Here is a 55,597-nt window from a genome sequence, read left to right on the forward strand (position 1 = left end):
CCCGAACCACACCACGATCGGCGCCCCGGCGATCAGCAGCACGTACTGGTTGACGCTGCCCGCCACCAGCACGGCGAGCGCGATCAGATACCCGATGACGGTCACCACGATCACCACCACCAGCAGCGGGATCTCCCAGGTGTGCCTGGCGGGCAGGCCGAAGGGCGAGAGCCCGCGCGGCGCGGGCGCTGACGGCGGCGGATGGTACGGCTGCATGCGAAGAACTCTAGGCAGGAACGGCCCGACCCGCCCCCGTGCGGCCGCGGAAACGCGCCTGACACAATCGCTGCCATGCGCGTATACCTGGGTGCCGACCATGCCGGCTTCGAGCTGAAGAACACCGTGAAGGCCCACCTCGAGCAGGCGGGGCACGACGTCGTCGACTGCGGCGCCCTGGAGTACGACGCGCTCGACGACTACCCCGCGTTCTGCATCGAGGCGGCGCGGCGCACCGTGGCCGATCCGGGCAGCCTCGGCCTGGTCTTCGGCGGCAGCGGCAACGGCGAGCAGATCGCCGCGAACAAGGTGCCCGGCGCCCGCTGCGCCCTCGGTTGGAGCGTCGAGACCGCGCAGCTCGCCCGCCAGCACAACAACGCCCAGCTCATCGGCATCGGCGGCCGCATGCACTCGGCGGAGGAGGCGCTGGCCATCGTGGACGCCTTCGTCAGCACCCCGTGGTCGGACGAGGAGCGGCACCAGCGCCGGATCGACATCCTGGCCGAGTACGAGAAGACCGGCGTTCCGCCGGCGCTGCCCGCCTCCTGACCCCGTGCCGGAGGGCCACACCCTGCACCGGCTCGCGAAGCTGCACCGGACGCGCTATGCCGGTGCGCCGGTGCGGGTCCGGAGCCCGCAGGGCCGCTTCGCCGCCGGTGCGGCGCTGGTCGACGGCCAGGTGCTGACCCGCGCCGAGGCGTACGGCAAGCACCTGCTGCACCACTACGAGTCCGGCCTCGCCGTGCACGTGCACCTGGGGCTGTACGGCGTCTTCACCGAGGTGCCGCTGCCGATGGGCGAGCCGACCGGCCAGGTGCGGATGCGCATGGTCGGCGCCGCCGGGTTCGGCACCGACCTGCGCGGCCCGACCGCCTGCGAGGTACTGAACCGGGCCGAGGTCGCCGCGCTCGCCGACCGGCTCGGCCCCGACCCACTGCGCCGCGGCGCCGACCCGGCCCGCGCGCTGGACCGAATCCACCGCTCGCGCAGGCCGATCGGCGCGCTGCTGATGGATCAGAGGGTGGTCGCCGGGATCGGCAACATCTACCGCGCGGAGCTGCTCTTCCGGCACGGCGTCTCGCCCTTCCGCCCCGGCGCCGAGCTGGGCGCGCAGGAGTGGGCGGCCATGTGGACGGATCTGGTCGCGCTCATGCGGGTCGGGGTGCGAGTCGGCAAGATCGTCGTCATCCGCCCCGGGGACGACCACGGCGCCCCCGCCTACGGCCCGAACCGGCCGCGCACCTACGTCTACCGCAGGCAGGGCGAGCCCTGCCGGATCTGCGCGACCCCCATCGCGCACGCCGTGCTCGAGGCGCGAAATCTGTTCTGGTGCCCCGGATGCCAGCCCGGCTAGCCGGCGACGGCGGTGCCGAGGTCGTTGCCGCCGGCATCCGCAGGGGCGTAGCGCCGCCCGCCCGCGGTCTTCGCCGAGTACATGGCGCCGTCCGCGCGGCTCAGCAGCTCGGTGAAGTCGCACGGGGTGCCCGGCAGGTTGTAGGCGGTGCCGACGCTCGCCGAGACCGGAACCGGGCCTGCGCTGGACCACACCGGTTCGCGCAGCGCGCCGACGATCACGGTCGCGAGCTCGGTGAGCGCGGACGGCGTGACGCTGCCGGCCAGCACGAATTCGTCGCCGCCGTACCGGCAGATGATCATCTCCGGGGTGCTCACCTCGCGCAGCCTGCGGGAGAGCGCGACCAGGACCTCGTCACCCACCGCGTGGCCGTAGCCGTCGTTGATCTGCTTGAAGCGGTCCAGGTCGACGACGAGCACACCGATGCCCTTGCTGCGGTCGGCCGCGATGGCGCGGACCCGGTCCAATAGCAAAGTGCGATTGGCGAGATCGGTCAATGCGTCGTGCGTCGCCTCGTGCCGCAGCCGGTGCTGCAGCGCGGCGATCTCGCGCATCCGATGCGACGTCTTGGCTTCTTGCTTCTCCTTCTCCTGGGCGAGCGCGCGTTCCTGCAGCGTCGCCGCATAGCTGTCGATGGCCTGGCTGGCAACCAGCGGCCAGCGCGTCGCGACCAGGGAACCCGGTGTGCCCGACGGGAAGCCGAGCAGCCAGCGGGTGGCCTGGGCGAGCATGCGCGTGCGTTCGAAGGGCTCCTCGGCCAGGATGGCGCCGAGCCTGCGCGCCTCCCGCACCGGGAACGGCTCCGACCCGGCCAGGTACAGCAGCCGCTGGATGATCTCGGTCAGCTTCGGTTCGACCTGGCGCACGGTCGTGCTCGACCCCGGCTCGGCGCAGATCGCCTGCGCCCATGCCCTGGCCATGACGGCGACCGGTGGCTCGAAGGTCGACATCGAGATCACCGGCGATGGGTGACGTGGAAGCCCGTGCCACAGGTACCTGCGTCACCCCGATAGAGCCCACTGCTATGCGGTCGGGTCCACCGAGTTCGGTGCACGCTCACCGCCCCCTTTCCAGATACCCCCGTCCGGCAAAAAGGATCCTAGCAAGCCACTCGGCACCGAAAAACGCCACTTGACAATGGTTGTCGGGGTTCACGGCACCGCGTAATGGCGATGGGGAGAGTATGACACCGCCGTGACCTCCGCGTGACATAAGAGCCTATTGTTCGCTGCTCGATCGCGGCCGGCGGTTCGCGCTTCCTCACCCGGCGGAGCGCGCCCCGCCGCCCCCGGGTGTGCGGAGTGCGCCACCGCCATCGACCGCACGGGGTGCGCGCGCCGGGCTCCGCCCCCGGCGACGTGCGCGGAACTCCCCATGCTTCCCCTGCCGATCACGCTCCGACGATGCTGGCCGACCCGCTCCGGCGCCGCCGGATCGGGTCGTGCCTCCATGTTTGCTCGCATTGCCCGAAACCGCCTCGATTTCCGGGAACATACTGCTGTTTATTTTTCGGAGCCCGCCCGATGCCCGCCCGCCCGTCAACCCCCCTGACGCGGCTGCCGCCGCACCCGTGATTGGCGCAAGCGGTCCGCCGTTCGGTACAGTCGGCTCGCACACGACATCGTGGCGATCCCATTGATGTCGTATGCCTGCGGGTGTAGTTCAATGGTAGAACCTCAGCCTTCCAAGCTGATGGTGCGGGTTCGATTCCCGTCACCCGCTCCACGGACGGACCCCTCGGCGCCCGCCCGAGGTCACGGGGTGTGGCGCAGCTTGGTAGCGCATCCGCTTTGGGAGCGGAGGGTCGCAGGTTCAAATCCTGTCACCCCGACCATCATTGGCGCAGTTCTGTCCTGGTCAGGCATGGCCATCCCTGGCTGAGGGAGGTCGGTAGCGATCGGTGGCACGCGCTCTTCCTCCGAACCTTCTCAATCCCAGAGTTCGGCGCACGGCAGTGGCGGTAGGTCGGCTCGCAAATCGTCGTCCACGGTAATGACCAAATCCTGGCAACTTCGCCTCAGCTGGGCAGCGACATCGGAGATTTGTTCGGCATCGGCCGCGTAGTTCAGCTCGAGGGGGCCGAACTCGACGCGGATGTGGCGGTGTCGTGGGGCGGTGTCGCCCATGACGAGTTCCTTGCGCAGGCATCGGAAGGTGCATCCGGCACCGAGGGCGGTAGCCACCGACCCCGACGATGTCTGCGGGATCGATGCGCCGAGGCGTCGGCGTCAGCCCGGTGCCGGATGCAGCTTCGACATTGCCGCACAACACGTTTCGGGCGATAGAGAGCTGTGGTGGGGTACGGTCTGCGTTGCGTGGGTGTTCATCCTGTCCAGTGCCGGTTTGTGAGGTGGGGCGATGATGCGAGGGCGTGAATGGACCGGATTCGAGGCGGTCGCCTTGCAGGAGGCGATGCGTCACTCGATTCGGGAGTTCGCCGCGCTGCTCGGCATCGAAACGACCACGATCAACAATTGGCGTTCCGGACTGAGTGCGGTCACGCCCCGATCGAAGATTCAGTCCATTCTCGATACGACCTATGGGCAGCGCGCCACGGCCGAAGACCGCGCTCGCTTCGCGGAGATCGTCGGTGAGGGTGAAGTAGCGTGGCGTGCGAGGCATCGCCGTATGCCGTCTGCGAATGCGAGTGCGAGTGCCGAAAAAGCAGTGGATGGTGGCCGCGGCATCTCGGAATAACTGCTCAGCGTGCTCGGCCGCCTGCAGAAGTTGAGCCGGTCGATCGACCCCGATGTCATCGAAGGTATTCGAAACAGCACCTACCGCACGATCGCGGGGTACGAGACGCTCGCTCCGGCCGCATTGCTGCCTGCTCTGCGGAAGCAGCGAACTTGGCTCGAGGGGCTCCTCGATGAATGCGGTGACCAACGACAGCGAATCGAGTTGTTCGAGATTGCCTGCCACACGTCGGGGCTTCTGGCCTACACCGCGGTCGGCTGCGATAACTTCCCGCTGGCCAGGGCATATTCTGAGGAGGCATTTCAGCTGGGGGACTACGCGGAGTCCGGGAACCTTCGAGCATGGGTGCGAGGAATTCAGAGTTTCTGTGAGTACTACGCCGGTAGCTATGAGCGGGCTTCGGCCTTCGCCGAGGATGGGCTGATTCACGCAGCGGGCGGACCGCAGAGTGCGCGGTTGGCGGCGAATGGTGTCGCGCGGGCGAAAGGGCGGCTCGGCGATGCCCAAGGAGTACACCGCGCTATCGGCGCGGCCTTCGGTCACCGGTGGGCTGAAGAATCGGCCGATTCACCATCCAGTATCTGTCTCGGCAGCTACAGCCCGTCGCAGGTCGCCGGCAATGCCGCGACCGCCTACCTGTCGTTATTACATCCGGAACGGGTGGAGCGATACGCGACCCAGGCGTTGACGGAGATGAGTCCGGACGATTCGCCGTGGGGGCGTTCGCTCATTCTGATCGATGTCGCACGGGCTCAGGTGCTCGGTGAATCGGCTGATCTGGAGGCGGCTGCGCACTACCTACGCGAAGCGCTCGAACCTGCTCGGGGCGTGCCGATGCTACAGGTTCGGCATCGCGGTGCGGAGTTCCTCCGGGATGCCACGGGCAGGTGGGGTGAGGTTCCCGAGCTTCGAGCACTCGAAGAGGTCTTGGCGACCGGTAGCGGTGCGTCGGATGGGTAGCGCACCCGAGCGATACGGCCGCGCTGAATCGCTGGGCCATTATTGGTTTCTGACCTTCGAGCACCAGCGGAATCTCCACAGATTGGCCGAAAAGTGTCGGCGGATTGCGAACGAGGCGCACTTCGCTCCGACCCCCACGGCCTGGCTGCACCTCACCCTGGATCGCATTGCGCGCTGCGGCGAAAGCACACGGGAACAACTCGAAGCCATCGCCGCGAGCGCGGAACATCTCTGCCGGAATTTCGCTCCGTTGGAGTTGACAATCGACCGAACCATCGACCTTCACGGCGCACTCGGCTTCGCCGTCGCACCCGGGGACCGGGTAACTGCCCTGCGCGACGCGATCCGGACAGCGACGCTGTCGGTACTCCCGGACGCGCCTGTGCGCGACTCGTCGTCCCCGCCGCACATCACGATCGCCTACCCGAAATCCGAAGGGCAGAGCCTCCGCGCCGGGGAGTGTGAGCGCATCACATTTCCGGTGACGGAGGTCGCCTTGGTGGCGCTGGAGCACCGGGACTTCTCGTACCGGTGGGATGTCGTCACCCGGGTCGGGCTGGGCCGCGGATAGGGACGGGATCAGACGCGGTTCAACTCGTACAACCGCGATCCGCCCGCGTCGTAGACCACCAGGTGGTCGGCGGCGACGAACTCGACTCCGTAGTGCGAACTGTCCGCGGACTGCCGGACCACCAGCGCGTAGCGCCCGGCGGGATCGGGGGCGATGGCGAGGGTGCAATCGGCGGCGGTGCCGAAGCCGGTGCAGGTGCCGCCGTTGGTGGTGAAGATCTTGGGGGCGGTGCCGTCGGAGGGGGTCCAGGTGCCGATGAGGGCGTCGGGGCCCGCTTTGCCGGTGCCGGCGGGGCCGGTGGCGGTGGAACTCGGCGGAGCGGATTCGGTGGTGGGGAGATCGCTGCCGCTGATCAGGCCGATGACTCCGGCGACGAGGACGATCGCGGTGGCGACGAGCGCGGCGGCGACGGCGGGGCGGGTGCGGGCCTGAACCAGGAGCCTGGTGCGGAGTCCAGGGGCGGGGAGGGGGGCGGGACTGCCCGCGGCGGCGCGCAGGGCGGCGGCGAAGGCGGGGTCGGCGCGGATGGTGTCGGCGATGGTGCGGACGGCGTCGGCCCTGGTGCGGCCGGTGACGGCGCCGCGCTCGGTCCCCGCCTCGACCAGGAGCCGCTCGACCGTCTCGCTGCCGCCGAGCCGGGCGACGACGACGGCGTGCACCCGGTCCATCGCGCGATCGAGAGCCTCGCCGGTGAACCCGGACGGGGCCAGCCGCCGGTCCCTGCCCGCCGCCCAGGCGATCAGCAGGCCGACGACGATCTCTGGTCCCATTGACGTCCTCCCGATGCGGTCCCGAACCCACATCGTGTGCGGCGCGCCGCGCGCCCGGTATCCATCGAACTCTCGATACCGCCCGCCCGCGGGCGAGCATCGGGCCGGTGCCGATCCAAGCGGGCTCCCGCCCCGAATTCGATGGGGGAGGGTTGCGCGGTTATGCGTCGACTGTGCATCGATTAACGAGGAATCGCCGGGAATCTCGGGAAAAACCCATCCATCCGTCGCAGTAGCGCGAACTCAGTGCATCAATCAAAGTACGGCTCGGTGCGTGGGCCGTCCCGGAAGATGTGGATGACGATGATCCGAACGAAGCAACGAACAGTACTGGTCGCGTCGATGCTGACGGCCGCGGTGCTGGGGATGTCGGCCTGCTCGGACGACTCCTCGGATTCGGCGTCCTCGACGTCGACGTCGGCGCGCTCCTCCTCGGCCATGACGACCACGACGGGTGCGATGAACGCCGGCGCGAACCCGGTCGGCCCGGGCTGCGCGGAGTACGCCGCGCAGGTGCCGAGCGGCGCGGGCTCGGTGTCGGGGATGGCGCAGGACCCGGTCGCCACCGCCGCCTCGAACAACCCGCTGCTCAAGACGCTGACGCAGGCGGTCTCCGGGCAGCTGAACCCGCAGGTGAACCTGGTGGACACGCTGAACGGCGGGCAGTTCACCGTGTTCGCGCCGGTCGACTCGGCCTTCGCCAAGATCGACCCGGCCACCATCGAGTCGCTGAAGACCGACTCGGCGACGCTGACCAAGATCCTCACCTACCACGTGGTGCCGACCCAGGTCGCGCCGGACGCCATCGCGGGCACGCACACCACGGTCGAGGGGCAGACGCTGACCGTCACCGGCACCCCCGACAACCTGAAGGTGAACGACGCCGGGGTGATCTGTGGCGGCGTCAAGACCGCGAACGCCACGGTCTACCTGATCGACACCGTGCTCATGCCGCCTGCCTGATCAGGCGAACACCGGGAAGCACGGGTCGGATCGGCCCGTGCTTCCCTGCCGTGCAGGCGCTGGACGACTGGAGCTTCGATGAGCGACCCGGAGCCGGCCCGGCCGGACCTCCTCGACCTGGCGTACCCGTACGCGCTGGACGCGGTCGCCGAGATCGAGCGCAGGCACATCGATGACCGGCTGCGCGCCGCCGATGCGGCGACCGCCGCCGAGTTCACCGCGCTGGTGCACGGGGTGCACGAGGCCATGGCGGCGGTCAGCGCGCTCGATGCGCGGCGGCCACCCGCCCATGTGGAGCACGCGGTGCTGCGCGCCATCGATGCGGCGATGAGCGGTGCCGTGCGCACCGCGACCGATGCCGCAGGCACGTCGGCGAGCGAACTCCGCGTAGCCGCGGCGAGCGAACTGCGCGTGGCCGCGGTGGGCGACGTCGCGAAGCGGCGATGCCGTGCCGACTCTCGGCGGCGGCTCGGGGCCGCGACCCCGCACCGCCCGACCGGGGCGCAACGGCTCGGCACCTCGACATTCCTCCCGATCGCGGCGGCCGCCGCGCTGGCCGTGCTGGCCGGGCTCGGCGCCGCGATCCTGCTGCGGCAGCAGGAATCCACCCCGCCGGCGGCGCTGCGCGCGGACACCGTGCTCGGCCAGCCCGACGTCAGGGGCCGGGCCGCCGAACTGCCCGCCGGCGGCACCCTCACGGTCACCTCGTCGGCGCGGCTCGGCGCCGCCACCGTCTCCTTCGCGGCGCTGCCGGAGCCGCCCGCCGGGCACTGCTACCAGATGTGGCTGCTCGCCGCGGACGGCACGCCGCGCTCGGTGGGGGTGATGGAGCACGCGCCCACGCCGGGGTCGAACGTGGTGCTGCGCACCGGGGCCGATGACGCGCTCGCGGTGACCGTCGAACCGGCACACGGCTCCGCGCTGCCGACCGGTATCCCGCTGGTGCGCATTCCGCTGGCCTGAATCGCCCCCGTGTCGGCGCCGATGCCGGACCGTAACCCCGCCAGTGGGTTAGCGTGTCGCGTGGTTCGGCCGACAGCGATGACAGGGGAGAAAATGGCGGTAACCCGTCGACGGTTCCTGGGTGCGGTGGCGCTCGGGGGAGTGGCGACGACGGTCGGCATGCCGGTCGCGGCGGCGGCGGAGCCGGAGGTGCTCGGCGCTGGCGACCCGCGCTACCTGCCGCTCACCATGCGCGGCTACAACCGCCGGTTCACGGCGCGGCCGTCGAAGATCTTCCTGCCCGGCGACGCGGAGCAGGTGCGGCTCGCGGTGGAGCGCTCGCTCGGCGAGGGGCTCACCCTCGGCGTCCGCTCCGGCGGGCACTGCTTCGACGATTTCGTCGACAACGACCGCACCCGCTCGCTCATCGATCTGAGCAAGCTCGCCGGCATCGGCTGGGACGCGGGGCACGGTGCCTTCTCGGTCGGCCCCGGCGCCGAACTCAGCGCGGTCTACCAGGCGCTGCACCCGTGGAACGTCACGCTGCCCGCCGGCATCTGCCTCGCTGTCGGGATCGGCGGGCACGCCTGCGGCGGCGGGTACGGCCCGCTCTCGCGCAGCCGCGGGCTGGTCGCCGACCACCTGTACGGCGTCGAGGTGGTCACCGCGAACGCGGACGGCACCGCGAGCCTCGTCCTTGCCACCAGGGACGGCCCGCACAGCGACCTCTGGTGGGCGCACACCGGCGGTGGCGGCGGCAATTTCGGCATCGTGACCCGCTACCTCTTCCGCTCGCCGGACGCCGACGGCAGCGACCCGGCCCGCGCGCTGCCCCGCTCGCCCGGCGGCATGCTGCACGGCAGGCTGCTGCTCCCGGTCACCACCGAGGAGTCGTTCGTCCGGTTCCTCGGCAACTACCTGGCCTTCCACGAGCAGCACAGCGCCCCCGGCGACCCCTTCGCCGGGCTCTACGCGCCGCTCAACTTCCGCACCGACGTGGTCGCCAGCGCCGAGGTGCTGATCTTCTTCGACGCCGACGCGCCGGACGCGCGGGCCAGGGTGGACGAGTTCGTCGCGGCGATCACCGCGGGGGTGACGCCGGGGGCGGTGGTGCAGCCGATCGAGCGCAGCTCGTACGCGGACACCGTCTCGAGGGTGTACTACCCGAAGGGCGCGGCGTACCCGCGGGTCAAGGTGAAGGCGGCGTACCTGCGCAAGGCGTACGACACCGAGCAGCTGCGGGCGCTGCACCGGCACGTCACCGACCCCGGGGTGGTCGGCGAATCGCAGCTGGAGTTCCTGCCGTTCGGCGGGGCGATCAATGCCGTCGCGCCGGAGGCGACGGCCTTCCCGGCTCGGGACACCATGATGAAGATGCTCATCCACGCGGCGTGGCGGTCGCCCGGTGACGACGAGCGGTTCCTCGGCTGGGCGCGGGAGACGTACCGCGACGTGTACGCGGGGTCCGGCGGGGTGCCGGTGCCGGGCGAGGCGCACGGGGGCAGCTACATCAACTACCCCGATCCGGACCTCGCCGACCCGCGCTGGAACAGCTCGGGGGTGCCGTGGCACGCGCTGTACTACGGCGGCAACTACGCGAGGCTGCTCGAGGTCAAGCAGCGGTACGACCCGGCCGGGGCGTTCCAGCACGCGCTCTCGATCGGGCGGCCGGACTGGTCGTGATTCCGCGCTCCCGCAACCGCGGCTGACGTGCTTTCAGTCAGGTGAGCGCGAGTACCCGGCAGGGACCGCCGGTGCCGCCGATGTGTTTCGGCGCGCCGACCACCACCGTCGCGCCCGCGCCGGGTGCCGCTGCCAGGTTGGCCAGCATCTCGACGCCGTAGCGGCCGCTGCCCAGGATCGCGGTGTGCGCCGGGCTGTCCCCGGCCGCCCCGCGGTCCAGGCTGAGCGTGTCGATGCCGAAGCCGACGACGCCGCACTCGGTGATCAGGTGGGCGGCGGCCTCCGGCGTCCAGCCGGGGGTGCGCTGGGTGCCGGTGGCGTCCAGGTTGAGGAAGGCGCCCGGCTCGCCCAGCCGCGATTCCCAGCCGGTGAGCGCGGCGACGAAGGCGCGCTCGGGGATGTCGCCGTGCGCGGCGCGCCAGGCGTCGATGTCGGCGACGGTCACCGCGGCGTCGGGGTCACCGGCCACGCGGGGGCGGATGTCGAGCACCACCAGCGGGGCCACCAGGTCCGCCGGGGCGATCAGGTCGACGCTGCCGCCGCCGGGGACGCGGTGCAGCGGGGCGTCCACGTGCGTGCCGGTGTGCTCCCAGTAGGTGATGGTGTTCTGAGCGAAGCCGCCGCGCTCGTAGGTCGCCACCGGTGTGCTGACGAACGGCGGGTTGCCAGGCCAGACGAGGAGATTCGGGCCGAGCGGGTGCGTCAGGTCGAGCACCCCGCCGGACCCGGCGGCGGCCGGTCCGGCGGCGGCCGCGGTAGCCGCGCCGAAGGCGGCCAGCCCCGCTCCGAGCAGCGCGCGCCTGCGCGGCACCCCGGCGCGCGGCGCCTCCCCACCGGGGCGAACGCCATCCGGCGCGGCCGTGCTGTCACCCTCGGCTTCCGCGGCCGCGCGGGTGCCCTCGGGCGAACTCACCCCCGGACCCGCGTCGGCGCTGTCGGGCGAACCGGACGCAGCCGCGCGGGCGCTCCCCGCCGTGGAGCGGCGATTTCCCCGCGCCATGTCGTGCGCGAACCGGACGATCCGGGGCGCGCACATCACAAGCCCCCGGTTCGCAGTACCGAACTCATGTCGGACACCCTAGGCGGACCGGTCGGTCTATATGGTCCTAAAGACTGACCTCCGGCCAGCTCCACTCCGCCACGCACGGAATATCCGCACCGTGCTCGCGCGTCCACGCCCGCGCCCGGAACCGCGCGTCCACCATCTCCTGCCGCAGCCCGGCCGCGCGCTCGCGCAGCTCCGGCACCCGGTCGATGACATCGGTGACCAGGTGGTACCGGTCCAGGTCGTTGAGCATCACCATGTCGAACGGCGTGGTGGTGGTGCCCTCCTCCTTGTATCCGCGCACGTGCAGCCCGCTGTGGTTGGCGCGCCGGTAGGTGAGCCGGTGGATCAGCCAGGGATACCCGTGGAAGGCGAAGATGACCGGGCGGTCGCGGGTGAAGAGCGTGTCGAACTCGCGGTCCGGGAGCCCGTGCGGGTGCTCCTCGCGGGGCAGCAGCCGCATCAGGTCGACCACGTTCACCACCCGGACCCGCAGGTCGGGCAGGTGCTCGCGCAGGATGGCGGCCGCGGCGAGCGTCTCCAGCGTCGGCACGTCGCCCGCGCAGGCGAGCACGACGTCGGGGCTGCTGCCCGCGGTGTCGCCGTTGCCTGCCCACTCCCAGATGCCCGCGCCGCGCGCGCAGTGCGCCGCCGCCTCGTCCACGGTGAGCCAGTCCGGCGCGGGCTGTTTGCCTGCCACCACCACGTTCACCAGGTGCCTGGAGCGCAGGCAGTGGTCGTAGGTGGCGAGCAGGGTGTTGCCGTCCGGCGGCAGGTACACCCGGACGATCTCCGGCTTCTTGTTCAGCACCACGTCCAGGAATCCGGGGTCCTGGTGCGTGAAGCCGTTGTGGTCCTGCCGCCAGACGTGCGAGGAGAGCAGGTAGTTCAGGCTCGGCACCGGTCGCCGCCACGGCACCGCCGCGCTGGCGTCCAGCCACTTGGCGTGCTGGTTGAACATGGCGTCGACGATGTGGATGAAGGCCTCGTAGCAGGTGAAGACGCCGTGCCTGCCGGTGAGCAGGTACCCCTCCAGCAGCCCCTGGCAGAGGTGCTCGGAGAGCACCTCGATCACCCGGCCGCGGCGGTCGAGCCCGACATCGAACTCGCCGATCTCGGCCTGCCAGTTCCGGCCGGTCACCTCGAGGATGTCCTGCAGCCGGTTGCTGGCCAGCTCGTCCGGGGCGAAGGTGAGGAAGTTGTCCGGGTTGGCCGCGGTGACGTCGCGCAGCCAGCCGCCGAGCACCCGGGTGGCCTCGTGCTCGGCCGCGCCGGGTGCGGGCACCTCGACGCCGTATTCGCGCCAGTCCGGCAGCCGCAGGTCGCGCAGCAACGCGCCACCGTTGGCCACCGGGTTGGCGCTCATCCGGCGCGCGCCGGACGGGTTCAGCGCGTCCAGCTCCGCGATCGGTGCGCCCGACTCGCCGAACAGCTCCTCCGGCCGGTAGGAGCGCAGCCACTGCTCCAGCACGGCGCGGTGCTCGTCGTCGCCGCGGGCGTTGGGCAGCGGCACCTGGTGCGCGCGGAAGGTGCCCTCGACCCGGTCGCCGTCGACCACCGGCGGGCAGGTCCAGCCCTTGGGGGTGCGCAGCACGATGAGCGGCCAGATCGGGCGGGCGCCGTCGCCGCCTGCGCGGGCGGCGCGCTGGATCTCGGCGATCCGGTCCAGCGCGCCGTCCACCGCGGCCGCGAGCGCCTGGTGCACCTCGGCCGGGTCGTCGCCCGCCACGATCACCGGCTCGTAGCCGTAGCCGCGGAAGAGCGAGCGCAGCTCGTCCTCGGGGATCCGGGCCAGCAGCGTGGGGTTGGCGATCTTGTACTCGTTCAGCGCCAGGATCGGCAGCACAGCACCGTCCCGCGCCGGGTTGAGGAACTTGGCCGAGTGCCAGCTCGCGGCCAGCGGCCCGGTCTCCGCCTCGCCGTCGCCGACCACGCAGAACACCGTGAGGTCCGGGTTGTCCAGCGCGGCGCCGAAGGCGTGCAGCAGCGAATAGCCGAGCTCACCGCCCTCGTGGAACGAGCCCGGCGTCTCCGGGGCGCAGTGGCTCGGCACTCCGCCGGGGAAGGAGAACTGGGCGAAGAAGGCCGCCATGCCCTCGCTGTCGCGCGGGATGTGGCCGTACAGCTCCGAGTAGGTGCCCTCCAGCCAGGCGCAGGCGTTCGGGCCGGGGCCGCCGTGGCCGGGGCCGGCGACGAAGACCGCGCTGAGATCGCGCTGCCGGATGGCCCGGTTGGCGTGCGTCCAGACCAGGTTCAGCCCGGGCACGGTGCCGAAGTGGCCGAGCAGCCGCGGCTTGATGTGCCCGGCCGCGAGCGGCTCGCGCAGCAGCGGGTTGGCCATCAGGTAGATCTGCCCGACCGAGAGGTAGTTGGCCGCGCGCCACCAGGCGTCCAGCGCGGTGAGTTCGGCGCGGTCCAGCGGGCCGGGGGCCGGGCCGAGGTCGTAGGGGCGCGGCGCGATCGTGGCGCCGTCGCCGCTGTCGGTGTTGTCCGCCGAGGTGTCGCCTCCGGCGCTGGCCAGCCGCGTCATCCGCGGGCTCCTCCCGTGCGGGTGCGAGGCCGGGGGCGCTGGTCGCGCCGGACCGGGTTCGCGGGTGTGGATCGATGGGCGGGCCCCGACCGCGCCGTCGGTCCCGGTGTCCGAGCTACCCCTCGCCGGGGGCGCCAATCCGTTGTCGAGCCTAGCCCGGTGGCCCCGCGGCGGCGCGCCGGAAGATAGGGTCCGCCGCATGCGAACTCTGCGCAGGATCATCGGGATCGGCGCCGTCGCCGCGGCGGCGAGCGGGCTCGTCGCATGCGGCTCGGACGATTCGAGCACCGCCACCGCGACGACGACCACCGCGCGGGCCGCGAGCTCCGCCGCGGCGGCGCCCGCGCCGAAGGGCCGCGAGTGCACCGCCGACGACATCGGCGTCGACGGCGGCTTCGGCACCGCGCCGGTCATCACGCTGCCGGACGACTGCGACCCGCCCAAGCAGCTGATCACCAAGGACCTGGTGCCGGGCTCCGGCCCCGGCGCGCAGCCCGGCCAGCAGCTCACCATGAACTACTCGCTGGTGACCTGGTCGAACAAGAAGAAGCTGGACAGCTCCTTCGACCGCAACGAGACCTTCCCGCTCACCCTCGGCGCCGGTCAGGTGATCGAGGGCTGGGACACCGGGCTGGTCGGGGTGCAGCAGGGTGCCCGCCGGTTGCTGATCGTGCCGCCGGATCTCGGCTACGGTCAGGGCGGCCGCGGGATCGCGCCGAACGAGACCCTGGTCTTCGTGACCGACGCCGTGCAGATCGGCGGCTGAGCCCGCGACCACCCGCCGGATGCGGGGCCGCGCGAGTGGTCCACTACCCTTGTCGGGATGCCTGACGCCGCACCAGCGCTGTCCGGCGAGCGCGGGATCGCCACGGTCGAGGGCCGGGGAGTTCGCTCGCGCCCGGCGGCGGGGGAGCGGCTGCCCCGCGCGGCGCGGCCCGGCGGGTGAGGTACGCGAAATGCCGACACCGAACGACGAACAAGGAGCATGTCCGTGAAGAGCACCGTCGAGCAATTGAGCCCGACCCGGGTCCGGATCAATGTCGAGGTGCCCTTCGAGGAGCTGAAGCCGGACTTCGACCGGGCCTACAAGGCGCTGGCCAAGCAGGTCCGGATCCCCGGCTTCCGCCCGGGCAAGGCGCCCGCCCGGCTGCTCGAGGCCCGCCTCGGCCGCGGCGCGATCCTGGAGCAGGTCGTCAACGACGCGCTGCCCGCGCGCTACAGCGAGGCCGTCACCACGGCCGAGGTGAAGGTCATCGGCCAGCCGGAGATCGAGATCACCAAGATCGAGGACGGCCAGGAGCTGGCCTTCTCGGCCGAGGTAGACATCCGCCCCGAGGTCGTGCTGCCCGACTACAGCTCGCTCTCGGTCACCGTCGACGCCTTCACCATCGATGACGACGACATCGACGAGCAGCTGCAGTCGCTGCGCCAGCGCTTCGGCACCCTGAGCGGGGTCGAGCGGGCCGTGCAGGAGGGCGACTTCGTCTCCATCGATCTCTCCGCCACCGTGAACGGCGAGGAGGTGCCGGAGGCGGCCACCACCGGGCTCTCGCACGAGGTCGGCTCCGGCCAGCTCATCGAGGGGCTGGACGAGGCGCTGATCGGCCTCTCGGCCGGCGAGTCCAAGGAGTTCACCACCAAGCTGGTGGCGGGCGAGCACGCCGAGCAGGACGCCGTCGTCACCGTCACGCTGCAGTCGGTCAAGGAGCGCGAGCTGCCCGAGGCGGACGACGAATTCGCCCAGCTGGCCAGTGAATTCGACACCCTGGACGAGCTGAAGGACGACCTGCGCACCCGGGTCGAGCGGGTCAAGAAGGTGCAGCAGGCCGGCGAGATCAGGGACAAGGTGCTCGAGGCGCTGCTGGAGCAGGTCGATGTGCCGCTGCCGGACGCCGTCGTGCAGGCCGAGGTCGACGCGCTGGTGCACGACGCCGTGCACGGCTTCGACCACGACGAGGCCAAGTTCGCCGAGTCGCTGGAGGCGCAGGGCAGCAGCCGCGAGGAGTTCGACAAGGACACGCGCGAGGCGGCCGAGAAGTCGGTGCGGACCCAGCTGCTGCTCGACGCCATCGCGGAGAAGGACAACACCCAGGTCGGCCAGGACGAGCTCACCGAGCGGATCCTGTTCCAGGCGCAGCGCTACGGCATGGCGCCGGAGCAGTTCATCCAGCAGGTGCAGCAGGCGGGCCAGCTCGGCGCGGTCTTCGCCGACGTGCGCCGCGGCAAGGCGCTGGCGGGCGTGGTCGGCCAGGTCACCGTGACCGACTCCGACGGCAACGCGGTCGACACCGGCGAGCTCTTCGGCGAGCCGGAGGGCGGGGAGGTCGAGGAGGTCGAGACCGACGTGGTCGAGGCCGCCGACGCCGACGCCGACGAGACCGAAACCGCGACCGCCACCGCGAAGGCGGAGTGACGCGAATGCCGCGAGCAGCGCGCCGCCGGGTGTGCGGTGTGATTGCGCTGTGAGCGAAGAGGGGCGGCACCGGGAGTTCGGTGCCGCCCTGCTTCGTTAATGTTTGTGACAGTGAAGCGATGGCTGTGTGGCGCATCAGCGACGAGCCGGTGAGAGAGGGCAGGTATTCGTGGAAAACAATCAGGCGGGGGTGCGCATGACATCCGCAACTGCTGGACTGAACCTCAGTGATTCCGTGTACGAGCGGCTGCTGCGCGAGCGCATCATCTTCCTCGGCACGCAGGTCGACGACGATATCGCCAACAAGCTGTGCGCCCAGATCCTGCTGCTGACGGCGGAGGATCCGACCCGCGACATCGCGCTGTACATCAACTCGCCCGGCGGCTCGGTCACCGCGGGCATGGCGATCTACGACACCATGCAGTTCGCCGAGTGCGACATCCGCACCGTCGGCATGGGGCTGGCCGCCTCCATGGGGCAGTTCCTGCTCACCGCGGGCACCAAGGGCAAGCGCTACGCGCTGCCGCACGCGCGGATCATGATGCACCAGCCGTCGGCGGGCATCGGCGGCTCGGCGGCCGACATCGCGATCATGGCCGAGCAGTTCGCGCACACCAAGCGGGAGCTGAACGAGCTGCAGGCGCAGCACACCGGCAAGTCGGTGGAGCAGGTCGCCGCCGACGCCGACCGCGACCGCTGGTTCACCGCGAAAGAGGCGCTGGAGTACGGCTTCGTCGACCACGTGGTCAGCCACGCGAACCAGGCCAACGGCGCAGGCGCCTGAGCACCGCGCCGAGACAGACCCCGCCCGGACCCGGACGTCCGGCTGCCGCACAGACTTTGGAGACGAACATGGTCAACCCGACCGATCCGCGCGCCGGCCTCTCCGGCGTCGCTCCGCAGGGTGCGCAGTCGCGCTACATCCTGCCGTCCTTCATCGAGCACTCCAGCTTCGGCGTCAAGGAGTCGAACCCCTACAACAAGCTCTTCGAGGAGCGCATCATCTTCCTCGGCGTGCAGGTGGACGACGCCTCGGCCAACGACGTCATGGCGCAGCTGCTGGTGCTGGAGTCGCTCGACCCGGACCGTGACATCACGATGTACATCAACTCGCCCGGTGGCTCCTTCACCTCGCTGATGGCCATCTACGACACCATGCAGTACGTGCGCGCCGACGTCGCCACGGTCTGCCTCGGCCAGGCCGCCTCGGCCGCCGCCGTGCTGCTCGCCGCGGGCACCCCGGGCAAGCGCGCCTGCCTGCCGAACGCCCGCGTGCTGATCCACCAGCCGTCGCTGGAGGGTGGCATCCAGGGCCAGGTCTCCGACCTGGAGATCCAGGCCGCCGAGATCGAGCGGATGCGCAGGCTGATGGAGACCACCCTCGCCAGGCACACCGGCAAGGACGCGGACACCATCCGCAAGGACACCGATCGCGACAAGATCCTGACCGCCGACGCGGCCAAGGAGTACGGGATCATCGACACGGTTTTCGACTACCGGAAACTGAGCGCACAGAAGTGAACACCGCCCTCGCGGCCGGACCCGTCGCTGTGACGGGCCCGGCCGCGAGGGTATCGGCGCGGTGCGCGGTGCCGGTCTCCGGTGAGAACACGCACACGCCGGGCGAGAAACATGCCCGAGTTGTCGACCTGCGTCGCAGATGTTGGGTACGGTCGACAACAGGGACCTCGGCTCCCGGTTGACAGCCTGGCTGTCGACATCGCCGCCCCGCCCGCCACACCGGTGGATCGACCGTCGTGACGACGAGTGTTCGCCTCGGCACCGAGCGTGTCGCGACGGCGGCGGGGCCGCAGCGCGGACGGACGTCGCCGCGGTGCGGACGAACGGCGGACAGCTGGCAGCCGGGAACAACGGTTGCACGCGGACAAGGAAGTAGGGACCCACGAGATGGCGCGCATCGGTGATGGCGGCGATCTGCTCAAGTGCTCTTTCTGCGGAAAGAGCCAGAAGCAGGTCAAGAAGCTCATTGCGGGACCAGGGGTGTACATCTGCGACGAGTGCATCGATCTCTGCAACGAGATCATCGAGGAGGAGCTCGCCGAGTCGAGCGAGGTGAAGCTGGACGAGCTGCCCAAGCCGCAGGAGATCCGGGATTTCCTGGAGAACTACGTGATCGGGCAGGACACCGCGAAGCGCACCCTCGCCGTCGCCGTCTACAACCACTACAAGCGAATCCAGGCGGGCGACAAGAGCCGGGACAGCCGGGGTGAGACGGTCGAGCTGGCCAAGTCGAACATCCTGATGCTCGGCCCCACCGGCTGCGGCAAGACCTACCTGGCGCAGACGCTGGCCAAGATGCTCAACGTCCCCTTCGCGATCGCGGACGCCACCGCGCTCACCGAGGCGGGCTACGTCGGCGAGGACGTCGAGAACATCCTGCTCAAGCTGATCCAGGCCGCCGACTACGACGTCAAGCGCGCCGAGACCGGCATCATCTACATCGACGAGGTCGACAAGATCGCCCGCAAGAGCGAGAACCCGTCGATCACCCGCGACGTCTCCGGCGAGGGCGTGCAGCAGGCGCTGCTGAAGATCCTGGAGGGCACCCAGGCGAGCGTGCCGCCGCAGGGCGGGCGCAAGCACCCGCACCAGGAGTTCATCCAGATCGACACCACCAACGTGCTGTTCATCGTCGCGGGGGCGTTCGCCGGGCTGGAGAAGATCATCTCCGACCGCACCGGGCACCGCGGCATCGGCTTCGGCTCCGAGGTGCGCTCCAAGGCCGAGATCGACACCGCCGACCAGTTCGGCGAGGTGATGCCGGAGGATCTGATCAAGTTCGGGCTCATCCCCGAGTTCATCGGCCGGCTCCCGGTCGTCGCCTCGGTGACCAACCTGGACAAGGAATCCCTGGTCAAGATCCTCTCCGAGCCGAAGAACGCGCTGGTCAAGCAGTACGTCCGGCTCTTCGAGATGGACGGCGTCGACCTGGAGTTCACCGATGACGCGCTGGAGGCGGTGGCCGACCAGGCCATCCTGCGCGGCACCGGCGCCCGCGGCCTGCGGGCGATCATGGAGGAGGTCCTCCAGCCCGCGATGTACGACATCCCCAGCCGCGACGACGTCGCCAAGGTGGTCGTCACGGCGGACACGGTGAACGACAACGTGCTGCCGACCATCGTGCCGCGCAAGCAGCAGCGCAGCGAGCGCCGCGAGAAGTCGGCGTAGCAGTCTCGCGCTCCCCGGGCGAGCAGCTCGCCCGGGGCAGGCGAAAACTTCTGGTGTAGCGAGGTCGCACAGCGGGTACTCGGTAGGGAAGGTTGAGATACACCAGCCCAGTTCCGAGGCATTCCTTTCGAGGCGCTGATCCCGGGGCGCTCATCCCCGCCGACCCCGGTCGACGCGAACGCACAGGACCGAGGTCCTCATGATCGTTCTCGCCCCACCCTCTCAGCCCACCGCGCCGCCTGCCCCCGCCGCCAAGCGCGGCAGCCCCGCGGACCGGCTCCGCGTCGCGGTCACCCACCCGGGCGCCGCCCTGACGCTCTGCGCCGTCGCGGGCGCTGTGGACGGCTACACGGCCGAGATCTTCGCCCGCAGGCTCGGCACCGCGCTGGATCTGCCCGCCCCGCTGGTCGCGGTGGATCTCTCCAAGGTCACCTTCTTCGGCAGCGCCGGGCTGCGCGCGCTGCTCGACATCCGCGCCGAGCTCGCCGAGTCCGGGCGCGCGCTCTGCCTGGTGGCCTGCGCGCCCGGGGTCGAACGGCTGCTCGCGGTGGCCCCGGTGGAGCCGCCGGTGCGCGTGGTCCCTGACCTGGCGGCCGCGGCCGCGCTCGCGGCGCGGACCGGCTAGCGGGATTCCGCCCTACCCCTCGACCTTCATGTCGTCCTGGCCCCAGTAGGCCCGCATGTGCGTGATCCGGCCGTCGGCGTCGAACTCCATGACATCGATCGGCGAGACCACGAAGCTCTGGTCGCCGAACTTCGTGGTCAGCGTGAACTGGAAGGCGGCGTGCCCCTCGACCGCGCGCACGGTGCCTTCGGCGAGCTCGGTCGAGCGCTCCAGGCCGGTGATGACGTCGTAGAACGCGGCGATCTCGGCGTGGCCCTTCTTCGGCTCGGTGCCGACCGGATCCTCGATCACGGCGTCTTCGGCGTAGAGCGCCACGATATCCGCGGTCGAACCGGACCCGACCAGTTCGACGTACCTGAGCACCACGTCGCGGATCTGCTGTGCCATGCCAACCTCTGTTTCCGAGCGAAAAATGAAACGTGTTCTAGTTCGCGGGGTAGCAGTGTGCGCGGCCGGCTCGGTCCGGAACAGGAGTGGGAAGCGTCGTCGATTCCCTCGGGTTCGCCGTTGAACCCGGTGTTCCGATGCCCTACCCGAATGTCGGATTGCCGGGAGAGTGCGTTACCTCATATCGGTGCAGACGGGCTATGACGGCGGGATTCATCGCGTTCGCACGGCGTTTTTCCGGTGTGTCGGCCGTTCGGCGCCGATCCGGTGCTGTCTAATCGGTCCGGTTGATTCAGATGTTCGATGTGACGAGTGAAAGCGGAGGAGAAATGGCACTGCCCACGATGACCGCCGAACAACGCTCGGAAGCGCTGGCCAAGGCGGCGGCGGTTCGGAAGGCACGCTCGGAGCTGATCGGCAAGGTGAAGTCCGGCAAGGTGAGCGTCGCCGATCTCCTGAAGAAGGCGGACTCGGACGAGCTGGTGAAGAAGACGAAGGTGGCCGCCGTCATCAAGGCACTGCCCGGGGTCGGCCCGGTCAAGGCCGCGAAGCTGCTCGACCAGGCCGACATCCCCGAGGACCGCCGGATCGGTGGCCTCGGTGCGCGGCAGCGGGCCGCGCTGCTCGACGCGCTCGCTCCCTGACGCACTACATTTTCCAGGTATGACCGGGGAATCGACGCTCACCTCCGTGGCCTGGCTCTGCCTGCGGGAGCGCAAGCTGCTGGCCGTCCGGACCGAAGGCAGGGACGCCTTCTACCTGCCGGGCGGCAAGCCGGAGCCGGGGGAGACCCTGGCCCGCGCACTGGTACGCGAAGTGCGCGAGGAGGTCGGCGTCGACCTGGAACCGCACGGGATCACGCCCGTGGTGACGATCACCGCGCCTGCCCACGGGCTTCCGGGGACCCTGGTCGAGATGCACTGCTTCACCGCGCCGGGGCACGGCACGCCAGCCCCGGCGGCGGAGATCGCGGAAATGGCATGGTTCGGGCCGGAGGACGCGCACCGCTGCGCCCCGGCCGTGGTGAAGGCGCTGGAGCACATCACCGCGCGCGGCGCGTGGGCCGGGTTCTGAGAAGCGGGTCTCGCCGGTGCGCGGCCGGGGCGAGCGACTTGCGGAGCTCCCCGCCGGTGGTGGAAGTTCGCGATGCGTCTCGGAGGGCGCCGAGCTGCGCGAGCGTGGGTCAGCGGGGCGCGGCGTGCGGCTCCGGCCGCGGTGCGTCGGCGGGAACCACGCGGTGCTCGCCCGCGTAGATGTTCATGGTCTCGCCGCGCAGGAAGCCGACGAGGGTGAGGCCGGACTCCACGGCCAGGTCGACGGCGAGCGAGCTCGGGGCGGAGACCGCGGCCAGCAGCGGGATCCCGGCCAGCACCGCCTTCTGCACCAGCTCGAAGGAGGCGCGGCCGCTCACCACGAGCAGCAGGTCGTGCAGCGGCACCCGGCCTTCGCGCAGCGCCCAGCCGACCACCTTGTCCACCGCGTTGTGCCTGCCGATGTCCTCGCGCACGCAGACCACCTCGCCCGCCGGGGTGAAGAGCCCGGCGGCGTGCAGCCCGCCGGTGGCGTCGAAGACCGACTGCTCGGCGCGCAGCGCGTCCGGCAGCCCGGCCAGCACCTCCGGCGGGACCACCGGGCCGTCGCCGGTCAGCGGGTACGCGGTGCCGGTGCGCACCTGGTCCAGCGCGGTGCGGCCGCAGAGCCCGCAGGCGCCGGTGGTGAGCACCTTGCGGGCGGGGATCGCCGCCGCGTGCCGCAGCTGCACGTCCAGCACGTTGTAGGTGTTGCGGCCCTGGTCGTCGGTGCCCGCGCAGTACCGCGCGCTCACCACGTCGTCGCCGGTCGCGATGACCTTCTCGGCCAGCAGGAAGCCGTGCACCAGGTCGATATCGCTGCCCGGCGTGCGCATGGTGACGGTGAGCGACTGCCCGTTCACCCGGATCTCCAGCGGCTCCTCGACCGCGAGCGAATCCGGCCTGGTGATCTGCCCGGCCGGGGTGATGCGGCGCATCCGGCGGCGCGCGGTCACCCGGCTCACGCGGGGGCACCGACGTGCACGTGCGGCTCGATCCGGATCACGACCGCCTTGGAGACCGGGGTGTTCGAGCCGGCCGCCACGTGGTCGAGCGGGACCAGCGGGTTGGTCTCGGGGTAGTAGGCCGCGGCGTTGCCGCGCGGGGTCGGGTAGGGCACCACCCGGAAGGCGACCACCCGGCGCTCGACGCCGTCGGTGAACTCGGAGACCAGGTCGACCAGCTGCTCCGGCTCCAGGCGCAGCTCGGCGATGTCGTCCGGGTGCACCAGCACCACCCGGCGCGCGTTGCGCACGCCGCGGTAGCGGTCGTCCAGGCCGTAGATGGTGGTGTTGTACTGGTCGTGGCTGCGCAGCGACTGCAGGATCAGCCGCCCCTGCGGCACCGGGAGCCAGGTCAGATCGTTGACCCCGAAGTTCGCCCTGCCGGTGCCGGTGTGGAATTCGCGCGCGTCGCGCGGCGGGTGCGGCAGCTGGAAACCGTTGCGCGAGCGCACCTTGGCGTTGTAGTCGGCGCAGCCGGGGACGACCCGGGCGATGGCGTCCCTGATCCGGTCGTAGTCGCGGCGGAACTCGCCCCACGGCACCGGGTGCTCCGGGCCGAAGAGCTCCGCCGCCAGCTCGCAGACGATCGCGACCTCGCTGCGCAGCTCTCCGCTCACCGGCCGCAGCCGCCCGGTGCTCAGGTGCACCATCGACATGGAGTCCTCCACCGACACCTGCTGCCGCTCGCCGCCCTGCACGTCGGCGTCGGTGCGGCCGAGGGTGGGCAGGATCAGCGCGGTCCGGCCGTGCACCACGTGGCTGCGGTTGAGCTTGGTGGAGACCTGCACGGTCAGCTCGCAGGAGCGCAGCGCGGCCTCGGTGACCTCGGTGTCCGGCGAGGCGGAGGCGAAGTTGCCGCCCATCGCCATGAAGAACTTCGCGTGGCCGTCGCGCATGGCCCGGATGGCGTCGACGGTGTCGAAGCCGTGCGTGCGCGGGCTGGTGATGCCGAGCTCGCGGTCGAGCGCGGCGAGGAACGGCTCCGGCATCCGCTCCCAGATGCCCATGGTGCGATCGCCCTGCACGTTCGAGTGGCCGCGCACCGGGCAGACCCCGGCGCCCGGCTTGCCGATCATGCCGCGCAGCAGCAGCAGGTTGGTGGCCTCCTCGATGGTGGCGACGCCGTGCGCCTGCTGGGTCAGCCCCATGGCCCAGCAGATGATGGTGCCGCGCGACTCGGCCAGCCGCTGCGCGGTGCGCTCCAGCTGCGCGCGGGTCAGCCCGGTGGCCTGCTCGACCTCGGCGAGGTCGGCCGCGCGGGCCTGCCGCTCGTACTCGGCGAAGCCCGCGGTGTGGTGCTCGATGAACTCGCGGTCGATCACGGTGCCCGGCGCGCGGTCCTCGGCCTCGAAGAGCAGCCGGGCCAGGCCGCGGAAGAGCGCCATGTCGCCGCCGAGCCGGATCTGCAGGAAGTCGTCGGCGATCTCGACGCCGGTGGTCAGGCCGCGCGGGGTCTGCGGGTCGCGGAAGGCGAGCAGCCCGGCCTCCGGCAGCGGGTTCACCGCGACCACGGTCGTGCCCGCCTGCTTGGCCTCGCTCAGCGCGCTGAGCATGCGCGGGTGGTTGGTGCCCGGGTTCTGCCCGGCCACGATGATCAGGTCGGCCTTCGGGAAGTCGTCGATCGAGACCGAGCCCTTGCCGATGCCGATCGAGCGGGTGAGCGCGGTGCCGGAGGACTCGTGGCACATGTTCGAGCAGTCCGGCAGGTTGTTGGTGCCGTAGGCGCGGACCAGGGCCTGGTAGAGGAAGGCGGTCTCGTTGGCGGTGCGGCCGGAGGTGTAGAAGACCGCCTCGTCGGGGGAGTCGAGGGCGCGCAGGGCTGCGGCGACCAGGCGATATGCCTCGTCCCAGGCGATCGGGCGGTAGTGGGTGTCGCCCTCGCGCAGCACCATCGGGTGCGTGATCCGGCCCTGCCGGCCGAGCCAGTACCCCGACCTGCCCGCCAGGTCGGTGATCGAGTGCTCGGCGAAGAACGCCGGGTCGACGGTGCGCAGCGTGGCCTCCTCGGCCACCGCCTTCGCGCCGTTCTCGCAGAACTCGGCGGGGCGCCGGTGGCCGGATGGCTCCGGCCAGGCGCAGCCGGGGCAGTCGAAGCCGTGCACCTGGTTCAGCCTGGTCAGGGTGCGGGCGGTGCGGACGACGCCCATCTCCTCGACCGAGCGCTTCAGCGCCACCGCCACCGCCGTGACCCCGGCCGCCTGCTGCTTCGGCGCGCTGACCTCGAGCGCGGCTTCGTCGATGTCGGTCCGCGGGCTGTTGCGATGCATACCCGACACTATCCGCCAAATCGTGGGATGTGTCAGTGCGGTTGGTCGGGGAGGTAGGTGAGGACCCGGTCACTGATCCGCACCCGGGCCCCCGGCGGGAGTTCGGTGCGGTCGGTGCCGATGCGCGCCCACTCGTCGGTGCCGGGCGCCGCGACGAAGGTGCCCGCGCCGGTCCCGGCGTCGCGGACGAAGACATTGCCGTTGTCGATGTCGACGTAGGCGTGCACCCGGGAGACGTGCCGGTCGCGCGGGAGTACCAGCGGCGCGGCGACGGCGGCCTTGACGGCGTCATCGGCCTGCGGGCCACGGCCGATGACGTACGGGCGGTCCAGCGGGTAGGCGGTGCCGTCGACGAGCAGGGCGCCGAGCGCGCCGCTCTCCGGGTCCGTCACCACCGGCAGCACCCTGGTTCCGCTTCCCGTCGCCTTGCGCAGCGCCACCCGGCCCTTGGCGTCCCGGCCGGGGGCCTCGCCCTGGCGCGGGGGGAACATGCGGGCGGACGGGGGTGCGCTGCCGGTGTGCGGGGCGAAGGTGTGTGGGCCGTCCGGTACCTGGGACCAGGCCAGGGGGCGCGGCGGGTCGGGTCGGGGAGGGGCCTTGGCGGTGGGGTCGGCGTCGGCGCCGTCCGGGAAGGTGTGGCCGGTGGGCAGGGGTGTGCCCGCCGGGGAGTGGGCGCTCGCCGCCGATGTTCCGGCCGGGGAGTGGCCGGTGGCGTAGGGCGTTCCGGCGGGGCCGTGACCCGTCGGGGTCCCCGCGGCTGCCGGTGATCCGGCGGCATGGCCGGTTGCCGGTGATCCGGCGGGAGCGTGGCCGGTGGCTGCCACGGCGTGGCCCGTCGCGGCGGGGGACCCGGCGGCGGAGTGGCCGGTCGCGGGGGCGGGTCTCGCGTGGCCGGTCGCGGGCGCGGCGTCGGCGCCGGAGTACTGGGTGGCGGACGGATTTCCCGCGCCTGCGTAGCCGGTTGCGGACGGATTTCCCGCGGCTGCGTGGCCGGTGGCGGGCGACGACGCTGCTGTGTGACCGGTCGCGGGACGGTTGCCCGCTGCTTTCTGCCTGCCCTTGCCGACCCGGACGGTCGGGCCGGGCTCGGCGGGCGCGGCCATGCCGGGCAGGGCGGCTTCCGCGGCGGTTGCCGGACCCGCGGAGACAGCGGGGCCGGCGCCGGTGGGCTCGGGGGTGGCGACGAAGCCGGACGCCTGGGTCGGGGGCGACTCCGCCTGCCCAGCGGCGGGCTTCGGGGCGCGCCGGGTGGCGGCCTTGCGCCCACCGACCCTGCGCAGCGCCGCGCGCAGCACGAAACCACCGCCGGGCACCACACCTTCGCGCAGGTCGCTGTGCGCGGCGACGGTGAGCGGGAACGCCTCGTCCGGGCCGACCGAGACGGTGCGCACCGGCTCCCGGACGATCTCGTCGACCCAGGTGAAGGCGCGCTCACCGGAGAGCGTGCGCACCCCCTCCGCGCCGTGCAGCTGCGCGCTCACCGGCCCGCGGAGCAGGAGCAGCGTGCCGTCCGGAGTCGGCGCGACCACGCCGAACGGCGGCGGCTCCGCGCTCCCGGCGAAGACCACAGCGGCGAGCCGCTGTGCGATAGCGGGCCCGGGCCGCTCGCCCTCGGCGGCCGCGCGCACCGCGCCGAGAATCCGGTCGGTGGCGGCGTTCGCGCTCGCGAGGAAGACGACGACCCCGCCGAAGCGGGCGACGAGCCCCGCGCCGGGAACGATCCCGACGGTGGACGTTTCACTGCGCATCCGCGCCCTCCTTCCCGGGACATCCCCAGCCAGCATAGAGGCGGGCGCCCGCCCCCGAGCCCGGTCGGCGGGTGGCGAAGGGCACCGCAGCGGTTGTCCGCACCGGGGCGAAAAGGGCAGCGCCGGACCTGGCCGCGCGGTTAGGGTGCCTCCCGTGATCCGCCCCGCCGTCCCCGCCGACCTGCCGATCCTGCAGGAGCTCGAAAAAGCCGCGGGGGCGCCCTTCGCGGCGCTCGGCATGCACGCGGTGGCCGAGGACGACCCGCCCGCGCTGGAGGTGCTCGGCGAGTACGTCCGGGCCGGGCGGGCCTGGGTCTGGGACGCGGACGGCCCAGCCGGCTACCTGGTCCTCGACCTGGTGGACGGCGCCGCGCACGTGGACCAGGTCTCGGTCGACCCGGCGCTGCGCGGCAGCCGCATCGGCCGCAGGCTGCTCGACCACGCCGCCGCGTGGGCACTGTCGCGCGGCCTGACCGCGCTCACCCTGACCACCTTCGTCGAGGTGCCGTGGAACGGCCCGTACTACCGGCGGCTCGGTTTCCGCTTCCTCGCGCCGGAGGAGGAGACGCCCGGGTTGCGCGCCCTGCGCGCCGCCGAGGCCGCGCACGGCCTCGACCACTGGCCGCGCGCCTGCATGCGCGCCGAACTCGCCGACTGGCGGCCCCTGACCGGCTAACTGAGCCACCCGTGTACCCCACCGCCGGGCGGGCGCGGTCGTGCGCCGCATCGCCGGGCGGGCGCGGTACGCGGCCGATGGCGCGCGGCGCGCAGTCGCTCAGCCGAACGCCGCCTCGGCGGCTGGCAGCGCCGCCTCCCGGTCGGCGGCGACGAGCCCCACCCGGCTGCGCCGGTCGAGCAGGTCGTCGGGGGCGAGCGCGCCCTCGTGGCCGATGCCGAAGGCGAATTCGGCGTGCGTGACGTCGCTCCCCGGTGCGATCGGCTCGGCCGAGCCCGCCCCGGCGACCAGCGGCGCCTCGGCGCCGTACCGCTCCAACAGCGGCTGCGGCGCGACGAGCCGGTCCCGCGCCGCGCCGGAGACGGCGCCGACCAGCGGGAGGTCGCGAGTCCGGCACGGACCGGCGGTCAGCCCGGCGGTCCGCACCGCGGTGTCGACGGCGTCCTCCGCCATCCGGCGGTAGGTGGTCAGCTTGCCGCCGACCACCGTCACCATGCCGGTGGGCGAGACCAGCACCGCGTGCCTGCGCGAGATGTCGGCGGTGGCCCCGCCCTCGGTGCGCAGCAGCGGGCGCAGCCCCGCGAAGCTGCCGCGGATATCGCCGCGCGACAGCGGCTCCCGCAGCACCGTGTTCACCACGTCGAGCAGGAACTCGACCTCACCGTCGGTCGGCTCGGGAACGTCGGGCACCGGCCCGGGGGCATCCTCGTCGGTGAGCCCGAGGTAGACCCGGCCGTGCGGGGCGGGCAGCGCGAAGACGAAGCGCCCGACGCTGCCGGGCACCGGCACGGTGAGCGCGGCGCGCAGCCCGTCGAACGCCGCGTCGTCGAAGACCAGGTGCGTGCCACGGCTGGGCCGCAGCGAGATGCTCGGGTCGACGGTGTCCGCCCACACCCCGGCCGCGTTCACCACCACCCGGGGCCGCAGCTCCAGCGTCTCGCCGGAGAGCGTGTCGCGCAGCACCGCGCCGCCGCGCTCGGCCGCGACCCGGGTGAGCACCAGCGCCCCGTGCGCCGCCGCGGTGCGCGCCAGCCCGACCACCAGCCTGGCGTCGTCCACCAGCTGCCCGTCCCACGCCTGCAGCCCGCCGCGCAGCCCGGCGCGGCGCACGGTCGGCGCCAGCCGCAGCGTCTCGGCGGCGGCGATCCGGCGCGAGCGGGGCAGCGTGGCCGCGCCGGTGCCCGCGCCGCGGCGCAGCACGTCGCCCGCGGCGAAACCGGCCCGGACCAGGGCGCGCTGCGCGCCGCCGATCCCGGGCAGCAGCGGCACCACCTGCGGCAGCGCGCGGACCAGGTGCGGGGCCGTGCGTTCCAGCAGGATGCCGCGCTCGACCGCGCTCTCGTGCGCGATCCCGATCTGCCCGGAGGCCAGGTACCGCAGCCCGCCGTGCACCAGCTTGGAGCTCCACCGGCTGGTGCCGAAGGCCAGGTCGGCGCGCTCGGCGAGCACCGTGCGCAGGCCGCGGCTCGCGGCGTCCAGCGCGACCCCGGCGCCGGTCACCCCGCCGCCGATCACCAGGACGTCGACCGCGGGGTCGGCGCCGAGCGCGGCCAGCTCGCGGGCGCGCCGGGCGGCGTTGAGTGCGGAATCGCCGGTCATGGGTTTTCCTCTCGGTCGGGCCGCAGGTAACCGTCGACGGCGCGGGTGAGCTCGGCATCGAGCGCGGGGCCGTCCAGCAGTTCGGCGACGGTGCCCGCCGACTGGACCGCGGACTGCACGATGAGCAGCAGCATGGTCGCCATCCGCTCCGGCTCGCCCGCGCGGATGGAGCCGTCCCGCGCGCCGTCGGCGACGGCGGCCGCGAAGAGCTCGATCAGGGCGCGCTGGTTGCGGCCGAGCCTGCCGAAGACGTAGGTGAGCATGAGGTCGGTGTCGGTGCGGAAGATCTTGATGAACAGCGGGTTCGCGCGCACCAGCCGCGCGCCGCCGACCACGCCGGTCACCAGCCTTTCCCTGGCGTCGCCGTCGGCGGGCATGCTCGTCGCGACGATCTCGCGCAGCTCGCGGACCAGCAACTCGGCGATGAGCGAGCCGGTGTCCGGCCAGCGCCGGTAGACCGTCGGCCTGCTCACCCCGGCCCGCCGCGCCACCTCGGTGAGCGTGGTGCGCCGCACCCCGAACTCGGCCACGCAGTCGCGCGCGGCGCGGAAGATCGCGTGGTCGACGGTCTCGGGTTCCGGCACGTTTCCCCTCGGCTTACTGCTTGACAGTTCGTGTCACACTGTAACGCATGGTGGAGACGAGGAACCCCGCGGCCGAGACCGACCGGACGGCGTCCGCACCGGGTATGGTGTGGGACGCCTGGGGGGTCCCCGCCGGGCACAAGCCGCTCCCGGAGCAGGTCCGGAGCCTGGTCACCCAGGTTTTCGGGGTTTCGGGGGCGCCGGTGGCGCGCCGCGATGAGGGCGGCGTGCCACTACCGGAGCCCGCCCTGCCCGCGGCGCTGCTCGCCGGGCTCGGCGCGGTGACCGGCGCCGAGCACGTGTCGACGGCGCACCGCGACCGGCTCCGCCACGCGGGCGGCAAGAGCACCCCCGACCTGCTGCGCCGCCGCGCGACCGGCACCCAGGAGGCGCCGGACGCGGTGGTCTTCCCCGGCAGCCACGACGAGGTGCTCGCGCTCCTCGCCTTCTGCGCCGGCCTGCGGATCGCCGTCGTCCCGTTCGGCGGCGGCACCAGCGTGGTCGGCGGGGTGCAGCCGCTGCGCGGCGACTGCGCGGCGGTCATCGCGCTCGACCTGCGCAGGCTGGACGGGCTGACCGAGGTGGACCCCATCGCGGGCACCGCGACCCTCGGCGCCGGGCTCACCGGCCCGCAGGCGGAGGCGCTGCTGGCCGGGCACGGCCTCTCGCTCGGCCACTACCCGCAGAGCTTCGAGTTCGCCAGCATCGGCGGCTTCGCCGCGACCCGCTCGTCCGGGCAGGCCTCGGCCGGGTACGGCCGCTTCGACGACATGGTGGAGCGGCTCACCGTCGCCACCCCGGCGGGAACGCTCACGCTCGGCCGCGCCCCCGCCTCGGCCGCGGGCCCCGATCTGCGCGCGCTCTTCCTCGGCTCCGAGGGCACGCTCGGCGTGCTCACCGCGGTGACGCTGCGGGTGCATCCGATCCCCGCCGCGGTCGAGTACCAGGGCTGGTCCTTCCCCGACTTCGAAACCGGCGCCGCCGCACTGCGTTCGGTGGTGCAGGCGGGTGCGGCGCCGACCGTGCTCCGGCTCTCCGACGAGGCCGAGACCGGGGTGAACCTGGCCCGCTCCGGCGATATCGGCGGTGGCGCGGTGACCGGGTGCCTCGCCGTGACCACCGTCGAGGGCAGCGCGGCGCACGTCGCCGCCCGCTCCGCCGAGGCGCACGCCCTGCTGACGGCAGCGGGTGGCACCCCGCTCGGGCCGCAACCGGCGCGCGACTGGGAGCACGGCCGCTTCGGCGCGCCCTACCTGCGCGACGCGCTGCTCGACGTCGGGGTGCTCTGCGAGACCCTGGAGACCGCAACCACCTGGTCGAACCTGAGCGCGCTCAAGGCCGCCGTCACCGCCGCGCTCACCGCGGCGCTGCAGGGCCAGGGCACGCCGCCGCTGGTCATGTGCCACGTCTCGCACACCTACCCGACCGGCGCCTCGCTCTACTTCACCGTGGTCGCCAAGCAGCTCGACGACCCCGCCGAGCAGTGGGCGATCGCGAAGACCGCGGCGGGCGACGCCATCACCGGGCACGGCGGGACCATCACCCACCACCACGCCGTCGGCACCGACCACCGCGCCTGGATGTCCGCGGAGATCGGCGACCTCGGCGTGCGGGTGCTGCGCGCGGTCAAGCGCGAGCTCGACCCGGCGGGCATCCTCAACCCCGGAAAGCTGCTGCCGTGATCCGCCGGGTCACCGTCGTGACCAACCCGCACTCCGGGGCCGGGCGCGGGCACGGCGTCGCAGGCGCCACGCTGGCCGCGCTCACCGATCGTGGCGCCGAGATCACCGAGGTGCGGGCGGCGACGGCGGCCGAATCGGTTCGGCTGGTCACGGATTCGGTGCGCGGCCGGGAGCCGCGGCCGGACGCGGTGGTCTGCGTCGGCGGCGACGGGCTGGTCAACGTGCTGCTGCCCGCGCTGGCGAACACCGGGGTCGCGCTCGGGCTCGTCCCCGCCGGGACCGGCAACGACCTGGCCCGCGAACTCGGCATCCCGGTGGACGACCCGGTCGCGGCGGTCGAGCTGCTGCTCGCCGGGAACGTCCGCACGCTCGATCTGGGGCTGATCGAGGGGGCCGCGGGGGAGCAGTGGTTCGTGACCGTCGCGGGCACCGGCTTCGACGCGCGGGTGACGTTGCGCGCCAATGCCATGCGCAGGCCGCGCGGCTCGCTGCGCTACACCGTGGCCGCGCTCGCCGAGCTCGGCAGCGGGCTCGGCGTGCCCTACCGGCTGGAGCTGGCCGGGCTCGCCCCCGGCGCCCTGGACAACCCGGCCGGCGCCGACGGCACCGCCGTGCTGGAGACCGAGGCCGTCATGGTGGCGATCGGCAACACCCGCACCTACGGCGGCGGCATGCTGATCTGCCCCGACGCCGAACCGGACGACGGGCTCCTCGACCTCACCGTGGTCGGCGCGGTCTCCCGGCTGGAGATGCTGCGCCTGCTCCCCGCGCTCGCCGCCGGCAGGCGGATCGACCACCCGGCCACCACCCAGCTCCGGGTGACCGAGGTGACGCTCACCGCGCCCGGCGCCCCCGCCACCGCCGACGGCGAACCGGCGGGCGAGCTGCCGATCACCGTGCGGGCCGTCCCCGCCGCCCTGCGCGTCCTGGTGCCGAGTTAGGACGAGGGTCGCGCCGCGCTACTCGGGCCGGCGCCGAGCCGGGCGGGTCCCCCGCCCCGTGCGGGCCGGCGCGGGGGTTCCGTCGTGTCGTCGCCCGCCGCCCGACGGTGCGGGTTCCGAGACGGCGCGGCCGGTCGCAGCGGTGCGTCGGGGACTCAGTCCTGGAAGACGATGCGCTGCAGCCGATTCAGCGCCGCGCGGTCGGTGAGCACGGCGGAGGTCGTCCGCCCCGGTGCGGCGGTCTCGCTGACCGCGTCGGCGACCAGCCCGCGCCAGCGCCTGCAGTGCAGCGCGAAGGTGACCGGATTGATCCGCCGCCCGCGCGCCCGCTGCCCGGCCCGCGCCACCTCGGGCGCGACGTCGAGCATGACGACGTGCAGCTCCCGCCCCGCCTCCGCGGTCCAGCGGGCGATCATCCGCCTGGCCCAGCGGTAGGTCCCGCAGTCGTGGATCACCACCGGCCCGGCGGCACCGCGCAGCGCCGCGCGCACCGCGCGGTAGTGCGCGACGTGCACCACCGGCCGCCACAGCGGGTACGGCAGCCAGGCCAGGCTGCGCCGCCAGCGCACCCTGGCCTGGTGCGAATCGACGACGACGGCGCCGCGCTCGGTGCGCGCGGGGGCGTCGGCGTCCGGCTCGGTGCCGAAGAAGGTGTGCAGCGCGGTGCTCTTGCCCGCTCCGGGAATGCCGGCGACGACCAGCGCGGCCCGCGCCGGATACCGCAATTCGCCGACGGCGCCGCCGGTTTCGCCGGTCCGGCGCAGATCGTGCAACGTGTGCGGCGCGAGTGCGAAAGCCCGCACAACGGGCAAATCGGGCTCGGGCGATGAGACCGATGCAATCTCCAGCGGGGGGTTCACCCCTTCCAGCCTCCCCATCGAAAGCCGCTTCGGCAACCGGGAAAACCCTGGGATCACCCGGCTTTCGGCATCGCGGCCCCGCGGAGCACCCGGCTACTCGCCGGTACGGGCCACCGACCGAATCCGCCGACCTCGGAAAAGGACGTATCGGATACGGCCGCGGCGAGACAGAGAATTCCCAGCTGGGCGGCCGGTTTTCGGAAGCTGAGAATCCCCTGTGGATAGTCCGTCCGGCGGATGATCGCCGGTAAGCTCAGGGGTGTCGGCGAGGCGTCCGGTGTCCCTCATCCATCGGACGCCCCGCCGATCTATCGTCTCGGGCGGTATCCGTAGAATCACGGCGTGACCAGCACAGCCCCCGACAGTTCGCGTAATCGTGCCGAAGAACTCCCCAAGAGCTGGAATCCCGGCGAGGTGGAGTCGCCGATGTACGAGCGCTGGGTAGCCGCTGGGTACTTCGCCGCCGATCCGGCGAGCGGCAAGCCGCCGTACTCCATCGTCCTCCCGCCGCCCAACGTCACCGGCAACCTGCACATGGGCCACGCCCTCGACCACACCGTCATGGACACGCTCACCCGCCGCAAGCGCATGCAGGGCTACGAGGTGCTCTGGCTGCCCGGCATGGACCACGCGGGCATCGCCACCCAGTCGGTGGTGGAGAAGCAGCTCGCGGTGGACGGCAAGACCAAGGAAGACTTCGGCCGCGAGCTCTTCATCGACAAGGTGTGGGACTGGAAGCGCGAGTCCGGCGGCGCCATCCAGTGGCAGATGCGCGCGCTCGGCGACGGCGTCGACTGGGGCCGCGACCGCTTCACCATGGACGACGGCCTCTCCCGCGCGGTGCAGACCATCTTCAAGCGGCTCTACGACGCCGGGCTCATCTACCGCGCCGAGCGGCTGGTGAACTGGTCGCCCGCGCTGCGCACCGCGATCTCCGACATCGAGGTCAAGTACGAGGACGTCCCCGGTGAGCTGGTGTCGCTGCGCTACGGCTCGCTCGACGATGCCGAGCCGCACGTGGTGGTGGCCACCACCCGGGTGGAGACCATGCTCGGCGACACGGCGGTCGCGGTGCACCCGGACGACCCCAGGTACCGGGCGATGGTCGGCACGACGATCGAGCACCCGATCACCGGGCGGCAGATCCCGATCGTGGCCGACGACTACGTCGACCCGGAGTTCGGCACCGGCGCGGTGAAGATCACCCCCGCGCACGACCCGAACGACTTCGAGCTCGGGCTCCGGCACGACCTGCCGATGCCGACGATCATGGACGAGCGCGGCCTGATCGCCGGTACCGGCACCGAGTTCGACGGCATGGACCGCTTCGAGGCCAGGCTCGCGGTGCGCGAGCGGCTGGCCCGCGAGGGCCGCGTTGTCGCCGAGAAGCGGCCCTACCTGCACAGCGTCGGGCACTCCGAGCGCAGCGGCGAGCCGATCGAGCCGCGGCTCTCCATGCAGTGGTGGGTGCGGGTGGAGACGCTGGCAAAGGCCGCGGGCGACGCCGTGCGCGACGGCGACGTGGTGATCCATCCGGCGAGCCAGGAGCCGCGCTGGTTCGAGTGGGTCGATAACATGCACGACTGGTGCATCTCGCGCCAGCTGTGGTGGGGCCACCGCATCCCGATCTGGTACGGCCCGGACGGCGAGGTGGCCTGCCTCGGCCCGGACGAGACCGCCCCCGAGGGCTGGGAGCAGGACCCGGACGTCCTCGACACCTGGTTCTCCTCCGGGCTGTGGCCCTTCTCCACCATGGGCTGGCCGGAACACACCGCCGAGCTGGAGCGCTTCTACCCGACCAGCGTGCTGGTGACCGGCTACGACATCATCTTCTTCTGGGTCGCCCGGATGATGATGTTCGGCATGTACGTCGCCGAGGACGCGCCGCTCACCGAGGGCAAGCCCGCCGGGCAGAAGCAGGTGCCGTTCCGCGACGTCTTCCTGCACGGGCTGATCCGCGACGAGCACGGCCGCAAGATGTCGAAGTCGAAGGGCAACGGCATCGACCCGCTGGAGTGGGTCCGCGACTACGGCGCCGACGCGCTGCGCTTCACGCTGGCCCGCGGCGCGCAGCCCGGCGGCGACCTCTCGGTCGGCCCCGCGCACGTGCTCGCCTCCCGCAGCTTCGTCACCAAGCTCTTCAACGCCACCAAGTTCGCGCTGATCAACGGGGCCCGCACCGGCGACCTGCCCGCCGACCGCACCGACGCCGACCAGTGGATCCTCGACCGGCTGGACGCGGTGATCGTCGAGGTGGACGCGGCCTTCGACAGCTACGAGTTCGGCAAGGCCTGCGAGGCGCTCTACCACTTCGCCTGGGACGAACTCTGCGACTGGTACCTGGAGCTGGCCAAGGTGCAGTTCGCCGAAAGTGACGCACGCGCCGAGAACACCGGGGTGGTGCTCGGCCACGTGCTCGATTCGGTGCTGCGGCTGCTGCACCCGGTGATCCCGTTCGTCACCGAGGAGCTGTGGCGCGCGCTGACCGGCGGCGAGTCGGTGGTGATCGCGCCGTGGCCGCGCTCGACCGGGATCGCCCCCGACGCCGAGGTGACCCGTCGGCTCACCGACGCGCAGCGGCTGATCACCGAGATCCGCCGGTTCCGCAGCGACCAGGGCCTCACCGACAAGCAGCGGGTCGCCGCGGTGCTGGACGGGCTGGACGCGGCCGGGCTGGAGGCGCATCGCGCGAGCATCACCAGCCTGGCCCGGCTCACCGCGGCGGAGGCGGATTTCGCCGCCACCGCCGAGGTCGAGGTCCGGCTCAGCACCACGACGGTGACCGTCCGGGTGGATACCTCGGGCACCGTCGACCTGGAGGCCGAGCGCCGCAGGCTGGAGAAGGACCTGGCCGCCGCGGAGAAGGAGCTCTCCGGCACCACCGCCAAACTCGGCAACGAGGCCTTCCTGGCCAAGGCGCCGGAGCCGGTGGTGGAGAAGATCCGGACCAGGCGCGATGTCGCCGCGGCCGAGGTGGAGCGGATCGGCGCCCGCCTCACCGAGCTGAGCGCGCGGTGACCGGGCCGGACGGCAACCCCGACCCGGAGACCAGGCTCGGCGCGGACGCCAGGCTCGGCACCGGCGCCTCGCCGGTGGAGCTGGCCGAGCTGGCGCTGGTCGAGGCCGAGCTCGACAAGCGCTGGCCGGAGACGAAGATCGAGCCGTCGCTGACCCGGATCTCCACGCTGCTCGACCTGCTCGGCTCGCCGCAGCACGGCTACCCGGCGATCCACGTCGCCGGTACCAACGGCAAGACCTCGGTGACCAGGCTGATCGACGCGCTGCTCACCGCGCTGCACCGGCGCACCGGCCGGATCACCAGCCCGCACCTGCAGCTGGCCACCGAGCGGATCGCGGTCGACAACGCGCCGATCACCCCCGGCCGCTACGTCGAGCTGTACCGCGAGCTGCTGCCGTACCTGGAGCTGATCGACGCCCGCTCGATCGCCGCGGGTGGCCCGGCCCTGAGCAAGTTCGAGGTGCTCACCGGCATGGCCTTCGCGGCCTTCGCCGAGGCGCCGGTCGACGTCGCCGTGGTGGAGACCGGGATGGGCGGTACCTGGGACGCCACCAACGTGGTCGACGGCCAGGTCGCGGTGATCACCCCGATCGGGCTCGACCACCTCGACTACCTCGGCCCCGACCTCACCTCCATCGCGGGCGAGAAGGCCGGAATCATCAAGAAGGCGCCGGAGAGCCTGGTGCCGAGGGACACCGTCGCGATCATCGCCGAGCAGCAGCCGGAGGCGATGGAGGTGCTGCTGCGCCGCGCGGTCGAGGTCGACGCCGCGGTGGCGCGCGAGGGGTCGGAGTTCCGGATCCTCGGCAGGCGGATCGCGGTCGGCGGCCAGCAGCTGGAGCTGCAGGGGCTCGGCGGGGTCTACGACGACATCTTCCTTCCGCTGCACGGGGAGCACCAGGCGCACAACGCGGTGCTCGCGCTGGCCGCGGTCGAGGCGTTCTTCGGGGCGGGTGCGGACCGGCAGCTCGACATCGACGCGGTGCGCGCCGGGTTCGCCGCCGCGGCCAGCCCGGGCCGGATGGAGCGCATGCGCAACGCGCCGACCATCTTCGTCGACGCCGCGCACAACCCGGAGGGCGCGCGGGCGCTCGCCGCCACGCTCACCGGGGAGTTCGACTTCCGCAAGCTGGTCGGGGTGGTCGGCGTGCTCGGCGACAAGGACGTGTCCGGCATCCTGGAGGCGCTGGAGCCGGTCTTCGACGAGATCGTCGTCACGCAGAACGGCTCGCCGCGCGCGCTCGACGTGGACGCACTCGCCGATCTTGCGGTACAGCGCTTCGGCGACGAGCGCGTCGTCACAGCGGCCAGCCTGCCGGACGCGCTGGAGACGGCGATCGCGCTGGCCGAGGAGGTCGGCGACGCGGGGGAGGCGGTCTCCGGCGCGGGGGTGGTGGTCACCGGGTCGGTGGTCACCGCGGGCGCCGCGCGCGCCCTGTTCGGAAGGGATCCGGCGTGAGCGAGCCAGGGCGGGAGCGCGGCCCCGAAGGGGCGCCGGGCGGGCCCGGCGAGACCGGCACGGCCGCGCCCGAGGTCCCCGATCCCATGAAGGGGTTCCGCGGGGTGATGGCCGGGACGCTGGTGCTCGAGGCCATCGTGGTGCTGCTGGCGCTGCCGGTGGTCGCCACCGTCGGCGGCGGAATTACCTGGGTCTCCGGCGTCTACCTGGTCGGGCTCGGCGTGGTGATGTTCCTCGGCGCGGGGCTGCAGGGCCGGTCCTGGGCGATTCCGTTCAACCTGGCGCTGCAGGTGCTGGTGATCGCCGGCGCGCTGTTCCACCTGTCGATCGGCGTGATCGGGCTGATCTTCGCGATCGTCTGGGCCTTCCTGCTGATCCTGCGGCACGACGTCAAGAAGCGCTACGACCAGGGGCTGCTGCCCAGCCAGCGGCTGCGCGGCCGCTCAGGCGGGTAGCACGGCGAGCAGGACGAGGCGGTTCCCGGTCTCCTCCAGGTAGGCCCGCGGCCACCACTCGGAGGCGGCCTCGCCGGTGAGCGCGCGGTCCAGCGCGCGGCCGGTGCGGAACGGGCCGGCGGGCAGCAGCGGCCGCAGCGGGTCGCGCAGGTCGGGGTCCTCGCCGGTGAGCATGCTCAGGGCCCTGAGCTCCCCGGCGCGGTCCGGCCGCAGCTCGACGACGGCCTCGATCCACACCGTGCTCGGGCCGGGCGCGGCGCCGCGCTCGGAGTTGTTGTCCCAGCTGACCCACCCGGTCGCCACCGGCTCGCCGAGCCCGGGGAAGCGCTGGGTCAGCGGCTCCGGTTCGTGCCGCACCGGCAGGCTCTGCCCCGGCGTGCTCCGCTCGGCGCAGCCCGTGCCGACCGCGAGCGCCACCGCCGCGAGCGCTACCAGCCGCATCACTGCCGTCATCGACCTCGCCCGCCTCCCGTCCGGTTCTCGCCGCACCCTAGCGGTGCGCGGGCCGCCCGGTGGCCGATGGGGTGTCCGGGCGGTTCGTGTCCTAGGCTCGGCGCCGTGACCGAACAGACGTTGGTACTGATCAAGCCCGACGGCGTGCGCCGCGGCCTCGTCGGCGAGGTGCTCGCCCGGATCGAGCGCAAGGGCCTGAAGATCGCGGCACTCGAGCTCAAGCACGTCTCCGCCGAGCTGGCGGGCAGCCACTACGCGGAGCACGCCGAGAAGCCGTTCTACGGCTCCCTGATCGAGTTCATCACCTCCGGCCCCGTGGTCGCCGCCGTGCTGGAGGGGCCGCGCGCCATCGCCGCGTTCCGGCAGCTCGCGGGCGGTACCGACCCGGTGGAGAAGGCGGTGACCGGGAGCATCCGCGGCGACCTCGCGCTGGAGACCCAGGAGAACCTGGTGCACGGCTCCGACTCGCCCGAATCCGCCAAGCGCGAGATCGCGCTCTGGTTCCCGGAAACCAGGGGCTGACCGGCCCCGCGGCCTGCCCGCGGCCCGGGGCGCGGGGTGTTTTCGCACCGCACCCCGGCCGCGCGCCCGCCGTTCCCGAGCGCCGATGGCGAACCCCCGGCGTCCGGTATGGGATACTGACTGTGGCCGTGGACGACGCCGCCGACTTCGCGCAGGTACGCGAACGGCGGTCGACGCACTCGGCCGGATGACACCGCGGTTCGATGCCGATCATCGCTGCCACGGCCCCGCCCACGATCTGGGTGCGGGCCACCCCGGCACGCTGGATGAGCGCTCACGCCGCGGGGTTCAGCCGTACAGCCAGGCTCCGCGTGACCAGTTGGACCGACCGATGTCAGACCAGGTGATAACCGGGCACGCGGGGCGAGACCACTGACCGCACGCCGACGAGGCGTGTGGATGGGACAACGCCCCCGCGACGGCCGCGTCACTCCGTACCGGGAGGGACGCGCCCGGGGGCCCGAGGAGACTTCGTGGCCGAAAAAGAGCCGCTGCACACAACAAAACAGGATGCCGAAGAATTGCCGGAGCGAATCCGAGTTCATGCCCTCGCCAAGCTGCTCGGAACGACGAGCAAGCGCATCCTGGCCAAACTGACCGAATTGGGGTCCGAGGCGCGGAGCGCGCAGTCCAATGTGGACCGCGACGTCGCGCACTCGGTGCGCCGAGCCTTCGCCGAGCAGGATCCCGAGGGTTCGCCGGGGGTTGCCCCGGCGGTAGCCGAGCCGGCGTCCGCCGCCGAGCCCGCGCTCGCGGAGCCGGCGGGCGAGGCGTCCGCGGGGGGTGACTCCGCGGCCGGTGCGCCCGCTGTCGCCGAGCCCGTCGCCGGCGGCAAGCCCGCCCGCAGGCGGCGCGCGACCCGCGCCTCCGGCGGGGAGACCACTGCCGCGGAGACCACCGCCGCTGAGCCCCGCTCGGATGCCACGACCGTGGATGTCCCGGCCGGGGACTCCGGCGCGGCTGCCGCGCCGGAGCGGGTGCACACCCCCGCGCACGGCAGCCTCTTCACGCACCTGGAGACGCCGGAGGAGCCGGTCGCGCCCTACGACGCCGCCGCCGTCGCCGTCCCGCTCTTCCAGGCGCCCGACGCCGCCGCGGCGGAGGAGGAGCGCAAGCGCCGCCGCGCCGAGCGCGAGGCCGCCAAGCGCAGCCGCGAGGAGGAGCGCGCCCGCGACGAGGCCGCGCGGCAGGCCCGCGCCGAGCAGGCCGAGGACGACCGGAGGGCCGAGCAGGCCCGCGCCGAGCAGACCCAGGACGACGGCGACGACGAGGACGACGACCGCGAGTCCGGCGAGCACGACGACGACCAGCCGCGCCGCAGGCGCCGCGGCCGCCGGGGCCGCGGGCGCGGCAGGGGCGAGCAGAACTCGGACGGCGACGACGACGAGCGCGCCGAGTCCGATGACGACGACCAGCGCGAGGACGAGCCCGAGGGCCGCTCCGACGACACCGGGGACCGCGCCGACGACACCGCGGGTCGCGCCGCCGCCAAGGCGGACGACTCCGACGACTCCGACGACTCCGACGACTCCGACAACGACACTGACGACGAGTCCGGCGTGCCCGAGGGCGCGACCAGGCGCCGCCGCAGGCGCCGCAGGCGCAAGGTCGGCGGCGACGCCGACTCCGGTGACGCCGCCCCCGAGGACGACCCGCCGAACACCGTCGTGCACGAGCGCGAGCCGCGCGCCAAGAGCCGCAAGCCGGTCGACGAGGTGCAGGGCATCTCCGGCTCCACCCGGCTGGAGGCCAAGCGGCAGCGCAGGCGGGACGGCAGGGAGGCCGGGCGGCGCCGCCCGCCGATCCTGACCGAGTCCGAGTTCCTGGCCCGCCGCGAGGCGGTCGACCGGGTCATGGTGGTGCGCGAGAAGTCCTTCCCGGACCATCCCACCGCCACCCAGGTCGCGGTGCTCGAGGACGACATCCTGGTCGAGCACTTCGTGACCAGCACCGGCCAGGCCTCGATGGTCGGCAACGTGTACCTGGGCAAGGTGCAGAACGTGCTGCCGAGCATGGAGGCGGCCTTCGTCGACATCGGCCGCGGCCGCAACGGCGTGCTCTACGCCGGTGAGGTGAACTGGGAGGCCGCCAAGCTCGGCGGCCGCGAGCGCAAGATCGAGCAGGCGCTGCGCCCCGGCGACCAGGTGCTGGTCCAGGTCTCCAAGGACCCGGTCGGGCACAAGGGCGCCCGGCTCACCACCCAGATCAGCCTGGCGGGCCGGTTCCTGGTGTACGTGCCGAGCGGCACGTCGGCCGGGATCAGCCGGAAGCTGCCCGACACCGAGCGCAAGCGGCTCAAGGAGATCCTGCGCGACATCGTCCCCGACGACGCGGGCGTCATCATCCGCACCGCCTCCGAGGGCGTGAGCGCGGCCGAGCTGGCCCGCGACGTGGAGCGGCTGCAGGCCGCCTGGCGCACCATCGAGGAGGCGGCGAAGGGCGGCTCCGGCGCGCCCAAGACGCTCTACGAGGAGCCCGACCTGCTGGTCAAGGTCGTCCGCGACCTCTTCAACGAGGATTTCTCCAACCTGGTCATCGAGGGGGACCGGGCCTGGAGCACGGTGGAGAACTACGTCCGCACGGTCGCGCCGGACATGCTGTCCCGGGTGCACCGGCACGACAACGGCAACGTCGACGCCTTCCAGACGTACCGGATCGACGAGCAGCTGGCCAAGGCGCTGGACCGCAAGGTCTGGCTGCCCTCCGGCGGCACGCTGGTCATCGACCGCACCGAGGCGATGACGGTGGTCGACGTCAACACCGGCAAGTTCACCGGGTCCGGCGGCAGCAACCTGGAGGAGACGGTCACCAGGAACAACCTGGAGGCGGCCGAGGAGATCGTGCGCCAGATGCGGCTGCGCGACATCGGCGGCATGATCGTCGTCGACTTCATCGACATGGTGCTGGAGTCCAACCGCGACCTGGTGCTGCGCAGGCTCACCGAGGCGCTCGGCCGGGATCGCACCCGGCACCAGGTCTCCGAGGTGACCTCGCTCGGGCTGGTCCAGATGACCCGCAAGAAGCTGGGCACCGGGCTGGTCGAGGCCTTCTCCACCACCTGTGAGCACTGCCACGGCCGCGGGCTCATCGTGCACAGCTACCCGGTCGACGGCGGCAGCGCGCCGGAGGAGAGCGGCGGTGGCCGCGGTGGCCGCGCCGAGAGCGGGACGCGGCGGCGGCGAGGCCGGGACAAGGGCGCCGCGGCGCCCGCCCCCTCCGGCAACGGCGTCGCGCAGCCGGAGCACGACGAGGACACCGCCACCCGGCGGGCGCACCCGGTCGCGCTGGCCATGGCCGCCGCGCACCAGGGCGACGAGGTGCTCGCGAGCGATATCGCGGACGGGGCCGACGAGGCCGCCGTCACGCCCTCCGGCCCGGATGTCGCGGTCGTGATCGGGGCCGGGACCACCGGCCCCGACGCGGGCGACGACGCCGAGCACGTGCCGAGTGGCCGTGGGCGCAGGCGTAGCAGGCGGGCCTCCCGCGGTGCCGGTCGGGCCGGCGCCGAGGAGCGCGCTGCCAGTGAGCAGGCGGCCAGTGAGCAGGCGGCAGGCGAGCAGGCGGCAGGCGAGCGTGTGGCGGCCGAGCGCACGGTCGGCGAGCCGGTGGCAGCCGCGCAGGCGACGGGCGAAGCCGAGGCCGATTCGGCGACGAGTTCGGCGATCGAGCCGGGTGATGCGCCGTCCGCGGCGGATGTCGCCGAGGTCGCCGCGGAGATCGCGGCCGGTCAGCAGGTTACTGATGCAGTCGCGGAAGAAGCAGCGGAGGCCACCGAGGAGGCGGATGCCGAGCAGCCGGTTACCGAGCAGCCGAGCGCCGAGCAGCCGGTTGCCGACGTATCGGCCGCCGATACCGGGCAGCGGGACACCGGAGCGGCAGCCGCCGCACCGGAGCCCGCCGCGGCGGCGGGCGAGGCCGCGGATGCGGCACGCTCGGCGATCGAGCCGGGTGACGCACCGTCGGCGGACGCCGTCGCCGCGGTGGCGACCGAGGTGAACGGTGCGGCCGCACCGGCCACCCGCCGCCGCCGGGTGGCCCGATCGGCCGCCGCGCCGAGCACGGACAGCGCAGGGGCTGTCTTCGTGCTCCCCGGCGCGGCCCCCGCCGCCGAGCCCGCCCCGGCCGAACCGGTCGCCGAGGAGGCGGTCCAGGTACCGCCCGGCCGCCGGCGCCGCCGCGCGGTCGGCCGCCCGGCCGGTCCGCCGGTCGACGGCGAATGACCCGTTCGCCCCGGGATCACCCGTGGTCCCGGGGCGATTGGGAGGTCGAGGATGCCCTCTGGTAACCTTGCCCAGTCGCTGTCCGGCGATGTTTGCGCTGCTGTCAAGTCCTTGGGGACTTTCGCGCAGCGCCGTGACCGGGATCGTGCGGCAACCCGCTGAGCATCGCTTGGGCAGCCCGGCTGCGCACGATCAGGGGCAGTACACCGAAGACAGTCGTGGCGCCGACGCGCCGCGGGAGAACGAAGAAACAGTCGAGTGGAGGAAGCCGACCGATGGCAACGTACGCGATCGTCAAGACCGGCGGAAAGCAGTACAAGGTCGCGGTCGGTGACCTGGTGAAGGTCGAGAAGATCGAGGGCAAGGTCGGCACCGCGGTGCAGCTCGCCCCGGTCCTCGTCGTCGACGGCGCCGATCTGACCACCGACGCCGACAAGCTGGCGAAGGTCAATGTGGCCGCCGAGGTCGTCGAGCACACCAAGGGCCCGAAGATCCGCATCCACAAGTTCAAGAACAAGACCGGCTACCACAAGCGTCAGGGTCACCGTCAGCCACTGACGGTCCTGAAGGTCACCGGCATCAAGTAATCGGCGAGGAGAAGCAGCCATGGCACACAAGAAGGGCGCGTCCAGCTCGCGCAACGGTCGTGACTCGAACGCCCAGCGCCTCGGCGTGAAGCGCTTCGGCGGGCAGGCCGTGCAGGCCGGCGAGATCCTGGTCCGGCAGCGCGGCACCCACTTCCACCCCGGCGTGAACGTCGGCCGCGGTGGCGACGACACCCTGTTCGCCCTGGCGACGGGCGCGGTGGCGTTCGGCACCAAGCGGGGTCGCAAGACCGTGAATATCGTGGTTCCGGAGCCGGCGCAGGCCTGACGCCGCCGCCACTTCCGTATACCAAGTCAGCGGGTCAGGGTGAGACACCCTGGCCCGCTTTCGCGTTTCCGAATCGGGCCGGACGGGCCCGCGACCCTCGAGGGAGGATGATCGGCCTATGTCCAAGTTCATCGATCGGGTCGTCGTGCACGTCCGCGCGGGCAACGGGGGACACGGCTGCGCCTCGGTGCACCGCGAGAAGTTCAAGCCGCTCGGCGGCCCGGACGGCGGCAACGGCGGCAACGGTGGCGACGTCGTGCTCGAAGTGGACGCCAACGTCCACACCCTGCTCGACTTCCACTTCCACCCGCACGCCAAGGCGGGCAGCGGCAAGCCCGGCGAGGGCAGCAACCGGGACGGCAAGCGCGGCGGCGAGCTGGTGCTGAAGGTGCCGGACGGCACCGTCGTGCTGGACGGGAAGGGCGAGGTGCTGGCCGACCTGGTCGGCGCCGGGCAGCGCTTCGTCGCGGCCCGCGGCGGCCGCGGCGGCCTCGGCAACGCCTCGCTGGCGTCGAAGGCGCGCAAGGCACCCGGCTTCGCGCTGCTCGGCGAGGAGGGCGAAGAGAACGAGTTGGTGCTCGAGCTCAAGTCGGTGGCCGACGTCGGGCTGGTGGGCTTCCCGTCGGCGGGCAAGTCCTCGCTGGTGTCGGTGCTCTCCGCGGCCAAGCCCAAGATCGCCGACTACCCGTTCACCACGCTGGTGCCGAACCTCGGTGTCGTGCTGGCGGGTGAGATCACCTTCACCGTCGCCGACGTGCCCGGCCTCATTCCCGGCGCGAGCAGCGGCCGCGGCCTCGGGCTCGACTTCCTGCGGCACCTGGAGCGCTGCGCCGTGCTCGCGCACGTGGTCGACTGCGCCACCCTGGAACCCGGCCGCGACCCGATCTCCGACGTGGACGCGCTGGAGGACGAGCTCGCCGCCTACCGCCCCGCGCTGGCGGGCGACATCGGGCTCGGCGACCTGGCCGACCGGCCGCGCGTCGTGATCCTGAACAAGGTCGACGTGCCGGACGCCGCCGAGCTGGCCGAGATGGTGCGCCCCGAGTTCGAGGCGCGCGGCTGGCCGGTCTTCGAGATCTCGGCGGTGAGCCGGGAGGGGCTGCGGCCGCTCACCTTCGCCCTCGCCGAGCTGGTCAGCGGGTACCGCGAGGCGCATCCGAAGGCGGAGCCGAAGCGGCCGGTGATCCGGCCCATCGCGACCGACGAGTCCGGCTTCACCGTCGTCCCCGACCCGAACGAGCCGGGCGGCTTCGTCGTCCGCGGCGTTCGGCCGGAGCGCTGGGTGCGGCAGACCCAGTTCGACAACGACGAGGCCGTCGGCTACCTGGCCGACCGGCTGGCCCGGCTCGGCGTCGAGGACAAGCTGGTCAAGCTCGGTGCGAAGCCGGGCGCCCCGGTGACCATCGGCCCGGTGACCTTCGACTGGGAGCCGCAGATCTCGGCGGGCGTCGACATGGTGCCCACCGGGCGCGGCACCGACCTCCGGCTGGAGAACAACGACCGGATCCGCGCGGCCGAGCGCAAGCACGCCTCCCGGGTCCGGCGCGGGCTGGTCGAGGACGGAGACGAGTAATGACGGGCGCTGACCTACGCTCCGGGATCGAGCTGAGCGAGGCCAGGCAGGCCATCGCGGGCGCGCGCCGCGTGGTGGTGAAGATCGGCTCCTCCGCGCTCACCAGTCTGGCGGGCGGGCTGGACACGGTGCGGCTGGATCGGCTCGCCGACGCCGTCGAGGCGCGCATGCGGGCAGGCTCCGACGTCGTCGTCGTCTCCTCCGGCGCGATCGGCGCCGGGATCGCACCGCTCGGATTGACCACGCGGCCCCGTGATCTCGCGACCAAGCAGGCCGCGGCGAGCGTCGGGCAGCTGGCGCTCGCGCACGCCTGGGGCACCTCGTTCGCCCGCTACCGCCGCACGGTCGGGCAGGTGCTGCTCAGCGCCGACGATTTCTCCCGCCGCGAGCACCACCGCAATGCCCAGCGCACGCTGGAGCGGCTGCGCTCGCTCGGCGCGGTCGCGGTGGTGAACGAGAACGACACGGTCGCCACCGAGGAGATCCGGTTCGGCGACAACGACCGGCTCGCCGCGCTGGTCGCGCACCTGGTCGGCGCCGACGCGCTGGTGCTGCTCTCCGATGTGGCCGGGCTCTACGACGGCGATCCGCGCAAGGGCGACGCCGCGCTCATCCCCGAGGTGCGCAGCAGCGCCGACCTGGACGGCGTGATCGCCGGGACCGGCGGCGTGCTCGGCACCGGCGGGATGGCGTCCAAGCTCTCCGCGGCGCGGCTCGCCGCCGATGCCGGGATGCCGGTGCTGCTCGCCGCCGCGGCCGACGCGGCGGCGGCGCTCACCGCGGGCACCGTCGGCACGGCCTTCGCGGCGCGGCCGGTGCGGTTGTCCGCGCGCAAGTTCTGGGTGCGGCACGCGGCGGACAGCAGGGGGGCGCTGCTGCTCGACGAGGGGGCGGTGCAGGCCGTGGCGCACCGGCGGCGGTCGCTGCTCGCCGCCGGGATCGTCGGGGTGCGCGGGCGGTTCTCCGGCGGGGACGTGGTCGATCTGGTCGCGCCCGACGAGCGGGTGGTCGCGCGCGGGATCGTCGAGTACGACAGCACCGAGCTGACCGGCGTGCTCGGCCGCTCCACCGGCGAACTCCCGGACACCATGCAGCGCCCGGTGATCCACGCCGACGACCTGGTCAGCGTGTAGTTCAGGCGCCGGGGATGACGCCGGGCTGGTCGGTCGTCGTCCCCGGTGGCGGGGTGACCTCGCCGCCCTCCGGCACCGGGCCGGTGATGCCCGGCTGGCCGTCCGGATCCGGCAGGGCCGGGTCGCCCGAGCCGCTCGGCGGGGGCGGGGGAGCGGGGGCCGGTGCCTGGGGAGGTGTCGTCTGCTCCGTCGGCGGCGCCGGTTCCGGGGGTGCGGAAGACTCCGGAGCTGGCGCCGGGCTCGCCGGTGCGGAAGACTCTGGGCTCGGCACGGGCTCGGGCGTCGGGCTCGGTACCGGCGCGGGCTCCGGCGTCGTCGGTGCGCTGCTCGGTGGCGGTTCCGGAGCCGGATCCGCGGGCGCGCTGCCCCCGGGCACTTGCCCATCGGAGCCCGAGCCCTCGGGCACTTGTCCATCGGGACCAGCGTCGCCGGGCGCTTGCCCGCCAGGACCAGGATCGCCGGGCGCTTGCCCGCCAGGACCAGGATCGCCGGGCGCTTGCCCACCGGGACCCGAGTCCCCGGGCGCTTGCGCACCCGGTCCCGAGTCGCCGGGCGCCTGCCCGTCCGGGCCGGTGCCACCGGGCGCCTCTGCGCCGGGGCCGGAATCGTCGGGTGTCTGCCCGCCGGAATCGGGCGCCTGCCCGTCCGGCCCCGTCTCGCCGGGCGCCTGCCCGTCCGGTCCGGCGCCCTCGGGTGCCTGCCCCTCCGACTCGGAGTCGAGGGGCACCTCCTCGGAACCCTCCGGCCCCTGACTCCCGTACTCCGACTGGTACGAATCCCACTCGGGGACAGCCCCGTTCGGCACCGCCGACGATCCGCCGGGCAGCGGGGGCGGCGCGGGCAGCGCCGGAACCCCGTCTCCTGCCGCCTGATACGCGGGCTTGTAGACCATGTTCATGGCCAGCACCGCTTCCTGCCGCAGCAGCTCCTGCGTCATCTGCGCGTCGATGATCCGCGCCGACTCGAGCAGCCGCGCGATGGCCCCGACCGCCCCGGAATCCCCCGGCGGCACCACCGCCACCTTCACCGCCTCCGCGGCGGCCGCGACCGCCCCGAGCCGCGCCCCGACCTGCCCCATGACGGCGGCGAGCTCGTCCACCGAGGCGGCGAAGCTGCGCGCGCTCGCGTAGGCGGCGTCGGCGGTCGCGCCCTCCCACTCCAGGGAGTTCATCACCCGGTCGACGCTGGCCCTGGTCAGCGGCATCGAGGTGGCGAGCGTGCCGGCCGCCTCCAGCCAGGTCACCGAGGCGCGCAGGATGGCGCCCGCGTCGATCTGCTGGGTGCGCGCGTGGATCTCCTCGTGCGTCATCGACTCGAAGTGCTCCATCGAGCTGACGTAGGTCGGGTCGGTTCCGGTCATCGCGGTTGCCTCGCATCGACGGCGCGCAGCGCGGCGGCGGCCGCGGCGTCGGCTTCTTCGAACAGCCCGGCGCTCAGCAAAAACGCCTCCTTCATCCGGTAGGCGGCCTCGATGTACCGGTCGAGCAGCGCCGCCGCGTCCCGCGCCTTGTGCGCGAACCCGGCCTGTAGCTGCTGCGCCGAGACGAAGCCGCCGAACCCGTGCAGCTCGCCGACCGATTCCAGCCGCTGCCGCAGGTAGAGCAGCCGGTCGGCCTGATGGTCGTACATCTCGGCGCACCGCCGCGCGGCCGCCGGGTCGAAGGCGACGGTGCCCGTCCGCGCCTGCTCGCCGAATCTCGCGATATCGGCTCGGCTGGTCTCGATCGTCATCACGCACCCCCGCCAGATCGTCGGACGCGTTCAGACTATCCCGAGACGCCGATCCCCGACACCGAAGCTCAGGCCGGAATCCGTTTCTGCAGTTGCGCGGCGAGCTGCTCGGTGCCCGCGGGCACCAGGTGCACGGTGTCGCCGGACTTGATCAGGTAGCGGCCGTCGCCGTCCACATCGATCCAGGTGTAGTGCAGCGCGGGCGGCGGGGCCGGCCGGTCCAGCCTGGCCTCGATCCGGATGTGCCCCTCGGCGGTGTGCGGTTGCAGCAGCACCTTCCGGATCAGCCGGGCGGCGGGCGGAAGGCTGTGCGTCTCCTCGTCCCGCACCGCGTCCACCGTCGCGGCCCGCGCGGGCAACCTGCCCGCCCGCGCGGGGGGCAGCGCCTGCGCGATCCGCGCGCCGAGCTTGTTGGTGTGCCCGATCGAGAGCCGGACCGCGCCACCGAATTCCGGCTTCCGCCCCGGCTCCTGCACGACGAGCACCGCGTGGTCGAAGACCGCGCAGGCCAGCAACCGGATCTCGGCGCCGGGCCGCGGCCCGCCGCCGATCACCACGATCCGGGTGTGCGGCGCGGAGAGCAGCCGCAGGCAGGCGGTGAGGTCCGGGTCGGCGCGGTGCGGCAGCCGGGCGGAGAGCTCGACGCGCAGCTTCGCCGCGGCGTCCTCGGTGCGCGGGCTCTCCAGGATCCGGAGCGGATAGGGCACCCGGTCGCTCTCCGTCTCCCGCCAGACGTGGGCGAACTCGTCCGGGGTGAAGCTCCAACCCATGTGCCGATCACATCCTCACCCACCCGCCGAGACGGCCCGAGCCTAACCGCGCCGCGCGCGGCAGCGAAAGACCGCGCCCCGTGCGCGGACTCGATCGATCAGTACCCGGCCCCCGGATCGACCGGGGCGAGCAGGTCGTCCCCGGCCGCGAAGCGGATCACGTTCTTCCGCACGTGCGCCGCGAAGGCCGCCACCCGCACCTGCGGCGGATTCGAGTCGTGCGGGGTGATGATCACGTTCGGCAAGGTCCAGAGCGGGTGCCCGTCCGGGAGCGGCTCCGGGTCGGTGACGTCCAGCCCGGCGCCGCCGATCGTGCCCGCGCGCAGCGCCGCCACCAGCGCATCGGTATCGACCAGGCTGCCCCTGGCGACATTGATCACCCACGAGTTCGGCCGCAGCAGAGCCAGTTCCGCCGAGCCGACCAGGTGCGCGGTCGCGGGCGTCGCCGGAGCGGCGACGACGACGTGGTCGGCCACCGGCCAGACCGTGTCCAGGCGGTCGGCGGGCACGGTGGTGATCCCGTCCGGGATGCCGGGGCCGGTCACCGGAAGGCCGGAACGGTTCACCGCGATCACCTCGGCGCCGAGCGCCAGCAGCGCAGGAATCAGCGCCTTGCCGATCCCGCCCGCCCCGACCACGGCGACCGTGCTGCCGCGCAGCGTGCCGACGTGCGGCAGGAAATCCCGCTGCCGCCAGGTGGTCGCGCGCAGGTGCTCGGGCAGGTAGCGGACCCCGGCGAGCAGCAGTGCCAGCGCGTGCTCGGCCACGGTCGCGGAGAAGGCGCCGGCCGCGGAGGTGAAGCGGACCCCCGGGTTCCGCTCCAGCACCCCGGCCGCGACGAAATCCTCGATGCCGGCCGCGGGCAGCTGGACCCACTCGATCCCGGCGGGCAGCCGCTCCGGGAAGCCGGCGGCCTTCGTCACCCAGACCAGGGCGCGGGCATCGGCGAGCGCGGCGAGTTCGCCGCCGCCCGCCTCGATCGCCGCGCGCAGTTCGTCCGGGACCTCGGGGGCCACGGCGACCGGAATCGTCACGCTCTACTCCTCGTTCTCGCTGTCCAGCTCGACGGCATCGACGCCGTCGCGATCGGCCCGTTCCAGCAGCGGGTCGATCCGGAACACGGCGTCGTCGATGCCCGCGTGCAGGTCGCCGAGCTCGGCGAAGCGCGCGGGCACGGTCCGCACCGTGAAGTCGCGCGGGTCGATGTCCGCAATCTCGTCCCAGCGCACCGGGGTGGAGACGGTGGCCTCCGGCACGCCGCGCACCGAGTAGGCGGCGGCGATGGTGTGGTCCCGCGCGTTCTGGTTGTAGTCGACGAAGAGCTGAGACGGGTCGCGGTCCTTGCGCCACCAGGTGGTGGTCACGTCGTCGGGGGCGCGGCGCCGCACCTCCTCGGCGAAGGCGAGCGCCGCGCGGCGCACCTCGGTGAAGCCGTGCTCCGGTGCGATCCGCACGTAGACGTGCAGCCCCTTGCCGCCGGAGGTCTTCGGCCAGCCGACGGCGCCGAACTCGTCCAGTACCTCGTGCACGACGCCCGCCACCCGCCGCACCCGGGACCACGGGCACTCCGGCATGGGGTCGAGGTCGATCCGCCACTCGTCCGGGCGCTCGGTGTCGGCGGCGCGCGAGTTCCAGGGGTGGAACTCGACGGTGGACATCTGCACCGCCCAGACCACGTCGGCGAGCTCGCGCACGCACAGCTCGTCGGCGTGCCTGCCGTAGCGCGGGAAGAAGACCCGGACCGTCGGCACCCAGTCCGGTGCGCCCGCGGGCAGCCGTTTCTGGTGCACCTTGGCCCCGGTGAGCCCCTTCGGGAAGCGGTGCAGCATGCACGGCCGCTCACGCAGCGCGTTCACGATGCCCGGCCCGACGCTCAGGTAGTACTGCACCAGGTCGAGCTTGGTCAGCCCGAGGTCGGGGAAGTAGACCCGGTCGGGGTTGCTGATCCGGACCGCGCGGCCGCCGACGTCGAGCTCGAGCGCGGGAGACGACGATTTGCCGGGCACCCCATCGACCCTAGCGGCAGGGGTGCCGCGGTGCGCGGCACCCGAGCCGATGTCGCGGCCCCGCTCAGGTCGGGGTGGCCAACGCGAACGGGAGCACCGCGGGTGCGCCGGCCGCGCGCAGGGCGCAGGCGGCGACGGTGAAGGTCCAGCCGGACTCGCTCTGCGCGTTCACCAGCAACACCGGCCCGCCGACGTCGTGCAGGTCGGGGACGTCCCACGAGCCGTACAGCCCGGCGACCCGGTGCGCCGAGTTGGCGGCGGAGACCGGCGGGTGCTCCGGCCGCTTGTGCAGCACCCCGAGGTCGCGCAACTTGCCCACCTCGGCGAGCCGGGCGGCGAGGCTGCGGGTGAGCTCGGCGTTCCGGTCGTCGTCGAGGGCGAGCACCGCGACCGGCCGCTGCGCCCAGTCCCACTCCTTGAGCACCGCGACGCAGGCGGTCACGATGTCGTCCGGCACCGGGCCGTCGGGGGCGTCGAGCAGCGCGCGCAGCCTGCGGCCCCAGCCCAGGTCGCTGAGCCTGCCGAGCACCCGGCCCGGCTCGGCGCCCGCGCCGATCTTGCCGGAGAGCGGGATGCCGAGCGTCTTCATGCCGGTCGGCCACTGCTTGCGCGGGGCGAGGTCGATGCCGGGGCGGGCGATCCGTGCCCTGGTGGCGGCGACGGTCTCGGCGCCAGGCGTCGGGTCGAGCCTGGTGCCGGTGCAGTTGTCGCAGCGGCCGCAGGTCTCGCCGAGGGTCAGCCCTGGATCGTCGAGCTGGCCGCGCAGGAAGACCATCCGGCAGCCGTCGGTGGCCTGGTAGTCGAGCATGGCCTGCTGCTCGGCGGAGCGGGCGCGCTCCAGCCGCGCGTAGCGCTCGGCGTCGTAGTGCCACGGCTGCCCGGTGCCGAGCCAGCCGCCGCGCACCCGGCGCACCGCGCCGTCCACGTCGAGCACCTTGAGCACCATCTCCAGCCGGGAGCGGTTCAGCTCGACCCGCGGCTCCAGCGCCGCGGTGGAGAGCGGGCGCTCCGAGTCGAGCGCGTCCAGCACCGCGCGCACCACCGATTCGCGCGGGAAGGCGACCGAGGCGAACCAGCTCCAGATCCTGGCGTCCTCCGGGCCGGGCAGCAGGATCACCTCGGCCCGCTCGGTGGCCCGCCCCGCGCGCCCGACCTGCTGGTAGTAGGCGATCGGCGAGGAGGGCGCGCCGAGGTGCACCACGAAGCCCAGGTCCGGCTTGTCGAACCCCATGCCGAGCGCGGAGGTGGCGATCAGCGCCTTGACCTCGTTGCGCAGCAGCGCCTGCTCCAGGTGCTCGCGCTCGGTGGGGTCGGTCTGGCCGGTGTAGGCGGCGACCTCGTGCCCGGCGGCGCGCAGCACGCTCGCGACATCCTGCGCGGCGGCGACGGTGAGCGCGTAGACGATGCCGGAGCCGGGCAGCCGGTGCAGCTGCTCGCCGAGCCAGGCCGTGCGCTCCACCGCGTCCTCGATCCGGACCACCGCGAGGTGCAGCGACTCCCGGTCGAGGGTGCCGCGCAGCACCAAGGTGTCGGCGTCGATCCGGCCGCCGGTGCCGATCTGCGCGGCCACGTCGGTGACCACCCGGTCGTTGGCGGTCGCGGTGGTGGCGAGCACCGGGATGTCGGCGCCGAGATCGGCGACCAGGGTGCGGATGCGCCGGTAGTCCGGCCGGAAGTCGTGCCCCCAGTCGGAGACGCAGTGCGCCTCGTCGATCACGACCAGCCCGGCGTCGGCGGCGAGCCGGGGCAGCACCTGGTCGCGGAAGTCGGGGTTGTTCAGCCGCTCCGGGCTGACCAGCAGCACGTCGACGGTGCCGGTGGCGACCTGCTCGTGGATGGCGTCCCACTCGGTGACATTGCCGGAGTTGATGGTCGCGGCGACCACGCCCGCGCGCTCGGCCGCCGCCACCTGGTTGCGCATGAGCGCGAGCAGCGGCGAGACGATCACGGTCGGGCCGCGCCCGGCCCGGCGCAGCAGCTTGGCCGAGATGAAGTAGACCGCCGACTTGCCCCAGCCGGTGCGCTGCACCACCAGGGCGCGCCTGCGCTGCACGACCAGGGCCTCGATGGCGACCCACTGGTCCTCGCGCAGCCGCGCGGCCGGGCCGGCGAGCTCGCGCAGCAGCTCCTCGGCCTCGTCGCGGAGTTGTGCCGATCCGGTCGCGCGGTCCGGCTCGACGCCGGTGTCGGGGGAAGGGCTCATCCCGCCATCGTGCCGCACGACGCCGACACCCGCGTCCGGCCTGCGCGGACCGCGCGTTCGCGGTCGGGTGGCAGCACCCGTACCGGCGCTCCGGCCCCGGCACAGTGGCCGCTGGGCCGGCCGCCGGGCCGCCGAGGACCGGCACTACGAGTGCCGGTCCTCGGGTCGACTACCCCTTCACGCAGAGCACCTGGCGCAGCGTCGCGACGACGTCGACCAGGTCGGACTGCGCCGCGATCACCTCGTCGATGTCCTTGTACGCGGCCGGGATCTCGTCGACGACGCCCGCGTCCTTGCGCGACTCCACGCCCTCGGTCTGCGCGACCAGGTCCGCGACCGTGAACTGCTTCTTGGCCGCGCTCCGGCTCATCCGCCGCCCCGCGCCGTGCGACGCGGAGTTGTAGGAGGCCGGGTTGCCCTTCCCGCGCACCACGTAGGAGCGGGTGCCCATGGAGCCGGGGATCAGCGCCAGGTCGCCCGCGCCCGCACGCACCGCCCCCTTGCGGGTGACCAGCATGGGGACGCCGTCGATCTCCTCCTCCGCCACGTAGTTGTGGTGGCAGGAGATGGGCTGCTCGAAGCGCACCGGACGGCCGGGGAACTCGTCCCGGACGGCCCGGCAGACCAGGGCGAGCATGACGGCCCGGTTCCTGGCCGCGTACTCCTGCGCCCAGGTCAGGTCGCGCCGGTAGGCCGCCATCTCCGGGGTGCCTGCCAGGAAGACCGCGAGGTCGCGGTCGGGCAGCCCGGTGTTGTGCGGCAGCTCGCGGGCCACCGCCATGTGCCGCTCGGCGAGCTCCTTGCCGATGTTCCTGCTGCCGGAGTGCAGCAGCACCCACACCGTGTCCGCCTGGTCGAGGCAGAGCTCGATGAAGTGGTTGCCGCCGCCGAGCGTGCCCATCTGCTTCTGCGCCTTCGACTCGCGCGGCGCGACCTTCCGGTCGAGCGCGTCGAAGCCGCGCCAGAACCGGTCCCAGCCGGTGCGCAGCGTCGCCGTGCTCGCGCCGAGCTGGGAGACCTCGGCGCCGAGCGCGGTGACGTTCACCCGGGAGTCGTGCGCGTGGAAGCCGACCGGGACCGCGGCCTCGATCCGGGAGCGCAGCCCCTTCAGGTCGTCCGGCAGGTCGGCGGCGGTGAGGTCGGTGCGCACGCTCTCCATGCCGCAGCCGATGTCCACCCCGACCGCGGCGGGCGCGACCGCGTCCCGCATGGCGATGACCGAGCCGACCGTCGCGCCCTTGCCGAGGTGCACGTCCGGCATGACGCGGACGCCGTGCACCCATTCGAGCTGCGCGAGGGTGCGCAGCTGCCGCAGGGCGGACTGCTCGATCTCGTGCTCGTTGGCCCACATGAGCGTCTGCGCACGGGTGCCGTGCAGCTCGACGGGAAACATCGGTCTTTCCTTCCGTTCGGGTAGGTCAACGGTAGGGATCCGACCGCAGGTCGCGCCAGGGATTTTCGCCCTCCCGGGGCGGCGGGCGAGCGCGGCTCAGCCCGGTTGTGGCGCCCGCCCGGCGAGCAGCCCCGCGATCGTCGCCGCGTCGGGAACAGCCGTGGTGGCGCCGAGCGCGGTAGTAGCCAGCGCGCCCGCGGCGCAGGCCCAGCGCAACGCGGCTTCCGGCCCGTGCGCCCAGCGGGCGGCGAGCGCGCCGGTGAAGGCGTCGCCCGCGCCGGTGGTGTCGACCGCGCGCACCGGGACCGCGGGAACGGTGAAGCACCCGTCCGGCCCGTCGTACCGCGCGCCGTCGGCGCCGAGCGTGGTGACCCGGTGCGGCACCTGATCCAGCACGTCCCCGATCGCCTCCGCCTCGCCCCGGTTCAGCACCGCGATGTCGACCAGCTCCCACAGCTCGGCCGGAAGTCGCTGCACGGGTGACGGATTCAACACGGTGACCGTCCGGTTCGCCCGCGCGTGCGTGAATCCCGCCGCCACCACCGGAACCGGAAGCTCCAGCTGGCACAGCAGGATGTCCGCCGCGGCGATCGCGGCGAGGTCGTCCGGATCCAGCTCGGTGCGCGCGTGATTCGCGGCGGGCACCACCACGATCGAGTTCTCCCCGTCCCCGTCCACGACGATCGTCGCCGTCCCGCTCGGCCCCGCGGCCGTGCGCAAGCCGCGCACATCGATCCCCTCCCGGACCAGCGATTCCCGCAGCGCGGGTGCGAACACGTCGTCCCCGACCGCCCCGAGGAACCGCACCACGGCCCCGCCGCGCCGGGCCGCCACCGCCTGGTTCGCGCCCTTCCCGCCCGGCACCGCGGCGAACCCGGTGCCGAGCACCGTCTCCCCGGGCGCGGCCCGCCGCCCGACCGTGGCCACCAGGTCCATGTTCACGCTGCCGAGCACGACGACGTCGGCAGGCGCGGGTTCGGCACTCACCGGCCGGACAGTAGCCCGGACAGC

At 72.8% G+C, this 55,597-nt stretch carries 51 protein-coding genes, 2 tRNA genes and 1 pseudogene (1 of these 54 only partly in view); 31 read left to right on the top strand and 23 right to left on the bottom strand.

Going from position 1 to position 55,597, the window contains the following annotated elements; translation table 11 throughout:
- Positions 1 to 216: pseudogene (locus LTT61_RS25020) on the bottom strand (M48 family metallopeptidase); its annotated part reaches 663 nt to the left of the window's first position; the annotation flags it as partial.
- A 75-nt stretch (positions 217 to 291) separates the two neighbouring features.
- Between LTT61_RS25020 and LTT61_RS25025 the strand changes: the two are divergent.
- Both LTT61_RS25025 and LTT61_RS25030 read left to right on the top strand, forming a co-directional pair.
- Positions 292 to 765, top strand: a complete 474-nt coding sequence (locus LTT61_RS25025) for a ribose-5-phosphate isomerase (protein WP_233016483.1) — start codon at positions 292 to 294, stop codon at positions 763 to 765.
- Positions 766 to 769: 4 nt separating this feature from the next.
- Positions 770 to 1,570, top strand: a complete 801-nt coding sequence (locus LTT61_RS25030) for an Fpg/Nei family DNA glycosylase (protein WP_233016484.1) — start codon at positions 770 to 772, stop codon at positions 1,568 to 1,570.
- Here the strand turns inward: LTT61_RS25030 and LTT61_RS25035 are convergent.
- On the bottom strand, positions 1,567 to 2,520 hold the full coding sequence (locus LTT61_RS25035) for a GGDEF domain-containing protein (protein WP_233016485.1): 954 nt from the start codon (positions 2,518 to 2,520) through the stop codon (positions 1,567 to 1,569). The genes LTT61_RS25030 and LTT61_RS25035 overlap by 4 nt on opposite strands.
- A gap of 701 nt (positions 2,521 to 3,221) precedes the next feature.
- Between LTT61_RS25035 and LTT61_RS25040 the strand changes: the two genes are divergently transcribed.
- A tRNA-Gly gene (locus tag LTT61_RS25040) sits at positions 3,222 to 3,295 on the top strand.
- Between the two features lie 32 nt (positions 3,296 to 3,327).
- Positions 3,328 to 3,404 (top strand) — tRNA-Pro (locus LTT61_RS25045).
- A 94-nt stretch (positions 3,405 to 3,498) separates the two neighbouring features.
- Here LTT61_RS25045 and LTT61_RS25050 read toward each other — a convergent pair.
- Positions 3,499 to 3,696 (bottom strand): hypothetical protein, encoded by a 198-nt coding sequence (locus tag LTT61_RS25050; RefSeq protein ID WP_233016486.1) that lies wholly within the window; start codon positions 3,694 to 3,696, stop codon positions 3,499 to 3,501.
- Between the two features lie 232 nt (positions 3,697 to 3,928).
- Between LTT61_RS25050 and LTT61_RS25055 the strand changes: the two genes are divergently transcribed.
- The 3 genes from LTT61_RS25055 to LTT61_RS25065 are packed head-to-tail and all read left to right on the top strand — an operon-like array spanning position 3,929 to position 5,798.
- Positions 3,929 to 4,267 carry a hypothetical protein gene (locus LTT61_RS25055; RefSeq protein WP_233016487.1) on the top strand — a complete coding sequence of 113 codons (339 nt, stop codon included), beginning with the start codon at positions 3,929 to 3,931 and terminating at the stop codon, positions 4,265 to 4,267.
- Between the two features lie 9 nt (positions 4,268 to 4,276).
- Positions 4,277 to 5,227 (top strand): hypothetical protein, encoded by a 951-nt coding sequence (locus tag LTT61_RS25060; protein ID WP_233016488.1) that lies wholly within the window; start codon positions 4,277 to 4,279, stop codon positions 5,225 to 5,227.
- Positions 5,220 to 5,798 carry a 2'-5' RNA ligase family protein gene (locus LTT61_RS25065; RefSeq protein ID WP_233016489.1) on the top strand — a complete coding sequence of 193 codons (579 nt, stop codon included), beginning with the start codon at positions 5,220 to 5,222 and terminating at the stop codon, positions 5,796 to 5,798. Before LTT61_RS25060 ends, LTT61_RS25065 begins: the two co-directional genes overlap by 8 nt.
- 8 nt (positions 5,799 to 5,806) lie before the next feature.
- On the opposite strand, the gene LTT61_RS25070 is transcribed toward LTT61_RS25065, so the two are convergent.
- Positions 5,807 to 6,568, bottom strand: a complete 762-nt coding sequence (locus tag LTT61_RS25070) for a hypothetical protein (protein WP_233016490.1) — start codon at positions 6,566 to 6,568, stop codon at positions 5,807 to 5,809.
- Positions 6,569 to 6,819: 251 nt separating this feature from the next.
- On the bottom strand, positions 6,820 to 7,008 hold the full coding sequence (locus LTT61_RS25075; protein WP_233021328.1) for a hypothetical protein: 189 nt from the start codon (positions 7,006 to 7,008) through the stop codon (positions 6,820 to 6,822).
- Here LTT61_RS25075 and LTT61_RS25080 point away from each other — a divergent pair.
- The 3 genes from LTT61_RS25080 (at position 6,935) to LTT61_RS25090 (ending at position 10,156) form a co-directional block, all read left to right on the top strand.
- On the top strand, positions 6,935 to 7,531 hold the full coding sequence (locus LTT61_RS25080) for a fasciclin domain-containing protein (RefSeq protein WP_233021180.1): 597 nt from the start codon (positions 6,935 to 6,937) through the stop codon (positions 7,529 to 7,531). The two genes, LTT61_RS25075 and LTT61_RS25080, sit on opposite strands and share 74 nt — an antisense overlap.
- A gap of 78 nt (positions 7,532 to 7,609) precedes the next feature.
- Positions 7,610 to 8,494 (top strand): anti-sigma factor, encoded by an 885-nt coding sequence (locus tag LTT61_RS25085; protein ID WP_233016491.1) that lies wholly within the window; start codon positions 7,610 to 7,612, stop codon positions 8,492 to 8,494.
- A 93-nt stretch (positions 8,495 to 8,587) separates the two neighbouring features.
- A complete protein-coding gene (locus tag LTT61_RS25090) occupies positions 8,588 to 10,156 on the top strand; it encodes an FAD-binding oxidoreductase (protein ID WP_233016492.1) in 1,569 nt (522 codons plus the stop codon).
- Between the two features lie 37 nt (positions 10,157 to 10,193).
- On the opposite strand, the gene LTT61_RS25095 is transcribed toward LTT61_RS25090, so the two are convergent.
- Together LTT61_RS25095 and LTT61_RS25100 are read right to left on the bottom strand one after the other, a co-directional pair.
- The gene (locus tag LTT61_RS25095; RefSeq protein ID WP_233016493.1) at positions 10,194 to 11,069 is read right to left on the bottom strand and encodes a cyclase family protein; all 876 of its coding nucleotides are present in this window, start codon (positions 11,067 to 11,069) and stop codon (positions 10,194 to 10,196) included.
- 193 nt (positions 11,070 to 11,262) lie between these two features.
- Entirely contained in the window at positions 11,263 to 13,731 is a 2,469-nt protein-coding gene (locus LTT61_RS25100) for a phosphoketolase (RefSeq protein WP_233016494.1), read from the bottom strand.
- 199 nt (positions 13,732 to 13,930) lie between these two features.
- Here LTT61_RS25100 and LTT61_RS25105 point away from each other — a divergent pair, with 199 nt between their 5' ends.
- From LTT61_RS25105 to LTT61_RS25130, 7 genes are all read left to right on the top strand, one after another.
- Entirely contained in the window at positions 13,931 to 14,497 is a 567-nt protein-coding gene (locus LTT61_RS25105) for an FKBP-type peptidyl-prolyl cis-trans isomerase (RefSeq protein ID WP_233016495.1), read from the top strand.
- A 57-nt stretch (positions 14,498 to 14,554) separates the two neighbouring features.
- Positions 14,555 to 14,677 (top strand): hypothetical protein, encoded by a 123-nt coding sequence (locus LTT61_RS32730; RefSeq protein WP_269821797.1) that lies wholly within the window; start codon positions 14,555 to 14,557, stop codon positions 14,675 to 14,677.
- Between the two features lie 45 nt (positions 14,678 to 14,722).
- Positions 14,723 to 16,144, top strand: coding sequence for a trigger factor (gene tig, locus LTT61_RS25110; RefSeq protein WP_420094691.1), 1,422 nt, complete (start codon positions 14,723 to 14,725; stop codon positions 16,142 to 16,144).
- Positions 16,145 to 16,340: 196 nt separating this feature from the next.
- Positions 16,341 to 16,928, top strand: a complete 588-nt coding sequence (locus LTT61_RS25115) for an ATP-dependent Clp protease proteolytic subunit (RefSeq protein WP_233016497.1) — start codon at positions 16,341 to 16,343, stop codon at positions 16,926 to 16,928.
- Positions 16,929 to 16,996: 68 nt separating this feature from the next.
- A complete protein-coding gene (locus LTT61_RS25120; RefSeq protein ID WP_233016498.1) occupies positions 16,997 to 17,665 on the top strand; it encodes an ATP-dependent Clp protease proteolytic subunit in 669 nt (222 codons plus the stop codon).
- Between the two features lie 387 nt (positions 17,666 to 18,052).
- On the top strand, positions 18,053 to 19,333 hold the full coding sequence (gene clpX / locus LTT61_RS25125; RefSeq protein ID WP_233016499.1) for an ATP-dependent Clp protease ATP-binding subunit ClpX: 1,281 nt from the start codon (positions 18,053 to 18,055) through the stop codon (positions 19,331 to 19,333).
- A 199-nt stretch (positions 19,334 to 19,532) separates the two neighbouring features.
- Positions 19,533 to 19,958 (top strand): STAS domain-containing protein, encoded by a 426-nt coding sequence (locus LTT61_RS25130; protein ID WP_233016500.1) that lies wholly within the window; start codon positions 19,533 to 19,535, stop codon positions 19,956 to 19,958.
- Between the two features lie 12 nt (positions 19,959 to 19,970).
- Here LTT61_RS25130 and LTT61_RS25135 read toward each other — a convergent pair whose 3' ends face one another.
- Positions 19,971 to 20,345, bottom strand: a complete 375-nt coding sequence (locus tag LTT61_RS25135; RefSeq protein WP_233016501.1) for a nuclear transport factor 2 family protein — start codon at positions 20,343 to 20,345, stop codon at positions 19,971 to 19,973.
- Positions 20,346 to 20,674: 329 nt separating this feature from the next.
- Here LTT61_RS25135 and mihF point away from each other — a divergent pair, with 329 nt between their 5' ends.
- Positions 20,675 to 20,989, top strand: coding sequence for an integration host factor, actinobacterial type (gene mihF, locus LTT61_RS25140; protein WP_067654521.1), 315 nt, complete (start codon positions 20,675 to 20,677; stop codon positions 20,987 to 20,989).
- A 19-nt stretch (positions 20,990 to 21,008) separates the two neighbouring features.
- Positions 21,009 to 21,419: an NUDIX hydrolase gene (locus LTT61_RS25145; protein ID WP_233016502.1), complete on the top strand. Its 411-nt coding sequence runs from the start codon at positions 21,009 to 21,011 to the stop codon at positions 21,417 to 21,419.
- Positions 21,420 to 21,528: 109 nt separating this feature from the next.
- Here LTT61_RS25145 and fdhD read toward each other — a convergent pair whose 3' ends face one another.
- Genes fdhD through LTT61_RS32735 form a run of 3 tightly spaced genes read right to left on the bottom strand, consistent with a single transcriptional unit; the run spans position 21,529 to position 26,434 of the window.
- Complete coding sequence (gene fdhD, locus LTT61_RS25150) at positions 21,529 to 22,380, bottom strand: formate dehydrogenase accessory sulfurtransferase FdhD (protein ID WP_233016503.1); 852 nt, start codon at positions 22,378 to 22,380, stop codon at positions 21,529 to 21,531.
- Positions 22,377 to 24,686 carry an FdhF/YdeP family oxidoreductase gene (locus LTT61_RS25155; protein ID WP_233016504.1) on the bottom strand — a complete coding sequence of 770 codons (2,310 nt, stop codon included), beginning with the start codon at positions 24,684 to 24,686 and terminating at the stop codon, positions 22,377 to 22,379. The genes fdhD and LTT61_RS25155 overlap by 4 nt, the downstream gene beginning before the upstream one ends.
- A gap of 32 nt (positions 24,687 to 24,718) precedes the next feature.
- Positions 24,719 to 26,434 (bottom strand): FHA domain-containing protein, encoded by a 1,716-nt coding sequence (locus LTT61_RS32735; RefSeq protein ID WP_269821798.1) that lies wholly within the window; start codon positions 26,432 to 26,434, stop codon positions 24,719 to 24,721.
- Between the two features lie 154 nt (positions 26,435 to 26,588).
- Between LTT61_RS32735 and LTT61_RS25165 the strand changes: the two genes are divergently transcribed.
- Entirely contained in the window at positions 26,589 to 27,110 is a 522-nt protein-coding gene (locus tag LTT61_RS25165; RefSeq protein ID WP_233016505.1) for a GNAT family N-acetyltransferase, read from the top strand.
- A 99-nt stretch (positions 27,111 to 27,209) separates the two neighbouring features.
- Here the strand turns inward: LTT61_RS25165 and LTT61_RS25170 are convergent, their stop codons facing one another.
- Positions 27,210 to 28,709 carry a glycerol-3-phosphate dehydrogenase/oxidase gene (locus tag LTT61_RS25170; protein ID WP_233016506.1) on the bottom strand — a complete coding sequence of 500 codons (1,500 nt, stop codon included), beginning with the start codon at positions 28,707 to 28,709 and terminating at the stop codon, positions 27,210 to 27,212.
- Positions 28,706 to 29,293: a TetR/AcrR family transcriptional regulator gene (locus LTT61_RS25175; protein WP_233016507.1), complete on the bottom strand. Its 588-nt coding sequence runs from the start codon at positions 29,291 to 29,293 to the stop codon at positions 28,706 to 28,708. The genes LTT61_RS25170 and LTT61_RS25175 overlap by 4 nt, the downstream gene beginning before the upstream one ends.
- Before the next feature lie 47 nt (positions 29,294 to 29,340).
- On the opposite strand from LTT61_RS25175, the gene LTT61_RS25180 reads away from it, so the two are divergent.
- Positions 29,341 to 30,975, top strand: a complete 1,635-nt coding sequence (locus tag LTT61_RS25180) for an FAD-binding oxidoreductase (protein WP_233016508.1) — start codon at positions 29,341 to 29,343, stop codon at positions 30,973 to 30,975.
- On the top strand, positions 30,972 to 31,916 hold the full coding sequence (locus LTT61_RS25185; RefSeq protein ID WP_233016509.1) for a YegS/Rv2252/BmrU family lipid kinase: 945 nt from the start codon (positions 30,972 to 30,974) through the stop codon (positions 31,914 to 31,916). The genes LTT61_RS25180 and LTT61_RS25185 overlap by 4 nt, the downstream gene beginning before the upstream one ends.
- A 155-nt stretch (positions 31,917 to 32,071) precedes the next feature.
- Here the strand turns inward: LTT61_RS25185 and LTT61_RS25190 are convergent, their stop codons facing one another.
- Entirely contained in the window at positions 32,072 to 32,719 is a 648-nt protein-coding gene (locus tag LTT61_RS25190) for an AAA family ATPase (protein ID WP_233016510.1), read from the bottom strand.
- Between the two features lie 399 nt (positions 32,720 to 33,118).
- Between LTT61_RS25190 and LTT61_RS25195 the strand changes: the two genes are divergently transcribed.
- The 3 genes from LTT61_RS25195 to LTT61_RS25205 all read left to right on the top strand — a co-directional run bounded on the left by LTT61_RS25195 (position 33,119) and on the right by LTT61_RS25205 (position 37,709).
- Entirely contained in the window at positions 33,119 to 35,794 is a 2,676-nt protein-coding gene (locus tag LTT61_RS25195) for a valine--tRNA ligase (protein ID WP_233016511.1), read from the top strand.
- Positions 35,791 to 37,254 (top strand): bifunctional tetrahydrofolate synthase/dihydrofolate synthase, encoded by a 1,464-nt coding sequence (gene folC / locus LTT61_RS25200; RefSeq protein ID WP_420094692.1) that lies wholly within the window; start codon positions 35,791 to 35,793, stop codon positions 37,252 to 37,254. Before LTT61_RS25195 ends, folC begins: the two co-directional genes overlap by 4 nt.
- 86 nt (positions 37,255 to 37,340) lie before the next feature.
- On the top strand, positions 37,341 to 37,709 hold the full coding sequence (locus LTT61_RS25205; RefSeq protein ID WP_233021183.1) for a DUF4233 domain-containing protein: 369 nt from the start codon (positions 37,341 to 37,343) through the stop codon (positions 37,707 to 37,709).
- On the opposite strand, the gene LTT61_RS25210 is transcribed toward LTT61_RS25205, so the two are convergent.
- A complete protein-coding gene (locus tag LTT61_RS25210; protein ID WP_233016512.1) occupies positions 37,698 to 38,162 on the bottom strand; it encodes a hypothetical protein in 465 nt (154 codons plus the stop codon). The genes LTT61_RS25205 and LTT61_RS25210 overlap by 12 nt on opposite strands.
- Before the next feature lie 105 nt (positions 38,163 to 38,267).
- Between LTT61_RS25210 and ndk the strand changes: the two genes are divergently transcribed.
- From ndk to proB, 6 genes are all read left to right on the top strand, one after another.
- The gene (gene ndk / locus LTT61_RS25215; RefSeq protein WP_233016513.1) at positions 38,268 to 38,684 is read left to right on the top strand and encodes a nucleoside-diphosphate kinase; all 417 of its coding nucleotides are present in this window, start codon (positions 38,268 to 38,270) and stop codon (positions 38,682 to 38,684) included.
- Positions 38,685 to 39,157: 473 nt separating this feature from the next.
- Positions 39,158 to 42,904, top strand: a complete 3,747-nt coding sequence (locus LTT61_RS25220) for a translation initiation factor IF-2 N-terminal domain-containing protein (RefSeq protein WP_233016514.1) — start codon at positions 39,158 to 39,160, stop codon at positions 42,902 to 42,904.
- 275 nt (positions 42,905 to 43,179) lie between these two features.
- Positions 43,180 to 43,491, top strand: a complete 312-nt coding sequence (rplU, locus tag LTT61_RS25225; protein ID WP_067654543.1) for a 50S ribosomal protein L21 — start codon at positions 43,180 to 43,182, stop codon at positions 43,489 to 43,491.
- Positions 43,492 to 43,510: 19 nt separating this feature from the next.
- On the top strand, positions 43,511 to 43,777 hold the full coding sequence (gene rpmA / locus LTT61_RS25230) for a 50S ribosomal protein L27 (RefSeq protein WP_233016515.1): 267 nt from the start codon (positions 43,511 to 43,513) through the stop codon (positions 43,775 to 43,777).
- Between the two features lie 118 nt (positions 43,778 to 43,895).
- A complete protein-coding gene (gene obgE / locus LTT61_RS25235) occupies positions 43,896 to 45,350 on the top strand; it encodes a GTPase ObgE (RefSeq protein WP_233016516.1) in 1,455 nt (484 codons plus the stop codon).
- Positions 45,350 to 46,483, top strand: coding sequence for a glutamate 5-kinase (gene proB / locus LTT61_RS25240; protein WP_420094693.1), 1,134 nt, complete (start codon positions 45,350 to 45,352; stop codon positions 46,481 to 46,483). Before obgE ends, proB begins: the two co-directional genes overlap by 1 nt.
- Before the next feature lies 1 nt (position 46,484).
- Here proB and LTT61_RS25245 read toward each other — a convergent pair whose 3' ends face one another.
- From LTT61_RS25245 to LTT61_RS25280, 8 genes are all read right to left on the bottom strand, one after another.
- The gene (locus tag LTT61_RS25245; protein WP_233016517.1) at positions 46,485 to 47,843 is read right to left on the bottom strand and encodes a hypothetical protein; all 1,359 of its coding nucleotides are present in this window, start codon (positions 47,841 to 47,843) and stop codon (positions 46,485 to 46,487) included.
- Positions 47,840 to 48,214, bottom strand: a complete 375-nt coding sequence (locus LTT61_RS25250) for a hypothetical protein (protein WP_233016518.1) — start codon at positions 48,212 to 48,214, stop codon at positions 47,840 to 47,842. The genes LTT61_RS25245 and LTT61_RS25250 overlap by 4 nt, the downstream gene beginning before the upstream one ends.
- Positions 48,215 to 48,282: 68 nt before the next feature.
- Positions 48,283 to 48,984: an ESX secretion-associated protein EspG gene (locus LTT61_RS25255; protein WP_233016519.1), complete on the bottom strand. Its 702-nt coding sequence runs from the start codon at positions 48,982 to 48,984 to the stop codon at positions 48,283 to 48,285.
- 98 nt (positions 48,985 to 49,082) lie between these two features.
- Positions 49,083 to 50,018 (bottom strand): D-isomer specific 2-hydroxyacid dehydrogenase family protein, encoded by a 936-nt coding sequence (locus tag LTT61_RS25260; protein WP_420094694.1) that lies wholly within the window; start codon positions 50,016 to 50,018, stop codon positions 49,083 to 49,085.
- Between the two features lie 3 nt (positions 50,019 to 50,021).
- Complete coding sequence (gene ligD, locus LTT61_RS25265; RefSeq protein WP_233016520.1) at positions 50,022 to 50,990, bottom strand: non-homologous end-joining DNA ligase; 969 nt, start codon at positions 50,988 to 50,990, stop codon at positions 50,022 to 50,024.
- Between the two features lie 64 nt (positions 50,991 to 51,054).
- Positions 51,055 to 53,193, bottom strand: coding sequence for a RecQ family ATP-dependent DNA helicase (locus LTT61_RS25270; protein ID WP_233016521.1), 2,139 nt, complete (start codon positions 53,191 to 53,193; stop codon positions 51,055 to 51,057).
- A gap of 169 nt (positions 53,194 to 53,362) precedes the next feature.
- Positions 53,363 to 54,586 carry an RtcB family protein gene (locus LTT61_RS25275; protein WP_233016522.1) on the bottom strand — a complete coding sequence of 408 codons (1,224 nt, stop codon included), beginning with the start codon at positions 54,584 to 54,586 and terminating at the stop codon, positions 53,363 to 53,365.
- Positions 54,587 to 54,682: 96 nt separating this feature from the next.
- Positions 54,683 to 55,573, bottom strand: a complete 891-nt coding sequence (locus LTT61_RS25280; protein WP_269821799.1) for a ribokinase — start codon at positions 55,571 to 55,573, stop codon at positions 54,683 to 54,685.
- Positions 55,574 to 55,597 lie beyond the last annotated feature (24 nt).

Source organism: Nocardia asteroides, from assembly GCF_021183625.1.
In the GTDB taxonomy this organism is placed as follows: Bacteria; Actinomycetota; Actinomycetes; order Mycobacteriales; family Mycobacteriaceae; genus Nocardia; species Nocardia asteroides_A.

What these genes read in the sequence shown, in the direction of transcription:
- LTT61_RS25050 (WP_233016486.1), bottom strand. Translation starts at nt 3,696, where the DNA reads ATGGGCGACACCGCCCCACGACACCGCCACATCCGCGTCGAGTTCGGC.
- LTT61_RS25180 (WP_233016508.1), top strand. Translation starts at nt 29,341, where the DNA reads ATGGTGGAGACGAGGAACCCCGCGGCCGAGACCGACCGGACGGCGTCC.
- proB (WP_420094693.1), top strand. Translation starts at nt 45,350, where the DNA reads ATGACGGGCGCTGACCTACGCTCCGGGATCGAGCTGAGCGAGGCCAGG.
- LTT61_RS25085 (WP_233016491.1), top strand. Translation starts at nt 7,610, where the DNA reads ATGAGCGACCCGGAGCCGGCCCGGCCGGACCTCCTCGACCTGGCGTAC.
- LTT61_RS25275 (WP_233016522.1), bottom strand. Translation starts at nt 54,586, where the DNA reads ATGTTTCCCGTCGAGCTGCACGGCACCCGTGCGCAGACGCTCATGTGG.
- LTT61_RS25130 (WP_233016500.1), top strand. Translation starts at nt 19,533, where the DNA reads ATGATCGTTCTCGCCCCACCCTCTCAGCCCACCGCGCCGCCTGCCCCC.
- clpX (WP_233016499.1), top strand. Translation starts at nt 18,053, where the DNA reads ATGGCGCGCATCGGTGATGGCGGCGATCTGCTCAAGTGCTCTTTCTGC.
- LTT61_RS25075 (WP_233021328.1), bottom strand. Translation starts at nt 7,008, where the DNA reads ATGGCCGAGGAGGAGCGCGCCGACGTCGACGTCGAGGACGCCGAATCC.
- LTT61_RS25090 (WP_233016492.1), top strand. Translation starts at nt 8,588, where the DNA reads ATGGCGGTAACCCGTCGACGGTTCCTGGGTGCGGTGGCGCTCGGGGGA.
- LTT61_RS25145 (WP_233016502.1), top strand. Translation starts at nt 21,009, where the DNA reads ATGACCGGGGAATCGACGCTCACCTCCGTGGCCTGGCTCTGCCTGCGG.
- LTT61_RS25155 (WP_233016504.1), bottom strand. Translation starts at nt 24,686, where the DNA reads ATGCATCGCAACAGCCCGCGGACCGACATCGACGAAGCCGCGCTCGAG.
- LTT61_RS25105 (WP_233016495.1), top strand. Translation starts at nt 13,931, where the DNA reads ATGCGAACTCTGCGCAGGATCATCGGGATCGGCGCCGTCGCCGCGGCG.
- LTT61_RS25270 (WP_233016521.1), bottom strand. Translation starts at nt 53,193, where the DNA reads ATGAGCCCTTCCCCCGACACCGGCGTCGAGCCGGACCGCGCGACCGGA.
- LTT61_RS25080 (WP_233021180.1), top strand. Translation starts at nt 6,935, where the DNA reads ATGTCGGCCTGCTCGGACGACTCCTCGGATTCGGCGTCCTCGACGTCG.
- LTT61_RS25055 (WP_233016487.1), top strand. Translation starts at nt 3,929, where the DNA reads ATGATGCGAGGGCGTGAATGGACCGGATTCGAGGCGGTCGCCTTGCAG.
- LTT61_RS25135 (WP_233016501.1), bottom strand. Translation starts at nt 20,345, where the DNA reads ATGGCACAGCAGATCCGCGACGTGGTGCTCAGGTACGTCGAACTGGTC.
- LTT61_RS25255 (WP_233016519.1), bottom strand. Translation starts at nt 48,984, where the DNA reads ATGGGTTGGAGCTTCACCCCGGACGAGTTCGCCCACGTCTGGCGGGAG.
- LTT61_RS25210 (WP_233016512.1), bottom strand. Translation starts at nt 38,162, where the DNA reads ATGACGGCAGTGATGCGGCTGGTAGCGCTCGCGGCGGTGGCGCTCGCG.
- LTT61_RS32735 (WP_269821798.1), bottom strand. Translation starts at nt 26,434, where the DNA reads ATGCGCAGTGAAACGTCCACCGTCGGGATCGTTCCCGGCGCGGGGCTC.
- LTT61_RS32730 (WP_269821797.1), top strand. Translation starts at nt 14,555, where the DNA reads ATGCCTGACGCCGCACCAGCGCTGTCCGGCGAGCGCGGGATCGCCACG.
- LTT61_RS25170 (WP_233016506.1), bottom strand. Translation starts at nt 28,709, where the DNA reads ATGACCGGCGATTCCGCACTCAACGCCGCCCGGCGCGCCCGCGAGCTG.
- rplU (WP_067654543.1), top strand. Translation starts at nt 43,180, where the DNA reads ATGGCAACGTACGCGATCGTCAAGACCGGCGGAAAGCAGTACAAGGTC.
- LTT61_RS25245 (WP_233016517.1), bottom strand. Translation starts at nt 47,843, where the DNA reads ATGACCGGAACCGACCCGACCTACGTCAGCTCGATGGAGCACTTCGAG.
- LTT61_RS25035 (WP_233016485.1), bottom strand. Translation starts at nt 2,520, where the DNA reads ATGTCGACCTTCGAGCCACCGGTCGCCGTCATGGCCAGGGCATGGGCG.
- LTT61_RS25025 (WP_233016483.1), top strand. Translation starts at nt 292, where the DNA reads ATGCGCGTATACCTGGGTGCCGACCATGCCGGCTTCGAGCTGAAGAAC.
- LTT61_RS25070 (WP_233016490.1), bottom strand. Translation starts at nt 6,568, where the DNA reads ATGGGACCAGAGATCGTCGTCGGCCTGCTGATCGCCTGGGCGGCGGGC.
- LTT61_RS25100 (WP_233016494.1), bottom strand. Translation starts at nt 13,731, where the DNA reads ATGACGCGGCTGGCCAGCGCCGGAGGCGACACCTCGGCGGACAACACC.
- mihF (WP_067654521.1), top strand. Translation starts at nt 20,675, where the DNA reads ATGGCACTGCCCACGATGACCGCCGAACAACGCTCGGAAGCGCTGGCC.
- LTT61_RS25205 (WP_233021183.1), top strand. Translation starts at nt 37,341, where the DNA reads ATGAAGGGGTTCCGCGGGGTGATGGCCGGGACGCTGGTGCTCGAGGCC.
- LTT61_RS25065 (WP_233016489.1), top strand. Translation starts at nt 5,220, where the DNA reads ATGGGTAGCGCACCCGAGCGATACGGCCGCGCTGAATCGCTGGGCCAT.
- obgE (WP_233016516.1), top strand. Translation starts at nt 43,896, where the DNA reads ATGTCCAAGTTCATCGATCGGGTCGTCGTGCACGTCCGCGCGGGCAAC.
- rpmA (WP_233016515.1), top strand. Translation starts at nt 43,511, where the DNA reads ATGGCACACAAGAAGGGCGCGTCCAGCTCGCGCAACGGTCGTGACTCG.
- LTT61_RS25115 (WP_233016497.1), top strand. Translation starts at nt 16,341, where the DNA reads ATGACATCCGCAACTGCTGGACTGAACCTCAGTGATTCCGTGTACGAG.
- LTT61_RS25120 (WP_233016498.1), top strand. Translation starts at nt 16,997, where the DNA reads ATGGTCAACCCGACCGATCCGCGCGCCGGCCTCTCCGGCGTCGCTCCG.
- LTT61_RS25250 (WP_233016518.1), bottom strand. Translation starts at nt 48,214, where the DNA reads ATGACGATCGAGACCAGCCGAGCCGATATCGCGAGATTCGGCGAGCAG.